Origin of the sequence: [Pseudopropionibacterium] massiliense (assembly GCF_900607225.1) — a bacterium.
Classification (GTDB): Bacteria; Actinomycetota; Actinomycetes; order Propionibacteriales; family Propionibacteriaceae; genus Arachnia; species Arachnia massiliensis.
Genome location: NZ_LR027842.1, coordinates 1867617 through 1924355, shown reverse-complemented (window position 1 = coordinate 1924355; position 56739 = coordinate 1867617). Strand labels below are relative to the sequence as shown.

Here is a 56739-nt window from a genome sequence, read left to right as displayed (position 1 = left end):
CACGGTCATGGGTGACGAATCGGCCAGGGCCGGGACGGCAGCGGCCCTGGCGTCGGCCACGGGCATGCTTCGCACGGCGGTGGGTTCGCAACTCCAGCTGCGGCACACCCCCACGCTTGCCTTCGTGCTGGACGCCACCCCGGAGGCGGCCCGCAGCATCGAGGACCTGCTCGCCAAGGCGCAGGCCCGGGACGCCGAGGCCGCAGCCGAGGCGGTGGGGAAGTCCTTCGCGGGGGACGCCGATCCCTACAGGAAATCGCGCACGAACGACGAGGACGAGTGAGCGCCGAATCCGGTGTCGTCGTGGTCGACAAACCGGCGGGGGCGACCTCCCACCAGGTGGTGGGGCGCCTCCGCCGGTTGCTCGGTACCCGGAAAATCGGGCACGCCGGGACCCTCGACCCCATGGCAACCGGGGTGTTGATCCTCGGTGTGAACCGGGCCACCCGGTTGCTGGGGTACCTCGCCCTGCACGACAAGCGCTACCTGGCGACCGTTCGTCTCGGTCAGGGATCCACCACCGATGACGCCGACGGTGAGGTCACCGCGGTGGCGGACGCATCCGGAATCATTCCGGGTGCCCTGGAACCGGCGCTGGCCTCGCTGCGCGGCAGGATTCACCAGGTTCCCTCGGCGGTCTCCGCGATCAAGGTGAACGGCAGACGCGCCTACGACCTGGCGAGGCGCGGGGTGGAGGTGGAGCTGAAGGCGCGTGAGGTGGAGGTGACCCGCCTGGACGTGCTGGCCTCCCGTCCGGGGGAGGGAGTCCTCGACGTGGACATCGACGTGGAGTGTTCCTCCGGAACCTACGTGCGCGCCATCGCCCGCGACCTGGGGAAAGCCCTCGAAGTCGGCGGTCACCTCACAGCCCTCCGGCGCACGCGGATCGGCAACTACGACCTGTCCATGGCCGTCGAGCTGGGTGAGGATCCCCTCGAGATGATGTCCATGGCGGAGGCGGCCAGACGAAGCTTCGTCTGCGTCACGGTGGATCCCCGAGTGGCCGCGGATGTCGGTTTCGGACGCCGCCTGGACATGTCCGTGCCTGCCGATGTGACAGGGATTCTTTCCCCGACGGGTGAGTTGCTCGCCCTCTACCGTCCCGACAGTGCTGGAGCACGGCCCGTCGCCGTGCTGGTGTGAACGTCTCAGATTCCCAGTTTGAGGGCCCGGTAGGCGGTTCGGATGTGCTCCTCCATCAGGGCTGCGGCCCGGTCGCCGTCGCGTTGCTCGATGGCCTCGAAGATCTGTCGGTGTTGTCTGCACAGGGTGTTCCTGAGCGCCTGCCAGTCGTTCACTGCCATGGATGCGTCCCGGATCGGGGCACGCATGGCCTGCCGGATGGCGGAACTGAGATCCCCGATGAAGGGGTTGTGGGCCGTCAACGCGATCTCCACGTGGAAGTCGGTGTCGAGGGTGTTGAACTCATCCAGAGTGGTTTCCTCGTCCATGCGGTCCACCAGGTCACCCAGCCGGCTCAGCGCCTCGTCATTCCAGTGTCGGGATGCGAGCGTCGCCGTCGAACGCTCCAGGGCCACCCGGGTGTCGGTCAGGTCGATCGCGGACGTGGAGGACAGCGCCAGGTGCAGCCGGAACAGGCGGCCCAAGGCCTCCGTGTGGCCGGCGATGATGCGGGTGCCGCGCCCCGGTCCCGGGTGGGATTCCAGGATTCCCTGAGCCTGCAGCACACGGATGGCTTCCCTGACCGCGCCACGACTCACACCCAGTTCCCGGGCCAGATCGCGTTCCGGGGGTAGCTTCGCCCCCACCTTGTACTTCCCGTTGAGCAGCGACGCCTCGATGTGATCCAGCGCTATCCGATGCGCCTTGCGGTCGTCTCCCTGCAACATGGAGCCATTGTCTCACCGGACACGCTCCGGTGATCGGACCGGGCGATGGGTCGGATCAAGGCACCCCGGGATATCCGCCGTTCACGGTTTCTGTTACGATCAATCCGTTCCAGGCAGGGAACCCGGTGGGAATCCGGGACTGACGCGCAACGGTGAGGGAAGATCCCAAGTCCGAATGCTGGCTGGGACGAGCGACCCGGCCGCGCGCAACGGCCCTTGACGGAAAGCCATCCCAATGTCTCGCACCGCCCGCTTCCGGTCTCGTACCGGGGTTGGAGTGCGTCTTGCCCTGCTGGCCCTGGCGCTGCTGCTCACGCCGGCCTTCACGGTTGTCATCGGGGCGGCTGCCGTGCCCTTGGACGAGGTCGTCGGTGTCCTGGCGAGTCACATACCGGGACTCGACGTCCAGATCACCTGGGATCGTTCCATCGACGCCATCGTCTGGGACACGCGGCTGCCCCGGATCATCGCAGGGGTGGCGGTCGCCGCGATCCTCGGGGTATCGGGCGTGGTGCTGCAGGCCGTGGTTCGCAACGCCCTGGCCGAACCCTACGTGCTGGGGGTCAGCGCGGGAGCGTCCTCCGGCGCCGCCTTCGCCATCATCATCGTCGGCACTTCTGTTGCCACCGTCGTCGGGGTGATGGCCTTCGTCGGGGCGTTGCTGGCCACCCTGCTGGTCCTGGCGATCGCGGGACGCACCCAGTCGCCGCTGCAGCTGATCCTCGGAGGCCTGGGTGTGGGCTTCGGATTCCAGGCCCTGACCAATCTCATCATCTTCTCCTCCGACTCGCCGGAAACCGCCCGCTCGGTCATGTTCTGGACCCTCGGGTCACTGGCCCGGGTCGGCTGGGAGTCGGTACCCGTGATCACGATCGCGGCGCTGCTGCTCACGGTGCTGATGGTGTTGTGCGGCCCGATTCTCGATGCCCTGGCCAGCGGCGACCGTACCGCCCAGGCCGTGGGTGTCGAGCCGGCCCGGGCCCGCATCCTGCTGCTGATCCCGGTGTCCGCGGCCATCGCGCTGGCCGTGGCCACCGCGGGCGGCATCGGTTTCGTCGGCCTCGTGGTGCCCCACCTGGTCAGGTCCTTCATAGGCCCCGCCCACCGCTTCCTGGTGCTCGGTTCCGCGCTGGCGGCCGGCCTCTTCCTCGTCTGGGCCGATGCGTTCGCGCGCCTCGCGTTCGCCCCGGCCGAGGTCCCGATTGGTGTGGTCACGGGGCTCGTCGGCGCCCCGTGGCTCGTGCTGCTGGTCCGCCGTCAGGGCCACAGCCTGTGAATCCGGAAAGAACAGGAAATTCATGAGAAAACTCCTTGTCCCGATCGCCGCGATGGCCCTCGCCCTGACCGCCTGCGGCACATCCGCGGCCGAACGGGCATCCCAGAGCGCCAGTGCCTCCGCCACGGCATCCCCGGGTGCCGCCCAGCAGGGTGGTTTCCCCGCCGAGGTGGACAGCTGTGGGGAGAAACTCCACTTCGATGCCGCGCCGAATAAGGTCCTGATCCTCAACGGCACCGGCCTGCCGAACCTCGACGCCCTCGGGGTGGTGGACAAGCTGTCCCTGCGGGCCGGGGACAAGAACTTCGGCACCGGTCAGGAGGAGCTGCAGGCCAAGTACGACGCCATCCAGGCGGTCGCCTCCAGCGAGATCGAAACCGGTGGCGTCAAGGTCTCCACCGAAGTCGTCCTGCAGAACAAGGTCGACCTGGTGATCGGCTACGAGGAGGGCGTTGACCGGGAGGCCTTGAAGAAGGCCGGGGTGCAGTTGTATTCCCCGGCGGCCTTCTGCCCCAACTACTCGGTCAAGCACGCCACCTGGGATCTCATCGACACCGAGGTCAACAACCTCGCCTCGATCTTCGGCGTCCAGGACAAGGCGGTATCCGTGATCGAGAAGCGCAAGACGGATGTCGCCGCCCTCGACGCGAAGGGAAAGGCCGCAGGTGCCACCGGGATTGCTCTCTACATCACGCCCGGGCAGAGCAACTTCTACGCCTACGGAACCTCCTCGATGGTCCAGCCGATCTTCGAGGCCAACGGGCTGAAGAACTCGTACGAGGACAACACCACCCGCGTCTTCGACGGATCCATGGAGGACATCCTGAAACGGAACCCCGACTGGATCGTGCTGCTCTCCCTTGATGCGACGAAGGAGCAGACCCTGGAGGCGTTCAAGGCCTTCAACGGCGCCGACCGGCTCAAGGCGGTGACGAGCAACCAGGTGGTGGTGCTGCCGTTCTCACTGACCGACCCGCCGACGACCCTCTCCGTCAAGGGCGCCACCCAGCTGTCCCAGGAGATCGCGGGCAGCTGACCCGGGGCCGGGCGACAAAGCGTTGTGGCCGGATGAGCGGGGCTTCCGGCCACAACCCGGGGGCAAACAACCGAATGCACAGCCTTGAAAGGGAAGCCATGAGACGATTTCTCGCTCTCGCGGGCGCCGCAGCCCTCCTGTTGACCGCCTGCGGCACATCAGCCGCCGAACGCGCCGCCCAGAGCCCGAGCGCCGGCAACAGCGTTGCCGCATCCGAGGGTGGTGGCCATTCCGTCGACATCGTCAGCTGCGGGCAGACACTCCACTTCGACGCCCCGCCATCCAGGGTGCTCGTTCTCGGCGACACCAGCGTCTCGAACCTGGACGCTCTCGGACTGATGGACAGGATCAACCTGCGGGCGGGAAGCGCCCACTTCGACTCGGCCGCTCCGGAACTCCAGGCGAAGTTCGACGCCATCGAATCGGTGGAGGCGGGCAAAACCGACACCGGCGGGGTGAAACTCGCCACCGAGACGATTCTGAACTCGCACGTGGATCTGGTGATCGGCTACGACAAGGGAGTCGAACGGGAGCAGGTGGCCAAGGCCGGGGTCCAGCTCTACTCTCCCGAGGCCTACTGCCCCGAGTACTCCGTCGAGAAGGCATCCTGGGATCTGATCGACAACGAGATCAACAACCTGGCCAGGATCTTCGGGGTCGAGGACAAGGCGAAGTCCGTCATCGCGGACATCCACGCGAAAACCAGCAAACTGAAGGCCGACGCCCCCTCGGGCCGGGGAACGGGAGCGGCTCTCTACATCACCGCGGGATCCACCCGGTTCAGCGCCTACGGCAGCTCGTCGATGAGCCAGTCCATTCTCGACGCGAACGGCATCACCAATGTCTACGGGGACAACACCACCAGGGTGTTCGACGGTTCCATGGAGGACCTCCTGGCCCGCAACCCCGACTGGATCGTGCTGCTCTCGTCGGGGGCCAGCGACGAGGAGACGATCCAGACCTTCAAATCCTTCAGCGGGGCGGAACAACTCAAGGCGGTGGCCAATGACCACGTCGTCGTGATCCCGTTCGTGCTGACGGATCCACCGAACGTGCTCTCTGTCGAGGGCGCTGCCACGCTGGCGGAGAAGACGGCGAACAAGTGATTCAAGCCGATCAGCTCAGCGTGGCCCGTGGCGGTCGGGTGGTGCTCGCGGGGGCCCACCTGACCGCTGAGCCGGGTGAGGTCGTCGGGGTGGTGGGCCCGAACGGTTCAGGGAAGACTACTCTCCTTCTTGCCCTGAACCGGGCCCTCCGCGCCAGCGGGGGCACCGTCGTGATCGACGGGGACGACCTCTCCCGGCTCCCACGTCGGGAGATCGCGCGCCGAATAGCCGTGGTCGCCCAGGACACCGAGACGGCCCTGCCGTTGAAGGTCCGTGACGCCGTTGGTCTCGGCCGGCTCGCGAGCCGCACCCTCATGGCCTACGGAGACGCCTCCGACCGGGTGATCATCAACGACGCCCTCGAACAGGTGGAGGCCACCCACCTGGCGGACCGGCTCATCACCCAGCTCTCCGGCGGTGAACGCCAGCGGGTGCTGGTGGCCCGGGCCATCGCCCAGCGGGCCAGCCACCTGCTCCTGGACGAGCCGACCAACCATCTCGACCTGCACCACCAGTTCTCCCTGCTCGGCCTGGTCACGGAACTCGGCTGTGCGGTCGTGATGGTACTGCACGACCTGAACCTGGCAGCGCGATTCTGCACCCGGCTGCTCGTGATCAACCACGGGGAGGTCGTGGCCAGCGGCACCCCGGACGAGGTCCTCACCCCCGAAATCCTCGAGCCCATCTACCACCTGCGGGTGCACCGCCTCGTGCACGAGGGCCTGCCCCACCTGATCTTCAGCCCTGAGACCGACTCGAAGGAGAACGAATGACCCCGGAGGAACTGCTCGCCGCCTGGCACGTCCAGCAGACCGCTTTCATAGAGTTCCGTGACCAACGCGTCAGGGCAATGCTGGAGATGCTGGCCGCCGTCCGCCCCGGGGAACGGCCCCTGCGGGTTCTGGACCTGGGATGCGGTCCCGGTTCCCTCTGCGACGCCGTGGCCGATCGGTTTCCCGATGCCGAGGTGATTGGCGTCGACCGCGACCCGATCCTGCTGCGCCTGGGGCGGGAGACCAACCGGCACGGCGAACGGATGAGACTGATCGACCTCGACCTCACCGATCCGGGCTGGATCCACGAGGTGGGCCGGGAACGCTTCGACGCCGTGGTCAGCGCGACCGCCCTGCACTGGCTCAGCCCCGACAAGCTGGCGGGCCTCTATGTCGCCCTCCCACAGGTCCTGAACCCGGGAGCGGTGTTCCTGAACGCCGATCACCTCTACTTCGACGGAGCCACCGAACCGTTCCTGAAGGGGGTCGCGGAGGCGCAGCGGGAGGAGTTCCGCCTGGCCGCCCTCGACTCCGGCGCCATGACCTGGGATGCCTGGTGGGAGGCGGCGCGCTCCATGCCCGGGTGGGAGGCCGAGGCCAGGCAATGGGAGGAACGCTGGTCCGACAAATCCCCGACCGTGAAGGTCAGCCTGGAGTTCCACCTGAGCGCCCTCCGGGCCGCCGGTTTCGTCGAGACCACCCACATCTTCCGCTGGTTCGACGACGTGGTGGTGTTCGCGCGGCTGCCCTGAGGAGCGCCGGAATCGCTGCTTACCGGAGGAGATTTACCCCCTGAAAACGGGACGAAAATGACTGGACACCCCGTCGCGACAATGTGCTATGGTCGGACCAACCACGGGCCCGCCCGGGCCCAGAAAACTGGACGATGGAGTTCCCGACATGTCATCCCTCCTAGAGGTATTTCAGCCTTCTGCTGATCCACTCGGGTCGCAGTGGCTCTCGGCCCTGGTGGCCGTCATCCCCATCGTGTGCATGCTCGTCACCCTCGGAGCGCTGCGTTGGAAGGCACACATCGCCGGAGCCGTGTCCTGGGCCCTGGCCTTCGTCGTGGCCATCCTGGCGTTCAAGATGCCCGTCACGATGGCCATCTCATCGAGCCTCCAGGGATTCGTCTACGGTCTGTTCCCGATCGTGTGGATCCTGCTGATGGCCATCTGGATGTACCAGGTGACCGTGATCTCGGGCCGGTTCGAGGACCTGCGCAACACCTTCTTCCTGATCAGCGACGATCCTCGTGTGCTCGGTCTGCTGATCGCCTTCTGCTTCGGCGGTCTCCTCGAGGCCCTCGCCGGTTTCGGAGCCCCGGTCGCCATCGCGGCCGCGATGCTTGTGGCGGTCGGCTTCTCGCCGATTCGCGCGGCACTCATCGCGCTGCTCGCCAACACGGTTCCCGTGGCATTCGGTGCGGTCGGGCTGCCCGTCATCCAGGCGGCAGCGGTAGGTGGATTCGAGAACGTGCTCTCCATTTCCCCGATCACGGGGCGGCTGACCGCCATGCTGTGTCTCGTGGTGCCCTTCCTGCTCCTCGCGGTCATGGACGGCAAGAAGGGGATCATGGAGTGCTGGCCCTTCGGCCTGGTGGTGGGCGTGACCTTCGGCATCGTCAAGTGGATCGTCTCCGCCACCCCGCTGTACAACCTGACCGAACTCATCGCCGCGGTGGTCAGCGTCGCGGTGGCCATCGCCTTCACCCGGGTCTGGAAGCCGGGAGGTGACTCAGAGGTCGTGGCACGCATCGGTCGTCCGGTGGACCCCGAACTCGAGCCCGAGACAGCCACGACGGAGGCCGCCGACACCTCCAAGCTCACCGGTGGCCGCATCTTCATGGCCCTCGTGCCCTACCTCATGGTCATCGTGGTCTTCGGGATCGCAGCCATTCCCGCGGTGAAGGATTTCTTCGTCTCCCTCGACGGCAGCGGCAAGACCGGTTGGGCCAGGCTCCAGTGGCCGGGACTCTCCGAGATGCTGAGCGCTTCCGGTGCGCCCGCCTCCCACCAGACCTTCGCCTTCCCGTGGGCCTCCACCCCGGGCATCCTGCTGGCGCTGGTGGCCATTCTGACCGCCCTGGTCTACAAGGTCTCCATGAAGGACGCCTTCAAGGAGCTGTGGGTCAACGTCAAGAAGATGAAGTTCGCCATGCTCACCATCGGAGCGGTGGTGGCCCTGGCCTACGTCATGGGCGACTCCGGCCAGACCCTCGCACTTGGCATGTTCATTGCCGGAGCCGGCGCCATCTATCCATTCCTGGCCCCGGTGCTCGGCTGGATCGGCACCTACGTGACCGGGTCGGACACCTCCGCCAACATTCTCTTCTCCGGGCTCCAGTCGAACGTCGGCCAGCAGATCGGGGAGGCCTCCGCCCTCGGCGTGGATGGCATGCGGCAGCTGCTGGTGGGCTCCAATGCCGCCGGCGGTGTCGTGGGCAAGATGATCTCGCCCCAGTCCCTGGCCATCGCCTCGAGCGCCATCGGATTGGCGGGGAGCGAATCGGCCATTCTGCGGAGGATCATCGCGTGGAGCTTCATCCTGCTGTTCCTGCTCTGCCTGCTCGCCGGGCTGATGTCCACCCCGGTGCTGAGCTGGCTGGTCTCGCCGATGTTGGGCTGACAGCTCCACAAATGAATCACGGTTGGCCGATCCGGTGGCAGGGTCGGCCAACCACAGGACTGCCTCATCTTGTTTGAAGGAGAGAGATATGGCACCCGGAACGGGTAAGACGGTGGCGTTGTTCGCCACCTGTATCAATGACACCATGTTCCCCGGCACCCCCATCGCGGTGGTCAAGGTGCTGGAACGGCTGGGCTGCAAGGTGGTGTTCCCCAAGGAACAGACCTGTTGCGGCCAGATGCTGACCAACACCGGATATTTCAAGGAGGCCGTGCCGACCGTCAAGAGCTACGTGCGGGCCTTCGAGAAGTACGACTACATCGTCGGCCCCTCCGGGTCCTGCATCGGTGCGGTCCGCCACCAGCACCCGATGCTTGCCGAGCACGTCGGGGACAAGGGCCTCAAGGCGGCCTCCGAGGAGCTGGTGAAACGCACCTACGATTTCACCGAGTTCGTCGTGGACGTGCTGGGACTGACGGATGTCGGGGCCTACTTCCCGCACCGCGTCACCTACCATCCCACCTGCCACTCCGTGCGGATCGCACACGTGGGTGACCGGCCCTACAAGCTGCTGAAGGCCGTGCGGGGCATCGACCTGGTGCCGCTTCCCGACTCCGACCAGTGTTGCGGTTTCGGCGGCACCTTCTGCGTGAAGAACTCCGACGTTTCCGTGGCGATGGGTGCGGACAAGGCCCGCAACGTGATGTCGACCGGGGCCGAGTACCTCGTCACCGGCGACAACGCCTGCCTGATGCACATCGGCGGAATCATGCACCGCATGAACATGGGCGTGAAAACCATTCACCTGGCCGAGATCCTGGCCCACACCGAGGAGGCCGCAGCATGACCGCCACGCGCGAACGCCTGACCCCGGCTCCCCCCACCGGCACCTACCTCGGGATGCCCGCCTTCCCCAAGGCGGCCAAGGGAGCCCTGCAGAACCAGCAGCTGCGCCGCAACCTGCGTCACGCCACCACCGTGATCCGCGGCAAGCGGGCCATCCGGGCCTCCGAGGTGAGGAACTGGGAGGAACTGCGGGTCGCCGGTGAACAGATCAAGAACCGCCTCGGCAGGCACCTGGATCAGTACCTCATCCAGGCCGAGAAGGCCATGACCGCGGCCGGGATCACCGTCCACTGGGCCCGGAACGCCGAGGAGGCCAACAAGATCGTGATCGACCTCGCCCGTTCCAAGGGCACCAAGGAGGTCGTGAAGATCAAGTCGATGGCCACCCAGGAGATCGACCTCAACGAGGCCCTCGAGGACGCGGGGATCGCGGCGTGGGAGACCGACCTCGCAGAGCTCATCGTCCAGCTCGGCCACGACCGCCCCTCCCACATCCTCGTTCCCGCCATCCACCGGAACCGCTCGGAGGTCCGGGAGATCTTCAAGGAGGAGATGGGGCTGTGGGGTGCTCCCGCCCCCGATGGCATCAGCGACAACCCGCCGGAACTCGCAGGCGCGGCCCGTGTCCACCTTCGCGAGAAGTTCCTGCGCGCCAAGGTGGCGGTTTCCGGCGGCAACTTCATCGTCGCGGAAACCGGTTCCCTCGTGATCGTCGAGTCCGAGGGCAACGGACGCATGTGCCTGACCCTGCCCGAGACCCTCATCTCCGTGGTCGGCATCGAGAAACTGGTGCCCACATGGGAGGACCTCGAGGTCTTCCTGCGGCTGCTTCCCCGTAGCTCCACGGGGGAGCGGATGAACCCGTACACCTCCATCTGGACCGGTGTCACCCCCGGCGACGGCCCACAGGACCTGCACGTCGTCCTGCTGGACAACGGGCGCTCCAAGGTGCTGTCCGACCCGGTTGGCCGCGAGGCGCTGCGCTGCATCCGCTGCTCCGCCTGCATGAACGTGTGCCCCGTCTACGAACGGGTCGGCGGCCACACCTACGGGTCCGTCTATCCCGGGCCGATCGGCGCCATCCTGACCCCGCAGCTGCGGGGCGTCGCGTCGAAGGTCGACAAGTCGCTGCCCTACGCATCCAGTCTCTGCGGCGCCTGCAACGACGTGTGTCCCGTCAAGATCCCGATCTCGGACATCCTGGTGCACATGCGCAACAAGGTGGTGCAGAAGAAGACCGCGCACCGCCCCACCATCGAGTCCGTCATCTTCAAGGTGGTCGGTTGGGTCATGGCTCGCGGCCGCAACCTGGCGTTCGTGCAGTTCTTCTCCCGTCTCGCGGGGCGGATCTTCAAGAAACGCACCCATTTCGGCCCGATGCCGTTCCCGGCATCCGCCTGGAGCCGGTCCCGTGACCTTCCCGTGCCGCCGAAGGAGTCCTTCCGGAAGTGGTGGGCCAAGCGAGAGAAAGAGGAGGCCTCCAAGTGAGCAGCGCCCGCGACGACATCCTGGCCCGCGTTCGGGCCGCCACCGAGGACATCCAGGAGAAGGACCCGGCCAAGGACGTGCCCATCACGTGGGCGTACAACCAGCCCACTCCACTGGACGACGTGCTCGAAACCTTCGTGGAGAACATCCTCGACTACAAGGCCAAGATCGTGCGCACCCCGGCGACCGCGACCGGGGAGGCGATCGTCGCCGCCCTGAAGGAACTCGGCGCGCAGACCGTGGTCGTGCCCGACGGGGCACCCACGGCCTGGGTGACCGCGGTGACCGCGGGTGGTCTCGAGGTGATTCGTGACGAGAACCTCAGCCACCAGCAGTTGAATTCCATCGACGCGGTCCTCACGGGCTCGCGGGTGTCGATGGCCGAGACGGGCACCATCTGCCTGGACCACGCCGAGGACCAGGGACGACGCGCCCTGACCCTGGTTCCCGACCGCCACGTGTGCGTGGTCACCGCCGACAGCGTCGTCTCCGACGTGCCGGAGGCGGTGCACCGGCTCAAGGCCTCGGTGCAGGCCGGACGGCCCATCACCTGGATCAGCGGTGGCTCCGCGACCAGCGACATCGAGCTGTCCCGCGTGGAGGGTGTGCACGGCCCCCGGAAGCTGTTCGTGATCCTCGAAGAGGACTGACGACCAGGAGCACAACCACCCGGTGCCGGCCCCGCGACGGGTCCGGTCCCGGGTGGTTGTCTCTCCGACGGATGCGCGCCGCGTCGCCCGTCGCTACCCTTGTCCGTCGTGAACAGCGGAACCAGGGTAGTGGCCATCGGCAACTTCGACGGAGTGCATCTCGGGCATCAGCGCGTGCTGCAGGCCGAGCGGGGCGACGGTGAACTCGCGGTGATCACCTTCTGGCCCCACCCGTTGTCGGTGCTGGCCCCGGAACACGCCCCGCGCCTGTTGAGCGACCTGCCCACCCGGATCGACCTGCTCAAACGAGCGGGGGCCCGCGAGGTGCGGGTGGTACGGTTCGACAGGAAGGTGGCGGCCATGAGCCCCACCGAGTTCGTCGAGCGTTTCGTCGTGCCGCTCGCCCCGCGGGTGGTCGTGGTGGGGGAGAACTTCCGTTTCGGGCATCGCGCGTCGGGGGACGTCGGAACCCTCAGGGAACTGGCCGCTGGGCGTTTCGACGTGCGGACGCTCGAACTGTCGGCCGTCGACACCCGGACCACCTGCTCCACCCTCATCAGGGAGGCCCTGGACCGCGGTGACGTGCGACTGGCCTCACAGCACCTCGGCCGCGACTTCAGATTCAGCGGCGTCGTGGTGGTGGGGGACCAGCGGGGACGCGAACTGGGATTCCCGACCGCGAACCTGATCGTTCCCGCGGAACTGGCCGTTCCCGCGGACGGGGTTTACGCGGGGTGGCTCACACCGGCCGGGGGGAAGCCGATGCCCGCGGCCATCTCCGTGGGCTCCAACCCGACCTTCGACGGGGCGGACCGGCGGGTCGAGACCCATGTGCTGGACCGCAACGACCTGGAGCTGTACGGGGTTCAGATCGACGTCGACTTCGTGGAGAGGCTGCGCGGGCAGGTGCGTTTCGAGGGCGTCGAGGACCTGATAGCCCAGATGGACCAGGACATCGAGGACTGCCGCCGCATCCTCACGCGGCGGAGTTGATTCCGGCGGCGGTGGGTTTGGCTCCTCGGCGGAACCGGTGATAGGGTCCCACAGTTGCCGTCGATCGGCCACGGACCACCAAGAGCCCCAACCGCACCCGCCACCGGGGCGCCGTGCAGCGAACCGGAAGGAGTCCAGACATGGATGCTGCCGAGAAGACAAGGATCATCGAGGAGTACGCCACGAAGCCGGGCGACACCGGTTCGCCGGACGTGCAGATCGCTCTGCTGACCAAGCGGATCGCTCACCTGACCGAGCACCTCAAGGTTCACAAGGGGGATCACCACAGCCGTCGCGGCCTGATGCTGATGGTCGGCCAGCGCCGCCGTCTGCTCAACTACGTCGCCCGCCAGGACATCGAGCACTACCGCGAACTCATCGCGAGGCTCGGTCTGCGTCGCTGACCGGCGTCGTCATCCACACGATCTGATCGGAGGACAGCCCCGCACACGCGAGGCTGTCCTCCGCGCCTGTCCGGGCCCCAGCCGGTAGGATTGGCGCAAAACTCAATCACCACAACGTTTTCCTGCCTGCCAGGGGGTCTCACCTGGTCCTCGGTAGTGGCCTTCGGGTAGTTGCAACCCCCGCGGGTCTCGATCGAAGACCGGTGGTACTGGCGGCGTGCCGCGCCCTGCGGGCAGCCAACCCACCGAAAGGAGCCAGCCTTGTCCATGGAAGGACCTGGTCTCGAATTCTCCGAAGCCGTCATCGACAACGGCAAGTACGGCCGACACACCATCCGTTTCGAATCCGGCATCCTCGCTCAGCAGGCGGACGGCTCGGCCGCGGTCTACCTCGACGGCGACACCATGCTGCTGGCCGCCACCACCGCAGCGAAGACTCCGCGGGACGCCATCGACTTCTTCCCGCTCACCGTTGACATCGAGGAGCGGATGTATGCCGCGGGACGCATCCCCGGCTCCTTCTTCCGCCGCGAGGGACGCCCCGGGGAGGGCGCCATCCTGGCCGCCCGGCTGATCGACCGCCCGCTGCGCCCGGCCTTCGTTAAGGGGCTGCGCAACGAGGTGCAGGTGATCGTCGATGTCCTCTCCCTCAACCCGGCCCACTACTACGACGTGGTCGCGATCAACGCCGCATCCATGGCCACCACCCTGGCCGGGCTGCCCTTCTCCGGTCCCATCGGTGGTGTTCGCGTCGCCCTGATCGACGAGACCTGGGTGTGTTTCCCGACCGTCGAGCAGGTCGCCAGGTCCTCGTTCCAGATGGTCGTCGCCGGACGTGTCCTGCCCGACGGGGATGTCGCGATCATGATGGTCGAGGCCGGCGGCACCGAATCCACATGGGAAAACGTGCGTTCCGGCCGGACCGCCCCCACCGAGGAGGTCGTCGGGCAGGGCCTGGAGGCCGCGAAACCCTTCATCAAGACCCTGTGCGACGCCCAGTCCGAGCTGAAGGCCAAGCTGCCCAAGGAAACCTTCGACTTCCCCGTCTTCCGCGACTACGAGGACGACGTCTACGCCGCCGTCGAGGAACTGGCCACCGACCGGGTCTCCGAGGCGATGCGGATCCCAGGCAAACAGGACCGCGACGACGCCACCCACACCATCCGCCAGGACATCACCGAGGCCCTCGCGGAGCGCTTCGATGGCCGCGGAAACGAGATCGCGGCCGCCCTGAAATCGCTGACCAAGAAGATCGTCCGCCACCGCACCCTGACCGAGGGCGTGCGCATCGACGGCCGGGGCACACGCGATATCCGTACCCTGTCCGCCGAGGTCGCGGTGATCCCACGCGTCCACGGGTCGGCTCTGTTCCAGCGGGGCGAGACCCAGATCCTGGGGGTCTCCACCCTGAACATGCTGGACATGGAACAGAAGATCGACACCCTCTCCCCGGAGTCGACCAAGCGATACATGCACAACTACAACTTCCCGCCGTTCTCCACCGGCGAGACCGGGCGCGTCGGCTCCCCGAAGCGCCGCGAGATCGGCCACGGGGCGCTCGCGGAACGCGCCATCGTCCCAGTGCTGCCCACCCGGGAGGAATTCCCCTACGCGATCCGCCAGGTTTCCGAGGCCATCGGTTCGAACGGTTCCACCTCGATGGGTTCGGTGTGTGCCTCCACCCTGGCGCTGCTGAACGCCGGCGTGCCGCTGAAGGCCCCCGTCGCGGGCATCGCCATGGGGTTGATGAGCGAGGAGATCGACGGTGAGACCCGCTACGTGGCGCTCACCGACATCCTGGGGGCCGAGGACGCCCTCGGCGACATGGACTTCAAGGTGGCCGGCACCCGCGATTTCGTCACGGCCCTCCAGCTCGACACCAAACTGAACGGCATCCCCGCCGTGGAGCTGCAGAAGGCGCTGCTGCAGGCCCGCGAGGCCCGCCACACCCTGCTCGAGGTGATGGGCGAGGCCATCGACGTTCCCGACGAGATGAGCCCGTACGCTCCCCGGATCGTCACACTGCGCATCCCCGTCGACAAGATCGGTGAGGTCATCGGCCCCAAGGGCAAGGTCATCAACCAGATCCAGGACGACACCGGCGCCAACATCACCATCGAGGACGACGGCACCATCTACGTGGGAGCCGAGACCGGGGAGGCCTCGGATGCCGCGGTTTCCGCCATCAACGCCATCGCCAACCCGCACATGCCGGAGAAGGGTGAGCGGTTCCTCGGCACCGTCGTGAAAATCACCACCTTCGGGGCCTTCGTCTCCCTGCTGCCCGGCAAGGACGGCCTGCTGCACATCAGCAAGCTGCGCGCGCTGGCCGGTGGCAAACGCGTCGAGGACGTCGAGGACGTGGTCTCCGTGGGGCAGAAACTCCAGGTGGAGATCTCCGAGATCGACGACCGTGGCAAGCTGAGCCTGATCCCCGTGTTGGAGGAGAACAACGAGGCAGACGAGGCCTGAACTGAGCCATGAAGCCGGGGAGGGGTCGATCCGTTGCGCGGGTCGGCCCCTTCGGTTTTCACCGGTCCGGTAGAACTGATGGGGAAGGACGAAAGGGAGTTGAGGATGAGCACTCTTGGGGTCGGTATCTTCGGTATCGGCGGGAAGATGGGCAGCGAGGTGCGCCGTGCGGTGACGGCCGCTGACGACATGGAGGTCACCGGGGGAGTCGACCTCGGTGAACCGCGGGAACGGATCGGGGAGGCCGCCGTGGCGGTGGACTTCACCCACCCCGACGCGGTCATGGACAACATCGAATGGTGTGTTCCGCGGGGAATCAACATGGTGATCGGCACCACCGGGTTCAACGAGGAGAGACTCGCGCGGGCCCGGGAGCTGTGCGCGGCCAACCCGGGGGTGGGGGTACTGATCGCCTCGAACTTCTCCATCGGAGCGGTTCTCATGATGCAGTTCGCCGCCAAGGCGGCCCCGTTCTACCCGAGCGCCGAGATCGTCGAACTGCACCACCCGAACAAGGCGGACGCCCCGTCGGGAACCTCCGCGACCACGGCCGGAAGGATCGCTGCCGCCCGGGCCGCCGCCGGCATGGGGCCGGTCCCGGACGCAACGGTGCACGACGCAGGGGCCCGTGGTGCCGTCGTCGACGGCATCCACATCCACGGGGTGCGGCTGCAGGGGCTCGTCGCCCACCAGGAGGTGCTGCTCGGCGCCCACGGTGAGACGCTCACCATCCGGCACGACAGCTTCGACCGCGCCAGTTTCATGCCGGGAGTGCTGGCGGGAGTGCGGTGGGTGATCGATCACCCGGGCCTGACCGAGGGCATCGAAACGGTCATCGGGCTTTGAGAGAAGAGGACATGCGGATCAGCGGGCGTTCGTGACGGAGCCCTGATCCGAGATCCGGGTCATCAACCTGATCTGCTTGACGGCGGCCGCCCCGTCCTCGGTCCCGAGGCTGCGGTGGGCGCCGTCAGCGGCCCAGCCGCACTCGACCAGGAAACCACGCAGGGCGTCGTCGTCGCTGCCGATCCACCAGGTGGCGGTCTCGTAACCATCGGCGCGCAACGTGTCCACCGCGGCGTTCACCAGGCGCGAGGCGTGGTCGCCGAGTTCGTCCGCGTCGGTGACGAACTCGGCGATCATGCCGTCGGCCACATCGGCGTCCGGGTCGTTGCTCGGTCCGGTCACCACGAAGCCCGCGACCTGCCCCCGGGACAGTGCCACCAGCACCCGGCAGTGGGCGAGCGGGGGTTTGACGATGGCCTCGTGCCAGGTGCGCACCGCCTGATCCGTAGGAATGGCCGCGAGAGCCGCAGCCGTGCCGGGGCGCCGGGACCAGGCCTTCCGCTGGAGCCTGGCGATGTCCACGGCCTCGGCGGGCATGGCGAGACGCACGGAGTCGGGAATGGGCATGCCCGTCAGTGTAGTGATGGTGGCTGTTTGCACTAGCCTGTGGCGAGTGAGTGAACTGCGTACGCCTCCGCCCCTGCAACCCGGAACCCTTCGTGTCACACCCTTGGGAGGACTCGGTGATGTGGGACGGAACAGCGCATCCTTCGAGATCGACGGCGAAATGGTCCTGGTCGACTGCGGCGTGCTCTTCCCCGAGGACCGCCACCCGGGTGTCGACCTCATCCTTCCCGCTCTGGACCTGCTGTCGGCTCGTCTCGACGACATCCGCGCCCTGGTGCTCACCCACGGTCACGAGGACCACATAGGGGCTGTGCCCTATCTACTGAAACAGAGAGCGGATATTCCTGTTTATGGTTCCAAACTGACTCTCGCCCTGGTGGCGAACAAGCTGAAGGAGCACCGCATCCGCGGCTATCGTTTGATAGAGGTGAAGGAGGGTGAACGGCACCGGGCGGGAAACTTCGAGCTCGAGTTCTTCGCGGTCAACCATTCCATCCCCGACGGTTTGGCGGTTGCCCTGCGTACCTCGGCGGGCACGGTCCTGCACACCGGGGATTTCAAGATGGACCAGCTTCCCCTCGACGGGCGCATCACCGACCTGCGCGGCTTCGCGCGTCTCGCGGACGAAGGGGTGGACCTGTTCATGCCCGACTCCACCAACGCGGAGACCCCGGGATTCACGCCCTTGGAGAAGGACATCGAGCCCTCCATCGCCCGTGTCTTCGACCAGGCGGACAAGAAACTGATCGTCGCGTGTTTCGCCTCACACGTGCACCGCGTACAGCAGGTGCTCAACCTGGCCGTCAAGCACGGTCGCAAGGTGGCCTACGTGGGACGTTCCATGGTGCGCAACATGGCCACCGCACGGGACCTCGGATACCTGCACGTCCCGGCGAACGTCCTGATCGAGATGAAGGACATCGACAAGTACCGCGACGACGAGGTGGTCATCATCTCCACCGGCTCCCAGGGCGAACCGCTCGCCGCGCTGAGCCGGATCGCGAACCGGGAACACCCCGTCATCGAACTGGGCCCCGGCGATATCGTGCTGCTGGCGAGCTCCCTGATCCCCGGGAACGAGAACTCCGTCTACCGGGTAATCAACGGATTGACGAAACTGGGGGCGCAGGTGGTGCACAAGGGCAACGCCTTCGTTCATGTCTCCGGGCACGCATCGGCCGGTGAACTGTTGTACTGCTACAACATCCTGAAACCGCGCAACGTCATGCCGGTCCACGGTGAGATCCGGCACCTGATCGCCAACGCGAAGCTCGCGATATCCACCGGGGTTCCGGCGGAGAACACCGTGGTGTGCGAGGACGGTGACGTGGTTGACCTGGTGGACGGCAGAGCCCGCAAGGTTGGGCGCGTCGACGCCTCCTACATCTTCGTGGACGGTTCGACCGTGGGCGACATCACCGAATCGATCAGCGACCGGCTCATCCTCGGCGAGGAGGGATTCATCTCGGTGGTGGCCGTGGTCAATCTCCACACCAGGTCCGTCATCGGTACCCTGGACATCAACGCGAGGGGCTTCGCCGAGGACCCGTCGGTCTTCGACGCGGTCCGGGAACAGATCCTCACCGATCTTCATCATGCCTTGGTGGAGGGCGTGGACGACGTCTACCGTCTGCAGCAGGTGATCCGCCGCACCATTGGCGCATGGGTGTCGCGGAGGCTGCGGCGCCGCCCCATGATCGTTCCCGTGGTGGTCGCCACCTGAAGAGATGCGTTCCGGGAATCGCGGCTTGAGGATTGTTGGTGTATCGGGTTATCATCTACAGGTTGCCCGCTTCGGCGGGCGATCCCGATGATCGAACCAGGCGTTGCTTTGGCGCGTCTGGCCCAAGCAACAAGGAGATTCCAGTGGCTGCCGTTTGTGATGTCTGCGCCAAGGGACCCGGCTTCGGTCACAACGTGCCCTGGTCGAAGAAGAAGACCAACCGTCGCTGGAGCCCGAACATCCAGCGTGTCCGTGCGACCGTCAACGGTGCCCCCAAGCGTCTCAACGTGTGCACCTCCTGCCTCAAGGCCGGCAAGGTCACCCGCTGAACGAGGGGTCCGGGCAACGGCTCGCGGCTGGGGCCGTGAGCCGTTTTCGTCGTTTCCCCTCGGTAGGCTCGCCCCATGAGCCGATTCCGGACCCCGATCCATCGCGAGTTGAACCGCGGACTGCGTGACGTCGTCGGGGCGGATTCCGCCTCGGAACTTGCCAGGCTCGGACTGTTCACCCTGGGTGATCTCCTGAGACACGTGCCGCGCCGGTACCTCTCGGGCACCGAGATGAGCGACTTCCGGACCCTGCAGCCCGGTGAGGACGTCGCCGTTGTCGCCAGGGTGGTGTCCACCAGGATCGTGGACGGCCGCACCACCCGGGTGGCGACCGTGCTGACCGACGGCCACGGGGAGCTGCAAGCGGCCTTCTTCGTTCCCGACAAACGCCCGAACTACGCGAAGTACTGGGCCGGTCAGCTCACCCCGGGCGCACGCGGCATCTTCGTCGGCAAGGTGCGGGAGTTCCGGGGGCAGCTCCAGCTCACCCATCCCGATTACGTCATCATCGACGAGTTCGGCGCCATCACGGGCCGCAAGGCCAACGCGAAGGCCACGATGGTCAAGGTGATCCAGCGGGCCCGGCTGGTAGGTCTCTACCCGGCCACCGCGAAGATGGTCACCTGGAAGATCGCGGATGCGATAGCGCTCGCCCTGCCCCATGTGCTGCCGCTGGGAGACACGCTGCCCGGTTGGGTGGTGGAACGCGCCCGGGTGATCGGTCTCCCGGATGCCCTGCGTGAGGTTCACGAACCCGTCAACGTGTTCGACGCGGAACGCGGGATCGCCCGGTTGAAGTTCGACGAGGCCTTCGGGATGCAACTGGCCATGGCCGCGCGCAGGGCCGCCCTGGCCGGGCGCGCCACCACGCCCAGGCCCCGCCGCGACGACGGGATCCTCGCCGCCTTCGACGCATCCTTGCCGTACCGGCTGACCGCCGGTCAGGAAGAAGTGGGGGAGACCCTTTTCGAGGAACTGGCCGGTGAACGCCCGATGCACCGCCTGCTGCAGGGGGAGGTCGGTTCGGGAAAGACCCTCGTCGCCCTGCGCGCCATGCTCGCGGTCGTCGACGCGGGAGGTCAGGCGGCGTTGCTGGCTCCCACCGAGGTGCTGGCCAAGCAGCATCACGCGTCCATCACCTCGCTGCTCGGTGATCTCGGGGCGGCCGGAACCCTGGAGGCCCATCCGCACGCCACGCAGGTGGCGCTGCTGACGGGAGCTCTTACCGCAGCCAACCGCCGCCGGGCACGGGAGGCCGTCGCATCCGGGGAAGCGGGAATCGTCATCGGCACCCATGCGCTGCTGTCGGAGGACGTCGGGTTCGCGGATCTCGGTTTCGTGGTGGTGGACGAGCAACACCGCTTCGGCGTGGAGCAACGGGCCGCGCTGGCAGCGAAATCCGAGCGTCAACCCCACACGCTGGTGATGACCGCCACCCCCATCCCCCGCTCGGTGGCCATGACGGTTTTCGGCGACCTGGAAACCATCGAACTGCGGGACCGTCCCGCGGGACGCGCGGATGTGAAGACCGTCTTCGTGGACACAGCCCGCAACCCGCACTGGGTGGACCGGGCCTGGGAACGCATCCGCGAGGAGGTGGCGCAGGGACGCCAGGCCTTCGTGGTCTGCCCCGCCATTTCCGGCAACAAGACGGAGGGGGACCTGGAGGCCGGGGCCGGGTTGAGCGCGGTGACGGAGATCACCCCCATGCTCGCCGAGGGGCCGCTGAAGGGGCTGCGCGTCGGGATGGTCCACGGCAGGCAGGCCACCGCCGAGCGGGACCGGACCATGCGGGCGTTCACCGCCGGGAAACTGGACGTGCTGGTGTCCACCACGGTCATCGAGGTGGGGGTGGACATCCCGAACGCATCCGTGATGGTTGTTCTCGACGCCGACCGGTTCGGAATCGCCCAGCTCCACCAGCTCCGCGGAAGGATCGGCCGGGGCAGGCATCCCGGCCTGTGCCTGCTGCTCGCGGCCCCCGCCCCGGACGCCCTCACCGCCGTCGACAGGCTCCACGCGCTGGTGGCCTCCACCGACGGTTTCGAACTGGCGGAACGGGACCTGGAACTGCGGCGCGAGGGAGACGTCCTGGGCGCGGCGCAGTCCGGGGCCTCGTCGCTGAAACTGCTGCGGGTGCTGGGGGACCGCGACGTCATCGAACAGGCCAAGGACCTGGCCTGCGAGGTGCTCTCCGATCCCCGCGCCGCCGAGGACCCACTGCTCGCCGACCTGATCGACCAGGCCGAACAGCTCGCCGCCGGCGAATGGCTGGAGAAGGGATGACCCGCATCATCGCGGGACGCGCGAAGGGAACACAACTGACGGCGCCCCGCTGCGGAACCCGCCCCACCAGCGACAGGGTCCGGGAGGCGCTGTTCTCCACCCTCGTCACATGGTTCGGCACCGTCGGGGAACCTGCGGAGAAACACCTGACCGGGGTCGCGGTGCTGGACCTCTACGCCGGCACCGGGGCGGTCGCGCTGGAGGCCGCCAGCCGGGGGGCCACCCGGGTGGTGGCCCTCGACTCCCACACATCGAACCTGATCGCGGGGAACGCCCGCAGGGCCGGGCTGCGCATCGAGGCGCGGGGCGGAAGAGCCGAGGGCCGGATTCCCGCCGGCCCCTGGGACCTCGTCTTCGTGGATCCGCCCTACGAGATGGACTCGGCGCTCCTCGACAGGACCTTGGCCCCGCTGTTCGCCCCCGGAATGCTGAACCCGCAGGCCCTCGTGGTGGTCGAGCGCTCGAAACGCTGCCTCCCCCCGGTGTGGCCGGGCGGGCTCGACGACGACTGGCGCCGGGACTACGGTGAGACGAGCCTCTACTTCGCAGCCACGAAACCGGCAGGAGAATCATGACCAAGGTGCTGTGCCCCGGCTCCTTCGACCCCATCACCAACGGCCACCTGGACATCATCACCCGGGCCCGAAACCTCTTCGGGGAGGTGCTGGTCGCCGTGGGACGCAACAGCCTGAAGGCCGGTTACCTGTTCGGGGAGCAGCGCGCCGGCCTGGTGAGGGAGGCCACCGCCCACCTCGACGGGGTCACGGTGGAGGAGATGGACGGGCTGCTGGTCGATTTCGCGAGGGAACACGGCATAACCACCGTGGTCAAGGGCCTGAGATTCGGCGCCGACTTCGACTTCGAGCTCCAGCTGGCCAACATGAACCACTCGCTCACGGGCCTGGAGACGGTCCTGTTTCCCGCGGCGGCCCAGCACGTCACCCTCTCCAGCACCATCACCCGGGAGGTGATCAAACTCGGCGGCGACGTCTCACCCCACGTGCCGCCGTGCGTGGCCGAGGCCGCCGCCCGGCTGCGGGAGGCGCGGTAGTACCGTCCGGCCCCTCGGGCTCAAGGATCCAGACGGTCCAGGTGGATCGCGTCATCGCACAACCGGGACACCAGCGCCGGATTGTGGGTGATCATGAGCAACCCGATGCCCCGTTTCCGGGTCAGTCCCGTCAACTCGGTCCAGATCTGCGCCTGGGTCAGGGGATCCAGCATCGTCGTCATCTCGTCGGCGATCAGGTAACGGAGCTCGGGGTGCAGCACCCGCGCTATGCAGAAACGCTGCAGCTCACCCCCGCTGAGTTCGCTCGGGAAACGACCCAGCCAGGCCTCCTCGATACCCAGCTGATGCCTGGTGTCCTCGTCCACGGGCCAGCACTCGGTCAGGATGCGGCCCATCCGCCAGCGGGGATTGACGCTGACCTCGGGGTTCTGGTTGATGTACTGCACCCGGCAGGGCCGGTGGGTCCGCAGTGGCTCCCCGTCCAGGGCGACGGTTCCCCGGAACCGGTTGATCCACCCGGCCATGATCTTGCCCAAGGTGCTCTTCCCGAACCCCGACGGCGCCACCAACCCCAGCACCTGCCCGGCTTCGAGCCGGGCCGAGACGTCGTTCAGGATCGGCTGGCCGTGACGGTAACCGAAGGTGATGTGTTCAGCTGTCAGCACGTGTCGGCTCCTCCCGGGAATCGGGGATTTCCGTGCAGAACTCGTTCTGCGGCAACGCCTTCCACAGCGCTTTGACGTAGGGAGGCCGGTCGAAGTCGTCGGGATGGGTGAACTCGTGGGTCGGCATGCAGGCCACCAGCCTTCCCCGGTTCAGGACGGCCACCCGGTCGGCCACCGCGCTGATCAGGTCCACGTCGTGGGAGATGATGAGCACGCAGCGTCCCTGATCCGCGAGCGACCTGAAGTCCGCGAGCAGCTGTTCCGCGAGTTTCACGCTCAGCCCCGGCGTCGGCTCGTCGGCGATTATCAGCTCCGCAGGGCTGAGGATCGCGGTCGCCAAGAGGATCCGACGGGCCATGCCCCCCGACAACTGGAAGGGATACTTCTCCAGATCGCGCGGCGACAGGTCGAGGCGTTCGGCGATGTGCGCCAGCTCCTCCTCGTCGGGGGTGGGTCCCGTACGCAACTGGTGTTTGACCTTGAGCAGCGGGTCGAGGAAACTGATCGACTGCGGAACGAGCGCGAAGCTCTTCCGCCTGAGTTCGAGAACGCGCTTCCCGGCGACGGGTTCACCCTTGAAGAGGATCTCGCCGTGCCGCACGGCGTTCCTCGGCAACAGGTCCATGATCGCGTGGGCCAGCAGGCTCTTGCCCGATCCGGAGGCCCCCACTAACCCGAGGATCTCGCCCGGCTCGGCCGTCAGGGTCAGGTCCTCCACCCCGTAGCCGATCCGGCGCCGGTAGAAGGTGTGGTACATCGCGAAACCGACGTACAGATTGCGTACTTCGAGCAGCGACATCTGTGCCTACTTCTGGGAGGTCCGGGGATTGATCAGGGCCGACAGGGACTGGCCGCAACGGTCTATCAGCAGCACCAGGGCCAGCAGGGTGAGCCCCGGAAACAGCGCCAGCCACCACTGGCCCGTGCTCAGGTAGCGCATGGACTCGGAGAGGATCACGCCGATGGCGGGCAGCTGCTGGGGGATCCCGAAACCGAGGAAGGTCAGTCCGGATTCGTGCAGGATGGCGTGCGGGAACATCAGCACGGTGGCGACGATCGTCTGGGGGAGGATGTAGGGCATGTAGTGGTTCACCGCTATGAACCACCTGCTCCTGCCCATCTGCCGGGACGCGATCACGTAGGCGCTGGTGTGCAGGTGGATGGTCTCGGCGCGGACGATCCGGCACAGGCTCACCCAGTGGGTCACGGCCACGCCGATCATCACGCCCGCGATCCCGCGCCCCGACAGGATGGCTATGAAGATCAGCAGGATCAGGTGAGGCATGCCCTGCATCAGGTCCACCAGCCACAGCACGAAACGGTCGAACCGGCCTCCCAGGACCGCTGCCCCGATGCCCAGCAGCAGCGCGATCACGGAGCTCACCACGGAGGCGAACAACCCGATCCAGATGCTGATGGACAGGCCCTTCAGCGTCCGGGCCAGCATGTCGCGCCCGAGCCAGTCCGTGCCGAACAGCCCACCGGCGCCCGGCGGCAGGTTGGTTCGCCCGAAGGACGGCTGGTATGCCGTCTCCGGGATCAGGGTTCCACCCAGGGCGGCGGCGACGAGGACGACGAGGCTCGCGGCGAACACCACCGTCGCCGACTTGCGGCCGTTCCAGCGTTCGGTCAGTTCCTCGGAACCGATCAGCAGGGCCGTCATGACCAGGTCTCCTTGATTCTGGGATCGATCAGCGGATACAGGAGGTTGGCGCACAGGTTCCCGAGGAACACGATCGCGGAACTGATGACGGTGATGCCGATCAGCAGGGGGAGATCCCCCTTGGTGCCGGCCGTGACCGTGACCGCCCCCAGCCCGGCGTAGCTGAAAACGCTCTCGGCCAGCACGGAGCCGCCGATGATTTCGCTTATGGAACCGAACTGCAACGTCACGAAGGGCATCAGGGAGTTCCGCAGGCCGTGCCGCCAGACGAACTGCCACGAGGTCTCCCCGCGGCTGCGGGCGAACAGGGCATAGTCGGAGTTCTGTTCCTCGATGAGCCTGGTCCGGGTCTGCATCGTGATGGTGGAGATCCCGACCAGGCTCAGGGTGGCGGCTGGCAGCACCAGATGGTTGAGACGCTCGGCGAGGGTTGCCTCGGCGAGGGTTTTGCCGATGGGGGCCGACAAACCGATCGGGGACCACTTCAACCACACGGCGAAGATCAGCAGCAGCACTATCCCGAACCAGAAGGTGGGGATGGCTGCGAACACGTAGCAGACGGTGCTGATGACCCGGTCGAGGAAACGCCCTCGGTTCTTTCCCGCGACTATCCCGAGGCCGGCCCCCAGCAACCCGGAGGCCAGCCATGCGATGAACAGAAGCAGGGACGAGTTGGCCAGGGCGTCCCCGATCACCGCGGCCACGGGCCTCTCGAAAACCAGCGAGGTCCCCAGGTCCCCGTGCAGGAGGTTCCACCACCACAGGCCGAACTGCACGATGACGGGCTGGTCCAGACCCCACTTGGCGGCCAGGGCGGCCCTCTGCTCGGGGCTGGCGGTCAGTTCGCTGCCGAAGTAGGCGTCGACCGGGTTGAACCCGGAGACCTTCGCCAGGAAGAACGTGATGACGCTGACCGCGAAGATCAGGGAGGCCGCCTTGGCCAGCTGGGCCACCGCATAGCCCATCAAGGAGCTTTCCCTGAGGTCGCGCCGCGACTGCTCGAAACGGGTTGCGGCGGTCATTCAGGAGGCCTTGACATCCCAGGTGTTCAGGTTGTTGATCACCTGGAGGAAGTGGTCGTGGGGATGCACCCGCTGGGTTCCGATGTCCAGTCCGTTGCGCACGAAGTAGTTGTGGTGGATGTAGCCGACCACCAGGTAGGGGCTGTCCCCGAGGATGCTGCCGCCGTTGGTGCCGTCCCACAGGGCGGCGTGCCAGAGCTTGTTCGCGCTCTCCTGGTCGATGGCGGCCAGGGCCGCGTCGAGATTGGCCTGCACATGCTCGTTCGAATAGCAGGCGATGTTCGACCAGCCCTTCCTGCGGGCCAGCGTCCCGGAAAGCATGTTGTACTCGTGGTAGGGGTTGAGGCGCCCACCACCCAGCACCACGGCGTCCTTGCGGTTGCGGTCCTGCATCGAGGTGAAGTCCGTGCCGTGGAGTTCCACGTCGATTCCGATCTGCGTCATCTGGGCCTTGAAGGCCTCCGCGATGGCCTGACGGCCGGAGTCGTTGGGCGGGTACATCAGGGTGAAGCTCGCCTTGGTGCCGTTCTTCTCGCGGGTTCCGCCCTCTCCCTTCGACCAGCCCGCCTGGTCCAGCATCGCCTCGGCCCCGGCGACATCGCCGTCCTTCAGGCCTGCCGTCTCCTGTTTGATGCCCCAGGGGAAGGCGTCGAAGAGATCGAAGGCCACCTCACCGTAACCCAGCAGGCAGTCCTTCACGATCTGGTCCCGGTTCAGGGCGGTTGCCATCGCCCTGCGGATCACCGGGTCGCTGGTGACCGCGTTGCCGACGCTCTGCCCCTCCACCTCATAGGCCCCGGGGGTCTCGCACGGCAGGGAAATCACCCGGTAACCGAAGGTGGGCAGGCTGGTCAGGGAGAAACCGGGGACCTGCTGGGAGGAGAGCGCCGGGTAGACGCAGGCGAGGTCGACCTGCCCCGACTGGGCCGCTGCGAGCGCCGCGTCGGATTCCATCAACAGCAGGGTGGCCTTGGCGAACTTCGCCTTGGTTCCGTGGTAGGTGTCGTTGCGTTCCAGGATCAGCTGCTGACCCTGGGTGTAGTGGCCGAACTTCCACGGACCCGAGCCGATCGGGCTGTCCCCGAAACCGTCGGAGTAGGTGCTCTTCGGGACGATGCCCAGAGTCGCCGCCGTGTACAGCAGGGTGGAGGAGGGGGCTGTGAGCCGGAGCTCCACGGTGTCCGTTTCGGTCGCGACGGCGGTGTCGAAGCCGGGCATGCTGACCTTGGCGGCCGCCTTCGCCTGGTTGTAGGTGAAGGCGACATCCTCGGCGGTCAGGGCGGTGCCGTCGGTGAACTTGATGTCCGTGCGGATCTTGAAGGTCCACACCAGGCCGTCGGGGTTCACCTCGTAGCCGGTCGCCACGTCGTTGACGATTTGGTTCTTCTCATCCGCGGTCAGAAGGGCGCTGTTGAAGAGCAGCACCCCCGTCTCGCCGAAACCCATGACCGGGTCGAACGGAGCCCTGACCGTGGACGGATCCATGGCGATCACGACTTCCTGGCGGTTCGTGAGCCGCTCGGGGAGCGGAACGGTTTCGGTTCCCGAGGGACCGTTCTGCGACGAGCAGCCCGGCAGTGTGAGGGCTGCGGTCAGCGCGGCAGCGCCTGACAATCCGGCCAGAACGGTTCGGCGAGTCGGTTTCGGGGTGGTTGGTCTGGACATTCCTGTCGCTCCTCCGGTTCCTGGGCATGGCACAGCTGGGTCAGGACCCTGGCCCCGGAGCGGGGGGACCGTGCACCCCGGCCCCGGGGCGGGGCGGGAGGCAAGGTCTCCTGGGCAGATTCCTCGAAAGGATCATAAACTTTTCGCCAAGGACCGCCAAGCCGGAAACGAGAACTGGGTTCACCCAACTTCGACCCGGCGGCCGTGGCCGGGATGGGGTCAGGTCATCGTGAGGACCAGCTCGTCGTGGAGGAACCTGGCGCCGCTGACCTGGCGGCCGTGCAGCGAGTCCGGCATCGCGATCCGGCGATGTTCGTTCCGGTGCGTGAGCAGCAGGTCGTCGCCGTCCTGGTGGAGGTCGAGGTCGGTCCGGTCCGCGTGGGGCAGGCTGATGTGGAGCCGCAGGGATCCCTCATCGCGGGTGATGCGCAGGTAGTCGCCCCGGTAGTTGACCGCGGCCGGGTTGTCGTCGCCGTACATCGTCCGGGCCAGGTCCCTGAGGGCTTCCAGCCCGGCGATCTCCCGGTCCTGGAGCGGCAGACGGTGGACCGGCAGGTGTGCGAAGCTCTCCTCGATCCGCTGGATGCCCGCTGCCTGCGCCTCGGCCCACGGCTCGAAGTAGCCGCCGAGGGCCGAGGCGGGGTAGACACGGTTGAGCACCACGGCGTCGACGACGAAGCCGTACATCGTCAGCCAGGTGTGGGCGCGCCGGGTCTCGGCGATGACCACGTGCTCCGGGGTGGTGACCAGCCTGAGTGTGGTGACCTCCCCGTCGTGGAGCAGCTCGCCCAGCCGCTTGAGCCGGTCCAGCAGCCCGAGCACGTCGTCGAAGAGACGATCCTCGGGCATCGGGATCCGGGTCAGCTTCTCGAACGGCCCGCCGAGGATCCGCACCAGCGCCCGTTTCGTCGGCAGCGCGGTGCGGAACAGCTGGTCGAGGCGTTCCGGGTACTTCAGCAGCGACAGGGTTTCGCCGGTCGGCGCGCAGTCCACCACCAGGACGTCGTAACGCCCGGAGGATGCGTGGTCGAGGACCCGCAGCAGGCTGAACAATTCACCCAGCCCGGGCAGCAGCAGCGCCTCCTGGGTGGCGAGCGTCACCTCACCTTCCCGGACCATGAGGCGGGCCAGGTAGTCACGCAGACCCGCCCACGCCCGGTCGTTCTCCACCAGGGCGTCGATCTCCAGGGCATCCAGGCCGGGGACGACTCGGGTCGGTTCGCCGGTCAGTGACATGCCCAGTGCGTCCCCCAGGGAATGCGCCGGGTCGGTGCTCATCACCAGGATCCGGTTTCCCTGATCCGCCAGGTGCAGGGCCGTTGCGGCGGCGACGGTGGTCTTGCCGACCCCGCCCTTGCCGGTGTGCAGGATGATCCGCATGCTCACTCCTCGATGTCGATTCGCCTGGGTCCCGACGGGCCGGTCGGTTCCTCGGCGGCCGCGGCCGGATCCTCGGACAGGCACTCGGCGATCAGCGCCCGCCACTCGCGGTCGATGGTGCGAAGCCGTTTCCTGGGGGCGGGAGGAAGCAGGCTCAGGGTGGCCTCACGGAGATGACGGCGGGCGTGCAGCAGATGACGAACGAATTCGCGGTTCATGACGGGACCTTCTGTGGGGTGGGGCGGAATCGGATGGTCAGGACATCGTCGCGGAGTTTCGCGCCGGCGACGTCATGGCCCAGCAGGGTGCTGGGCAGGGGGATGTTGCGCTGGAAGTTGCCGATGCGAACCGCGAGGTCGGTGGCGGCCAGCTTGAGGTCGACCTTCTCGGCGGTGGTTCCCGGCAGCGGGATCTGGAGGTCGTAACCGTCGTCGGCGTTGACGTAGCATTCGTGGGCCAGGTCCGGCACGACGTCGAAGGCGTGGGCGTCGATGGCTACCTCGGCCAGGCGGGCGAAGTCACCCCAACCGGTGAGATCCTTGCGGAACCGTGGCACCTCGGTGATCGGAAGATGAGCGAATGACGAGCGGATCTCGGACAGGTGCTGCCGCTGGTGCTCCACCCAGGTGCTGAAGAACGCACCCACCTCCCCGGTGGGGTACAGCCCGCCGACGAAGACGTGGTCGACGCTGTAGCCGAACAGGTTGAGATAGAGGTAGCTGCGGCGGGTCTCCTCGATCACCATCCGCTCCGGCAGGGTGACCAGGCGCACCGACGTGATGGCGGGATCCTTCAACAGCGCCTGGATCTCCTGGAGGCGCTGGAAGAGCCGTTCGATGTCGTTCATGGCGGCGGCGTTGGGCAGCTCGATCCGCCACACCCCCTTGGCGACGGGGCGCAGCGCCCTGACCGCGAGCTTCTGCACCGGGAAGATCCGCTCCATCCACCAGGTGAGCAGTTCCGGGAATTGGAGCAGCGACAAGGTCTCGCCGGTGGGGGCCATGTCCAGGATGATGCGGTCGTAGTTGCCGGTATGGGCCAGCTGGTGGACCCGTAGCAGGAAGAACAGCGGGTCGAAGCCGGGGAGGTCCAGCACCTGGTCATCGTCGCTCTGGGTGATGAGGGCGGACAGGGCGGCGGTGATATCGGCGAACTCCTCCTCGGCGACGCGTCTCGCATCCACCTCGGTGATCTCCAGGTTCGTGGCCACCTCGGTGGGTTCGGGCGCCGGGGGACAGCCGAACAGGTCCGAGAGGTTGTGGGCGGCATCCATGCTCGCCAGGAGCGTGCGTTTTCCGCTCCCGGCCGAGACGACGGCGTGGGCGGCCGCCAGCGATGTCTTGCCGACACCCCCTTTCCCGGTCAGCAGGATCATTCGCTCCATGGTTGCTCCTTCTATCTGAGAATTATTCGAAAGTCGAACTATTGGGCGTGGGTCTGCCCGTTCGGCGGTTGGCCGGGGTCACTCGATGGGGATTCGTCGGATGGTTCGGGGTCCGTTCTCCGCCGGGCGTTCGGCCAACAGACCCGGGATCCGGTTGATGACCCGCAGCACCACCTCGGTCTCCTCGGGGGTCAGTTCCTCGAAGAGACGCCCGATCAGCGAGACGCCGTCCCTGATGCCCTGGGCGATGAGCCTGCGGCCCCTCTCTGTCAGGGAGATCAACACGATGCGCTTGTCGTCAGGGCTGTGCCTGCGCTCCACCAAGCCGCGCCGCTGCAGCCGGGCGACCACCCCCGTCGCCGTGTTGAGGGGGGCGTCCAGGTAGGCGGCCAGGTCGCTCATCCGCGAGGATCGTTCGCGGTGGAGGTGGAGCAGGGTCAACGCGTCGTTCTTGGTCAAGTCCCGGGCGATGCCCTGCCAGGCGCTCGGTGGCAGGAGGGAGCGGAAGCGGTCCACGTAGTCGAACAGCATGCCCTGTGGATCCATGATCCCCTCCCGCCCGGATGCTTCGAGTATCGAACTATTTGTCAAGGGTAACAGGTGACCGGGTGCCTGTTTTCACTGCCCTCCTGTGGGTACCTTGTATGTTGCGTCGGGGCGACACCCGGGTGTCGTTGGGATGTTTTGGTGAATCTTCGCCGGCTCGGTAGGATAGATCCTCGGTCATGACGTGGTCATGGTCGATCGGACGAAGGGAATGCCTGCCATGAACTCCGTGCATCACCATGTGGACCGTCGCTCACCTTACGTCTTCGACGTGTTGGAGTTGGGGCGGCGGCCGGGAGCGATGAAGGAAATTCAGGTTGATGTTCCGGCTCCGGTCGATCTGGGCTACGACGTGATCTCGGTGCCACAGGGCTCCGGAGTCGATCTCGACCTCAGGCTCGAGGCGGTCGTCGAAGGGGTGCTGGTCACGGGAACGGCTCGCGCGCAGGTTCGTGGCGAGTGCGCCCGATGCCTGAGTCCGATAGAGGGCGAGAAGTCCTTTGAGCTGCAGGAACTCTATTTCTACCCCGGGAACGAGGTGGATGAGGACGAGAGTGTCGTCGTTGACGACGCCGTCGACCTCGAGGAGGCCCTGCGTGATTCTGTGGTGCTGGAGCTGCCGTTCACGCCCTTGTGTGATCCCGACTGTCTCGGCTTGTGCCAGGAATGTGGGTTCAACCTGAACGACGACCCGAACCACGGGCACGAGGAGAAGGTTGACCCGCGATGGGAGAAACTGGCGGGGCTTGACCTCGGCGGCGAGAACTGAGACCAGAAAAGGAGTCGCTGGTCAGTGTGGTCCCGTGCGGGACTGGACCAATCAGCGGCTAACAAGTCCGAGGAGAAGATCGTGGCCGTTCCGAAGCGCAAGATGTCGCGCAGCAACACCCGTTCGCGTCGTGCGCAGTGGAAGACTTCCGTCGTCCCCACCGTCATCTGCGTGAACCCGGCTTGCCGTGAACCGCACCTGTCCCACACCGCATGCCCTTCCTGTGGCCAGTACGGTGCCAAGGGTGCCCGTCGTCAGGTCGTCGAGGCCTGAACAAGCTAACCGCTCTCCTTGACGAGCTGGGTGTCCAAGTGGACGCCCAGCTGTTCGAGCTCGCCTTCACGCATCGCAGTTTCGCCTTCGAGCACGGGCGCATCCCCAGCAACGAGAGGCTGGAGTTCCTGGGCGACGCAGTGCTGCAGATCGTGGTGACCGAGCACATCTTCACGTCCTTCCCGAACTTGGCCGAAGGCCAGTTGGCGAAGCTGCGCGCGTCGGTGGTCAGTTCCCATGCCCTGGCCGAGGTGGCACGTGACCTGCAACTGGGAGAGCTGATTCGGTTGGGGCAGGGGGAGATCAACACCGGAGGGGCGGACAAGACCTCCATCCTCGCCGACACCATGGAAGCGGTGATCGGAGCCATTCACATGTCCTGTGGAGCGGGAGCTTCGGCACGCTTCGTGCACGCACTCCTCGACGAACGAATCGCCTCCAGCGAGCTGCAGGGACATTACACCGATTACAAGACGGCTCTGCAGGAATACTGCGCCCACAACGGGTTGGAACCGCCCCGGTACGAGATCGTCGGGGAGGGACCCGACCATCAGCGTGTTTTCACCGCCACTGCCATGGTCGACGGGAAGGCCGTCGGAGCGGGGGTCGCATCCAGCAAGAAACGTGCCGAGCAGCTGGCCGCCCACGAGGCCTACCGGAATCTGTCCCCGGATGCCTGAGCTTCCCGAGGTTGAAGTGGTGCGTCGGGGGCTGGAGAAACACGTGCTCGGACGCACCATCGAAGCGGTCACGGTCCTGCATCGCCGTCCCGTGCGTTCTCACCCCGGTGGCCCGGAAGGCTTCGCCTCCGATCTCACGGGGCGCGGAATCAAGGCGGTCGCCCGTCGCGGCAAGTACCTCTGGCTGGTCCTGGGCGACGACGCCATGATCGCTCACCTGGGGATGAGCGGGCAGTTTCGGATAAACCGGCCCCACGATCCGCAGCTGCGCAACACGCGGGTCCTGTTCGATCTCGATGACGGCACCCAGCTGCGTTTCGTCGACCAGCGCATGTTCGGCGGACTCGAGTTCGTCTCACGAAGCGGCGAGTGCCCGGTCCCACACATTGCTCTCGATCCTTTCGATCCGAGGTTCGATCCCGTCGCGGTTGCCAAACGGATGCGGGGAAGACGAACCACGGTCAAGCGCGCCATCCTCGATCAGAAACTCGTTTCCGGAATCGGCAACATTTACGCTGACGAATGTCTGTGGCGTGCGAGGCTGCACTTCGAGCATCCCACACAACACCTCACCCAGAAACGTGCTGTCGCTCTGCTGGGGCATGCCCGTGACGTCATGTCGGAGGCGCTGACCGCTGGTGGCACGTCTTTTGACTCGCTCTATGTCAATATCAATGGTGAATCAGGGTATTTTGAACGTGGACTTGACGCCTATGGGCGTGAGGCCCAACCATGTCGGCGCTGCGCGACACTCGTGGTGCGTCGACGATTCGCCAACCGAAGCAGCTTTCTGTGCCCACGATGCCAGCGGCTGCCCAAGCCGTGAGGATGGTACATGAGCGCGATCGGTCAATTGCTCCGAAACAACAAGGATTCCCTGTGGCAGTTCATCCGGTTCGGGGTCGTCGGTGGCCTCGGCGTCCTGGTGAACATGGGGGCGCTCATCGCCTGCCGGAAGCTGTTCCCGCTGTTCTGGGCCAGCGCAGGTGTCCCGGAGGGTGAAGGCGTGTGGCTCGCTATCCCGGGTACCGAGTTCAACATCCGCTGGTACCACGTCATGTCCACCATCGCGTTCCTGGTGGCGAACCTGTTCAATTTCCAACTCAACCGCTGGTGGACCTTCAAGTCCCACAAACTGGCCGGATGGTTTCGGGAGTACTGGCCATTCCTGTTTGTCGGACTGGTCGCGCTGGCTTTTGGGCAGGTGATCATCACGGCTCTGATGCATCCTCACTCCCCGGTTGCGCTGCCCGACAGCATCTTTGATGGTTCCTCTGGTCTGCGGAGCCGCCAGTACTGGGCGAATCTGATCTCCATCGTCTGTACCATCCCGGTGAATTTCCTGGTGAACAAGTTCTGGACCTTCCGGGCCGCCCGCGAACCCTCCAAGGGACAGGGGGAAAAGCCTGCATGTACCTCAAACAGCTGATCCTCAGGGGATTCAAGTCCTTCGCCTCGGCTACCACTCTCACTTTCGAGCCGGGTATCACATGCATCGTCGGGCCCAACGGATCCGGGAAATCCAATGTCGTGGATGCCTTGAGCTGGGTCATGGGGGAGCAGGGCGCCAAGAGCCTGCGTGGAGGGAAGATGGAGGACGTCATCTTCGCGGGCACATCGAAGCGCGCACCGCTGGGACGCGCCGAGGTGCAGTTGACCATCGACAACTCCGACGGCGCTCTGCCCATCGAATACGCGGAGGTGACCATCACCCGAACTATGTTCCGCAGTGGCGGGTCCGAATATGCCATCAACGGTGTTCCTTCCCGTCTGCTGGACGTCACGGAGCTGCTCAGCGACTCCGGGATCGGACGGGAGATGCACGTGATCGTCGGCCAGGGTCAGCTCGACGCCATCCTCCAGGCCACCCCCGAGTCCCGCAGGGGATTCATCGAGGAGGCGGCCGGGGTGCTCAAGCACCGCAAACGCAAGGAAAAAGCAGCCCGGAAGCTGGAGGGCACCAGGGCAAACCTGGAGCGGCTCCAAGATCTCATAGGGGAGCTGCAGCGTCAGCTCAAACCACTCGGACGCCAAGCAGAGACAGCTCGTCGTGCCGCCGTCATCCAGGCTGAGCAACGTGACGCGAAAGCCCGACTGCTGGCCGACGACCTCCGTGCTGCCCGGGATGAACTGGCGGCTGACCTGGCCGACGAGGCCGCGGCCACCGAGGCGAAGGAACGCGCGGAGGCCGAGGTCCGGTCCGCGATGGTCGCTGAAGAGGTGGCGGAGGTGGAGCTGAAGGAGGCATCGCGGGACTTCGATCGCTGTCAGGAACGCTGGTATGCACTGGCTGCTCTGAAGGAACGGGTCTCCTCGACGAGCTCGGTGGCGGCCGAACGCATGAGACACGGTGACGCCCAGCCAGTCATCGATGCCTCCGGCCGGGATCCCGATTCCCTGGAGGCCGAGGCGCGCGGGATCAGGCAACGCGAGGCCGAACTGGCCGACGACATCGAACAGGCCCGGTCAGATCTCAACGACGCATCCGCTCGGCGAAACGAGGCCGAGACCCGGCACGCCGAGGCCGAACAGCTCTACGCGGCCGCCCTGCGCGCAGTGGCCGACCGCAGGGAAGGGTTGGCCCGCCTCAAAGGAGAGGTGGCCTCCGTCCTTTCCCGGCTGGAAGCCGCACAGGGGGAGGAGGAACGCCTGTCCGCACGGCGGGAGGAGGCCCTCACCCGGGCCCGGGAAGCCGCCGACCAGTACCGGCAGGCCGAGAACACCCTCGCCGGGTTGGGAACCGACGAGTCGAGTCTGGACGCCGCGTGGGAGGCCGCGAACAGCGCCGTGACGGAATACGAGACCGAGGTGGCGTGGATCGCGGCGGAGGAGACCCGCCTCGCGAAGGAGAAAGCCGCTCTCACCGCGCGGGTGGAGGCACTGCGGTTGGCCACCCGGCAGCGCGACGGCTCCAGCGACCTGCTGGGACGTCCCGGTGTGCTGGGGCGACTGGGGGACCTCATCCAGGTGGCTCCCGGCTGGGAACAAGCCGTGGCCGCGGGTCTCGGAGCGGCGGCCGAGGCGGTCGTCGCCACCGGACTCGATGATGCCCTCTCGGCCGTTGCACACCTGGCCGGGGAGGACCTCGGACGCTCCCACGTGATGGTCGCCGGCGCGGCGGCGGAGGAGCAGACCCCGCTGCTCGATCTCATCACCGCGTCCCGGGAGCTGACGGGGGCGCTGGCCCGGCTGTCGGCCGGGATCGTGGCAGTGGAGGATCTGTCCGCGGCCAGGGGGGCGATCGAGGCCGACCCGTCGCTGATCGCCGTGACCCGGGCGGGCGACCGGGTCTCCAGTTGGCTGGTCGAGGGTGGATCGACCGCCAAACCCTCGCTGCTCGCCCTGAACGCGGACCTGGCCGAGACCGAGGAGCAGCTGGCGCGGATCGCCGCCGAGGTGGACCGGCAGCGCTTCGCCCTGGAAACTGCACGGGCCACGCTGCAGCAGGCACGCGACGAGGAGGCCGCGGCCCTGGCGGCCCTGCACGAATCCGACGCGCAGTTCACAGCCATCTCGGATGCCCTCGGCGCCCATCGGCAGGCGCAGGTGGCCGCCACCCGTGAGGCCGATCGGTTGGCCTCGGCCATCGAGACCGCCCGCCAGGGCCGGGCCGGGCACGAAACCCGGCTGGGCGAACTGGAGGCCCGGCTCGCCGCGGCCAGTGGGGAGGAGATCCTCGAACCCGACCCCACCAGCCGCGATGAACTGGCCGTGGTCGCAAGACTGTCCCGGCAGGCGGAGATGGAGGCCAGGCTGCTGCTGCGAACGGCCGAGGAACAGGCCCGTTCGCTGGCGGGCAGGGCCGATGGCCTGTTGCGGGCCGCGGCCGCGGAACGCCAGTCGCGCGCCAAGGCCCGTGCCCGGGCGGAACAACTTCGCCGCGAGGCCGCGGTGGGCCGGGCGGTGTACGACGCATCCCTTCAACTGGCGAGGATGACCGACGCCACCATGGGACGGGCCGCCGCCAGCCGGGACACCGCGGAGGCCCGCAGGCGGGCCGCTGAAGCTGCCACGGTCACGGCCAGGCAGGCCTCTCGGGCGGCCGCTCAACGCCTTGAAGAACTCATGCGGGGCGCCCACCGGGACGAGCTGGCCCGGATCGAACGCCGGATGCGGATCGAACAGCTGGAGGAGAAAAGCCTGACCGAATTGGGCCTGGAAGGCGACCAACTCGTCGCCGAATACGGTCCGGAGCAGCTCGTCCCGGTCATCACCTGGCCCGACGGCACCGCCCTCGGCCCCGACGACGAGGCTCCCGAGCCAGTTCCCTACGTGCGCGTGGAGCAGGAGAAACGCCTGCGACGCGCCGAGCGGGGGCTGGCGGCCCTGGGCCGGGTCAATCCGCTGGCGCTGGAGGAGTTCGAGGCGCTCAAGATCCGGCACGCCTTCCTGGCTGAGCAACTCGCCGACCTGAAGCAAACCCGTGCCGACCTGCTCGCGCTGATCGACGACGTCGACCGGAGGGTGCAAGAGGTCTTCGAAGCGGCCTATCGCGATGTCGAACGCACCTTCGGGGAGGTTTTTCAGCGGCTCTTCCCCGGGGGCGAGGGCAAGCTACTACTCACCGAGCCCGGGAACTGGCTGGAAACCGGGGTGGACGTCGAGGCCAGGCCCGCGGGCAAGCAGGTCAAACGGCTCTCGCTGCTCTCGGGAGGGGAACGTTCGCTGGTGGCCGTGACTTTCCTCGTCAGCCTGTTCATCGCCCGCCCGAGCCCCTTCTACATCCTTGACGAGGTGGAGGCGGCCCTGGACGACGCCAACCTGGGTCGCCTGCTCGGAATCTACGAGGAACTGAGGCAGAGCTCCCAGCTGCTCGTGATCACCCATCAGAAACGCACCATGGAGATTGCGGACAGCCTCTACGGTGTGACCATGCGCGGCGACGGCATCTCCACCGTGGTCAGCCAGCGACTCCAGCAACCATGACCCGGTGGCGTGTCACGTCCGGTTCCGTTCGCCCCGGAGCGATGAAACCGGGCATGACTTCCGCAACAGGTCCTAGGATTGCCCCGTGGGAGATTTGATTTTCTGGTTGGTCGTCGCGATCGTCGGGGCCGGGCTGGTGGCCGCAGCGCTCGTCATCAGGTACGGCAAGAAGGAACTGCCCCCCGGTGAGAAGCCCGAGGCGATCGAGGCCCCTGAGGAGGGAGCCGTTGTCGAGGAGAAGCCGGTACCCGAGGATGCATCGGATGACGAGCCGGCGGGTGAGATCGCTGAGCCTGAACCGGCGAGGCCCGAACTGGATCAGCCCGAGGAGCCGCGTTCCCGGTTTGCCCGGCTGCGTCGCCGCCTGGCCTCGAGCAACAATGCGCTGGCCCGGGCGCTCGGTGAACTGCTGAGCGTCGATCGGATCGATTCCGAGACCTGGGACGATTTCGAGGCCACCCTGATCGCCTCCGACCTGGGTGTTGGACCCACCACGGAACTCACCGAGGCGTTGCGCCGGGAACTGAGCATCGACGGGATCTCCGATCCCGAACGCGCCCGTCAGGTGCTGCGCGCCGAACTCCTGAAGCTGGTCGAGCCAGATCTCGACCGGAGCCTGAACCTGACAGCGGCCGATGGCGACCCCGCCGTCGTGATGGTGGTCGGGGTCAACGGGACGGGCAAGACCACCACCGTTGGCAAGCTGGCCCGGGTGCTGGTGGCCGAGGGGCGCTCCGTGATGCTTGGCGCGGCCGACACCTTCCGGGCCGCCGCCGCCGAACAACTCGCCACATGGGGGGAGCGGGTCGGTGTCGAGACGGTGAGCTCCGCCGAGGGCAGTGACCCCGCGTCCGTCGCCTTCGACGCGGTCGCCAAGGGCAAGGAAGAGGAAACCGACGTGGTGCTCGTCGACACCGCCGGACGGCTGCACACCAAGGTTGGGCTGATGGACGAACTCGGCAAGGTCAAGCGCGTCATCGAGAAGAAGGCACCCGTCACCGAGGTCCTGCTGGTCCTCGATGCCACCACGGGCCAGAACGGAATGACGCAGGCCCGGATCTTCTCCGACGTGGTGGATGTCACCGGAATCGTGCTCACCAAGCTGGACGGTTCCGCGAAGGGCGGCATCGTCATTCAGGTGCAACGCGAACTCGGGGTTCCGGTCAAGCTCGTCGGCCTCGGGGAAGGCGTGGACGACCTTGCGCCCTTCGACCCCGAGGGATTCGTTGCCGGAATCCTCGGGGAATGAACGCGGAAATATACTTCAGGACAGTCCGGGAGTCATGAGCGTCGGATCGACGAGACCCAGCTGAATGGCCCGCACCAGGATCTGGGTGCGGGACTTCAGCCCCATCTTGTCACCGATGTGGGACAGATACTGTTTCACGGAACCCTCGGAGATGAACATCTTGGCTGCGATCTGCGCATTCGTCATTCCTTGGCCGAGCCAGATCAGCAATTCCTTCTCACGGGGGGCGAGCCCGGCGGCTGCCGCCTCGTCGGTCAGGATCTTGGGGTGTCCCGTCAGAAGATCGGCGACCAGCTCGCGCCGAACCCCCGGCGCCAGCGGCATGTCGCCGTCACGGGCCTGCTGAATACCGTTCAGCAGGGCGGGGCCGCCGCAATCCTTCATCAGGTATCCGGAGGCGCCGGCGCGCAGAGCGGAAATGATGTACTCCTGAGTGCCGAAGGTGGTCAGGGCAACTATGCAGGCCCCGCGATGTTTCCGATTGATCTCGCGAATGGCATCAACCCCTGACATGTCGGGCATCTGAAGATCCATGAGCACCACGTCCGGCTTCAGTTCTTCGTAGGCCTCCACGGCCTCCCGCCCGTTGCGGGCCTCACCAACCACCTCGTGATCGTCGTGTCGCGCCAGGAACATGCGGTAGGCCTCGCGGACCATGGGATCATCATCAGCGACTAGTACACGGCAGAGCTCGGTCATGATGAAAACCATAATCCACGGAACCGGGTTTTGCCCCATCAACCGCCGCGCCACGCGGAAGGACGTGTCTTCCCGGAGACGCGAGGCGGACGGAATGCCTCGATGGTGGCGCGAAGCCGGCCGGTTTGTCTGTGGGTGACCCGCCCCGAGGAGTGCGGCCGCGGCGACGCGGTGTGTAAGATCTGAGCGTTGCTGGGAGTAGGAGGTGGTGGATCGCGTGAAAAAACGGAGGAAGCAATGAAAAAGATGCGCCTTGCGGCAGCTGCTCTCGTGTTGGGATCCTGCTTGGCCCTTGGTGCGGTTCCCGCGACCGCCAACACCACCGAGCCGGTCGCCAATCAGAACTCCATCTCCGTGGTGAAAGGCAACGAGGCCAACCGTGGCGGCGTTGGCTGTATCATTTGGTGGCTCTTCAAGACGACTACTTGGTGCAAAAGGTAATGATGGCTTGAAAGAGAAGAATGCATGGTTTCCGAATCGGGAAGTGAGCTGATCTGAGCGGGGGGACATGAGCCAGGAAGCTGAGGAGAAGAGCCCGACGGTCGCTCTGGTCGACCTCGGGCGCTGGTTCGTCCTGTTCGCCGTAGGTTTTCAGTTCATTTCCAATATTCTGGAGCTTTTCATCGAAGGGGCCGAGATACGTCCCTTGGTTGTCCTGACCCACGTCTCGATCGCGGTGGCTTCCTTCGTGCTGCTCTGGTGGCCGTGGATCGGACTGTGCATCGGGCTGCTGCCCTTGGTATTCGTGATGGTCACCGGGGACGCCGGAGCCGACCCCGTGTTCTTCGTGCTGGCATCGGCCACTTTCGCCTTCCGCTACGGCGTGCGGCCGATCTCCATGGTCGTTCTCTTGGGAACAGGCTACGGGGGGATTCGCAGCCTCAGCGCCATGAGGGGTCTTGAGGGCTTGGTCGGGCAGATGTTCGACTACACTTTCCTGACCGTTTTCGGCGTCTTCCTGGGACTGGCCTTCAAAGGCGTTCTCGCCGTTCTTGAGCGCCGGGAGGTGCGCCTTGCCATCCTGGCCGGGGATATCGTCGAGATTCGCAGCGGCGAACGCCTGCGGCTGGCGGGGGAGCTCCGCCGGGTCGTGGGCGAACGCCTCGAGGAGGCGTGGAAGGGCCACAAGGCCCCGCGCCGCACATCCGACACCTGGGCCCTTCGGGACGCCATCGAAAGAGTGCAGACCGTCTGCCTCGATGCGGTCACCCGCGTCCGGGCCCTGGTCGGGATGCTGCGCGAGGATCCCGTGGCCGATGGCAGCGACGAGTCGAAATCCATCATCGGATCGGTCCAGATACTCTCCAGCGCGGCGGAGGCCCTGCGCCTGCAAGGTCTCCACGTGGACCTGAAGGTCGATGAAGAGCTCGACCGAAGAAGCGTGCTCACCCAGCTCACCGCCACCCGGGTGGCGCAGCTGGTGCTGAAATCCTCCGACGCCCTGCGCCCCGATCCCTTGCGCCTCAAGGTGGAATGCCCCTCCAGCCACACCACCCGCATGATGGTGGAACTCGTCACCCCCAACAAACTCCGCTCGGAGGACAAATCGGCATTCGAGCGAATCCGGGAGCGGGTTCAATCGCTGGGGGGACAGTTCTCCAAGGGATTCACCGGCAGAGGACACCTGTTCGAGATCCGCCTCCCGGAATCCCGATACGGGGAAGTGGATGACGCGGCCGCCGTCAAGGGGAAGAAGAAATCACTCGGGAGGAAAATCCTCGGCACCGCCGTGCCCTTGCTCTTCATGGGGATCATGGCTCTTCGGACTTACCTGACCCAACCGCTGGGATGGGCCTTGGCGTGGCCCCTCCTCGGGTACGTGAGCAGTGCCGTCATGCTCCGGTGGCCGCTCACCGGTGGGGCCGTGGCCGCCGCGGCAGCGGCGGGCATGCTGATCACCCCCGAACAGACCCCCGTCGCGCTGTCCATCGTGCTCCTGATGGCGTGCTGGAAATTTGGCCGAACCCAGAAGCCCTACTGGATTCTCGGTATGGGCTTGGCGGTCTTCATTGGCATGTGGGGGCTCGTCGTCAGCGGTGTGGAAAGCAGACCGGAATTCCTTGCGGGCGCGTCGATTTCATTCGTCGGATTGGTCTATTCCGCTCTGAACGGGCAGTACGAAAGGATCCGGGCGGAACAGAGCGAACGGGCAGCCGCTCTCATGGAGGCCATCGAGGCCGCCCGCACGGAGGAACGCAACCTTCTCGCCCGTGAACTCCACGACGTGCTCGCCCACCACTTCTCCGTGATCCTGCTGCAGTGCATGGCATACGGGGAGAGCGATGACCCAACGGAGGTTCGATTCGCTTTGGATCGGATCGCGGGATCGCTCGAAGCGGCGGATGGCGAGCTCTTCCTGCTCACCGACGTCATGTCCGAGGGGGAGGAGGGAAAGCTGCCCGCTCTGGTGCGGCCCCTCACCGTGGCCGGCCGCCTGCAGGGCACCCTCAAGAACTCCTACATCCACGCCGACTTCAGGATAGACCCGGCATCTGACGATCTGCCCCCGATCACACGACGCACCCTCACCCGCGCCATGCAGGAGGGGGTCACCAACATCATCCGCTACGCGGATCCCGGAGGTAAATGCCTGGTGGAGCTGGATGTGGGGGAGACCACCACCGTGCTTCGCATCTGCAACGAAATGCCGAAGAAAAAGCGAGAATCCAAGCTGTCGCTCGGCTACGGGCTTTCAGGAATCCAGGAACGCATTGATCTCTCCGGAGGGCGGTTCACCGCGGGACCCGAAGGGGGCCAGTGGGTGGTGACGGTGGAAATTCCCAACCGGGGGAGCGAAGCGGAGTCCGTCGGAGGGCCGAGCAGCCACATGCGCTGAGGAGCCCCTGTATTCTTGGCAGGCACCGCCTCGGAATCCAAGGAGCACGGACTTGTTCGACACACTTCAGGAACGCTTGGCAGAGACGTTCAAGGGCCTCAGGGCCAAGGGACGACTCACACAGACGGACATCGACGCCACGATGCGGGAGATCCGCATCGCCCTGCTGGAAGCGGATGTCAACCTCGGGGTGGTCAAGCAGTTCGTCGCCGCCGTCAAGGAGCGCTGCCTCGGCGTTGAGATCAGCCGCGCCCTCAACCCGTCACAGCAGATCATCAAGATCGTCAACGAGGAACTCATCGGAATCCTGGGCGGGCGGGATCGTCCCATCCGATTCGCCAAGAAACCGCCGACGGTGATCATGCTCGCCGGTCTGCAGGGCGCGGGCAAGACCACCCTTGCCGGGAAACTGGGTCGCTGGCTGAGATCCGAGAAACACAGCCCCCTGCTGGTGGCCTGCGACCTGCAGCGCCCCAACGCGGTGAACCAGCTCCAGATCGTGGGGGAACGGGCCGGGGTGCACGTCTTTGCGCCGGAACCCGGAAACGGCGTCGGCGACCCGGTTCACGTGGCCCGTGCAGCGCTCGAACACGCTGAACGCAATCTCTACGACGTGGTGGTCATCGATACCGCAGGCCGGTTGGGCATCGACGAGGTGCTGATGCAACAGGCCTCCGACATCAAGGCCGCCACACGCCCCGACGAGGTGCTGTTCGTCGTCGACGCCATGATCGGCCAGGACGCCGTCAACACCGCCAAGGCATTCAACGAGGGCATCGGCTTCGACGGGGTGGTCCTCACCAAACTCGACGGCGACGCCCGCGGCGGCGCGGCCCTGTCCATCGCCCGGGTCATCGGCAAACCCATCATGTTCGCCTCGAACGGCGAGGGCCTGGCAGACTTCGACGTTTTCCACCCCGACCGGATGGCCTCCCGCATCCTCGGCATGGGTGACGTGCTGACCCTGATCGAGCAGGCCGAGAAGAACTTCGACGCGGAATCCTCCCGTAAGGCGGCCGAGAAGCTCAGCGCAGGCAAGGGAAGCTTCGGGCTGCAGGACTTCCTGGCCCAGATGCAGCAGCTGCGGAAGCTGGGACCACTGAGCAAGATCTTCGGAATGCTGCCGGGCGCAGGCCAGTTCAAGGACGCCATCAACTCCATCGACGAGAAGGAGGTCGACCGGATCGAGGCGATCATCTTCTCGATGACCCCGACGGAACGCGATGACGTCGGTATCCTCAACGGCTCCCGCAGGGCGCGGATCGCCAAGGGTGCCGGGGTGCAGGTCTCGGATGTCAACAACCTCGTCAAGCGATTCGTCGAGGCCCGCAAGATGATGGAACAACTGGCCGGTGGGAAAATGCCCGGAATGCCGGGCGTGGGTGGAGGACGCGCGGCACGCAAACAGCAGGGCAAGTCCAAGAAGCGCGGACGGAAGATCTCCGGAAACCCCGCCAAACGCAAGCAGCAGGAGGCCGAGCGCGCCCTCGGCGTCAAACCCGGGGCCGCGCAGGCCTTCCCCCAGACGATCGACGACTTCCAGCTGCCCCCCGAACTGCAGAAGATGTTCGACCAGCAGCAGAAGAAATAGTCCATTCCTGGCCCCGGAGTCCCTATGCTTTCGCTCATGACTGCGGAGCCCATGCACATACACGGCACCTTCCTGCCCGACGAGGAACCCCGGGACCTCTGGGTGGTCGACGGCAGACTCACCGCTGAACCCGTCTCCGGGGCGAGGACCCTGGCCCGGGACGCCTACATCATCCCCGGGCTGGTGGATGCCCACTGCCACATCGGACTGGGGGTGGAGGGGGCCGTCAGCGTCGAGGAGACACGCCGTCAGGCGCGCGCCGATCTGGCCGCCGGGACCATGTTGGTTCGCGATGCGGGATCCCCCTGCGACACCCGATGGGTGCAGGGGGACGAAACCTTGCCGAGGCTGATCCGCGCGGGCAGGCACGTTGCCCGCACCCGCCGCTACATCCGTCACCTGGCGGTCGAGGTGGAGCCCGAGGCCCTCATCGAGCAGATACGCCATGAGGCCCGCGACGGCGACGGCTGGGTGAAGCTCGTCGGCGACTGGATCGACCGTTCAACGGGTGATCTCGAACCCTCCTTCCCGGCCGCTCTGGCGGCCGAGGCGATCGCGGTGGCCCACGAGGAGGGCGCCCGAGTCACCGCCCACTGCTTCGGGGAACAGTCCGTCGCCGAGCTGGTGGCGGCCGGGATCGACTGCATCGAACACGGCACCGGCATGAGCGATGAGGTGATCCAGCAGATGGCCGACGGCGGTGTCGCCCTGGTGCCGACCATGATCAACCTGAACAGGTTCCCCCAGTACGCGGAGCCGGGACGCGACAAGTACCCGGTGTTCGCCGACCACATGATGGCCCTGTACGCACGCCGCCGGGAAACCATCGGCAAGGCCATCGAAGCCGGGATCGAGGTGCACTCGGGCACCGACGCGGGCACCGTCGTGCCCCACGGAGAAATCCTCTCCGAGGTCGCGGAGCTGGCCTCGCTCGGTGGTGGCGCGTTCGCCATCGAGGCCTCGAGTTGGGGAGCCAGATCATGGCTCGGTGCGGACTCCCTCACGGAAGGGGCCAGCGCGGACCTGATCGTCACCAATACCGATCCGCGCGCCGACACCGGGGTTCTCCGGGATCCCGTGGCCCGGGTCCTGCGGGGGCGAGTGGTGTCCTGATTCGGAAGTTCCCGGCCCCTCAAACGGGGATCCGGGCCCATGGTCAGCATCAGCGAAGGGGCGGAGACCACGCGCACGCGTAAAAGCCGCGCCGGGTCGGGGCAGGGCTCAACCCCAACCCAGCTCGTGGAGCCGCTCCTCACCGATGCCGTGGTAGTGCCCGATCTCGTGGACCAAGGTGATGGCGATCTCCTCGAACAGTTCGTCCTCGTCCTCACACATGCGTGACAGGGGGCCACGGAACAGCACCACCCGGTCGGGCAAGGTTCCGAACCACGAGGAGTCACGCTCGGTCAGGGCGGTTCCCTCGTACACCCCCAGGGTGTCGGAACCGTCCTCCGGTTCGTCCTCCACCACGATGGCCACGTTGTCCAGAGCGCTGAGCAACTCCTCCGGGAGGGCGTCAAAGGCCTCCTCGACCAACGCGTAGAAGTCTTCCTCGCCGATGTCCACGATACCGATCCTACGGGGATTTGTTGGGACTGTACGGAGAAATCTGGCAGAATACATCCGCACCTGTCGCTGGCGCCCTCTAACTCCGGCGAGCACGGTTCAACCGGTCAATGCCGGGCGTGCCCCACACGCACCGTTCATTGGTCATCCAACTCGTCTGGTCACAGACCCACAAGCAACAGGAGATTCCGAACTTGGCTACCAAGATTCGTCTGAAGCGTCTCGGCAAGATTCGCTCCCCCCACTACCGCATCGTCGTCATGGATTCCCGTTCCAAGCGGGACGGGCAGGCCATTGAGGAGATCGGTCTCTACCACCCCAAGAACGATCCTTCGTTGATCCGCGTCAACTCCGAGCGCGCCCAGTACTGGCTGTCCGTGGGCGCCCAGCCGACTGAGGCAGTGGTCGCCATCTTCAAGCGTTCCGGCGACTGGCAGAAGTTCACGGGAGAGGACACCCCCTCCGGAATCCTTCCGCAACCCGAGCCGCGAGACCGCGAGGCCGAGTTCGCGAAGGCCCTGGCCGAGGATGGCAGTGCCGTCGCCCCCGCCATCTCGAGGGCGAAGAAGAAGGCCGAGGAAGAAGCTGCCACCGAGACCCCCGCCGGGGACGAGGCCACCGAGCAGGAGGCCTGAGCCGTGCTCGCCGACGCTCTCGAGCACTTGGTCGCTGGGATCGTTTCCAACCCCGATGACGTGACCGTGCGGGACAAGGACCTGCGCCGCGGTCGGCTTCTGGAGGTGCGTGTCCACCCGGAGGACATCGGAAAGGTGATCGGTCGGCAGGGCCGTACGGCGAGTGCACTGCGCACCGTGGTCGGGGCGCTGGCGGGAAGCGAACAGGTCCGCGTCGACTTCGTCGATGTCGACCGGCCCCGTCGCCGCTGAATGGGTTCCCCTTGACCGATCTGGTTGAGGTGCTCGTCGGAGTCGTGGGTCGCGCCCACGGCATCCGCGGCGACGTGTTCATCGATGTGCGTACCGACGAACCCGGACGCCGGTTCCAGCCGGGGTCCGGGTTTCGTCTCGCGTCCGGGAAGAAGGTGGTTCTGGAAAGGATCCGCTGGCACCGCGGGAGACTGGTGGCGTCTTTCCGGGGGTATCCGGACAGAACCGTCGTCGAGACGCTTCGTGGCGAGCGCCTGTTCGTCGACGTTCCCGCCGACGAGACCCCGAGCGAACCGGAGGAGTACTTCGACCGGCAGCTCGTGGGGCTTCGTGCGTTGGGCGCCGACGGTCGGCAGGTCGGTGAGGTCGTGGAGGTTCTGCATCTGCCGGCGCAGGACTGCCTTGCGGTCGAGACCTCTTCCGGGAGGCGCCTGGTTCCCTTCGTGTCGGCCCTGGTGCCCCGGGTCGACCTCGTGGCGGGGGAGGTGCAGTTCGCCGATGTGGGCGGGCTGCTGGAGGAAACCGAATGAGAATCGACGTCATCACGATCTTTCCCGACTATTTGGCGCCGTTGTCGTTGTCGCTGGTGGGGAAGGCCATCGAGGCGGGCATTGTCGATCTGGCCGTCCACGATCTTCGCTGGTGGACACACGACCGGCACCACACCACCGACGACACCCCTTACGGCGGGGGCGCAGGGATGGTGATGAAACCCGAACCCTGGGGTGAGGCCCTGGACGCCATGGAACACCTCAGCCCTGCGCCCATGACGGTGGTGGTACCGACACCGACGGGCCGGGTGCTGGACCAGGACCTGGCCCACGACTTGAGCACGCGGGAAAGGCTGGTGTTCGCGTGCGGACGCTACGAGGGCATCGACCAGCGGGTGCTGGACCACTGCGCGGAGAGTTACGAATTCATTGAGGTAAGCCTTGGCGACTATGTGCTGAACGGCGGTGAGGTGGCGGTGCTGACCATCACCGAGGCGGTGGTGCGGCTCATCCCCGGAGTGCTCGGGAACCCGGAGTCGCTGGTGGAGGAATCACACGCTCCCGGGCACCGGCTGCTGGAGTATCCCAACTACACGAAACCCCCTGTCTGGCGGGATCGGGAGGTACCCCCCGTCCTGCTGTCCGGCAACCATGCGGCCATCGCGACATGGCGTCGGGAACAGGCCCTGGAACGTACCCGGCAACGCCGCCCGGATCTGTTCCAGAGGGGGGTCTGAAGAGGCTATTTTCGTCCCTTCCGGGTAGCGTAAAACCCCTTCTGGACAAGGGTTTGGCGCGTTTTTGCGACGGGGCGACCCTTAACCGGACCCGGTGTGCGAAATTACGCCGGAAGGCAGCTAGAGTGACCCTCGTGGCAACATCACTAACTATCCATCAACGAGCGTTGCGGTCCACGGTCGCGCGGAAGGCCCTGATGGCGGTCACCGGCCTGATCCTGATCGTCTTTCTGCTCGTGCACATGTACGGCAACCTGAAGATGTTTGTCGGCTACGAGGCCTTCGACCACTACGCCCACTGGCTGAAGGGCGCCACCGACGATGGTGGCATCATGGCTCCGATCATGCCGGCCGGGCAGTTCATATGGGTGTTCAGGGCAGCGCTGCTTCTGGCCATCGCTCTCCACATCTGGTCCGCGGCGACGTTGTCGGCGAAGACCATCAAGAACCGCGGCGACAAGTACCAGGTCACCAAGCGTCAGGCCCAGACCTACTCGTCCCGCACGATGCGCTGGGGTGGTGTGATCATTCTTCTCTTCGTGATCTTCCACCTGGTCCAGTTCACCATCGTGCCCGGCATCCTGGGCGGTCATGCCGCCGAACCGCACACCATGGTGCTCGCAGGATTCCAGCAGTGGTGGATCACCGCCCTGTACGCCGTGTCCATCCTGTTCGTGTGCATGCACATCCGTCATGGTCTGTGGAGCGCTTTCGCGACGCTGGGTGGAAACCTGTCCGCCAATTCCCGCAAGTGGCTGAACATCATCGCGCTGGTCGTTTCCGTGGCGCTCTACGCCGGATTCATGATCATGCCCCTGTGTGTCCAGTTCGGAATCCTGAAGTGAGCAGCACCATGACGACCACGAATTTCAACCCCGCAGATTACTGGGTCGACGGTGAGGACATCGTCGACACCAAAGCGCCCGCGGTGGAGATCGACAAGGTCTGGCAGACCCGTCAGTTCCAGGCGCGTCTCGTCAACCCTGCGAACCGGCGCAAGCTGAGCGTCATCATCGTCGGTACCGGTCTGGCCGGTGGTGCGGCCGCCGCTACCCTGGGCGAGGCCGGCTACAACGTCCTGAACTTCTGCTACCAGGACAGCCCTCGCCGGGCCCACTCCATCGCGGCCCAGGGCGGCATCAACGCGGCGAAGAACTACCGCAACGACAACGACTCCACTTACCGGCTGTTCTACGACACGGTCAAGGGCGGCGACTACCGCGCCCGCGAGACCAACGTCTACCGGCTAGCCGAGGTCAGCGCCAACATCATCGACCAGTGCGTCGCCCAGGGCGTTCCCTTCGCCCGCGAGTACGGCGGTCTCCTGGACACCCGTTCCTTCGGTGGTGTGCAGGTGCAGCGCACCTTCTACGCCCGCGGCCAGACGGGACAGCAGCTGCTGATCGGTTGCTACCAGCAGCTGGAACGCCAGATCGAGGCGGGCACCGTCAAGATGTACTCGCGCCACGAGATGGTCGAGCTGATCGTCGTCGACGGCCGCGCCCGCGGCATCGTGACCCGCAACATGGTCAACGGCAAGATCGAGGCCTGGACCGCCGATGCCGTCGTCCTCGGGACCGGTGGTTACGGCAACGTGTTCTTCCTCTCGACCAACGCCATGGGGTGCAATGCCACCGCCGCCTGGCGCGCGCACCGCAAGGGCGCCTACTTCGGGAACCCCTGCTACACGCAGATCCACCCCACCTGCATCCCCGTGCACGGCGACACCCAGTCCAAGCTGACCCTGATGTCGGAGTCACTGCGGAACGACGGCCGCATCTGGGTGCCCAAGAAGGCCGAGGACTGCGCCAAGGATCCCCGCGACATCCCCGAGGAGGACCGCGACTACTACCTGGAGCGGATCTACCCGGCGTTCGGCAACCTGGTTCCCCGCGACATCGCGTCGCGCCAGGCCAAGAACATGTGCGACGAAGGTCGGGGTGTCGGCCCCGCCGTGGCAGAGAAGCAGGCGGACGGGACCACCAAACAGGTACGGCGAGGTGTCTACCTCGACTTCTCCGACGCCATCAACCGGTTGGGCAAGGACGGGGTCTCCAACAGGTACGGCAACCTCTTCGACATGTACCAGCAGATCACCGGCGAGAACCCCTACGAGGTGCCCATGCGCATCTACCCGGCGGTTCACTACACCATGGGTGGCGTCTGGGTGGACTACGACCTGCAGAGCACGATCTCGGGTCTCTACGTCACGGGTGAGGCCAACTTCTCCGACCACGGCGCGAACCGCCTCGGCGCATCGGCGCTGATGCAGGGGCTCGCCGACGGGTATTTCGTGCTTCCCAACACGATCAACGACTACCTGGCCGACGGCCCCTTCGAGAAGATCTCGGACAAGCACCCGGCGGTGGTGGAGGCGGTGCAGACCGCCACGGCACGCGTCTACAAGCTGCTGAGCATCCAGGGCACTCGTTCCGTGGATTCCTTCCACAAGGAACTGGGCCAGATCATGTGGGAGTACTGCGGCATGAACCGCACGGAGGAGGGGCTGATCAAGGCCATCGGTCTCATCCGCGAGCTCCGTGAGGAGTACTGGCGCAACGTGCGCGTCACCGGCATCAACGAGGACTTCAACCAGGCCCTCGAAAGGGCCGGACGGGTTGCTGACTTCTTCGAGCTGGGTGAGTTGATGTGCATCGACGCCCTGCACCGTCGCGAGTCCTGCGGTGGCCATTTCCGGGCCGAGTCCCAGACCGAGGAGGGCGAGGCGCTTCGCCATGACGACGAGTTCCTCTACGTCGCGGCCTGGGAGTGGACCGGTGAGGGCAACAAACCGATCCTCCACCGTGAACCTCTCGTCTACAAGGCAATCGAACTGAAGCAACGGAGTTACAAGTGAAGCTCAAGCTGCGCATCTGGCGCCAGGCCGGCCCCAACGCCCGGGGCGCGATGGCCGAGTACGACATCGATGGCGTGTCCCCGGACATGTCCTTCCTGGAGATGCTCGACATGCTCAACGAGCAGCTCACGGATGCGAACCAGGAACCTGTCGCATTCGATCATGATTGCCGTGAGGGTATCTGCGGCATGTGTGGTCTCGTGATCAACGGCGTCGCTCATGGCGGTTCCGCCACCACCACCTGCCAGTTGCACATGCGTTCCTTCGCCGATGGTGCGACGATCGAGATCGAGCCTTGGCGGGCCGGTGCCTTCCCGGTGCTCAAGGACCTCGCGGTCGATCGCACGGCGTTGGACCGGATCGTCCAATCCGGTGGTTACATCTCCTCCAACACGGGCTCCGCTCCGGATGCCCACGCAACCCCCGCCCCGAAGCGGGAGTCCGACAAGGCGTTCGACAACGCAACATGCATCGGTTGTGGCGCATGCGTCGCTGCCTGTCCGAACAGCTCCGCGATGCTGTTCACATCGGCGAAGATCACACACTTGGCGATGCTCCCGCAGGGACAGCCGGAGCGCTACCGTCGTGTGAAGTCGATGGTTGCCCAGCACGATCAGGAGGGGTTCGGCAACTGCACCAACATCGGGGAGTGCGCCGCGGTCTGCCCGAAGGGTATCCCGCTGGAATCCATCTCCCAGCTGAACCGCGACCTCATCAAATCGCTGTTCAAGGGCGACGGCAAATAGGAGACCCTGCGTCTCCGCGCCATCGCGCCAAGGCCACCCGTGTGGGGCGTCCGGAAACGGGCGCCCCACGTCGGCTCCCGAGGACGCGCGTCATGCCGTGCTTTTGTGGCATAATTGTCAGCCGTTGCCCAACCGGGCAGCCAGCCCGAACCCGGTTCCTGCCACAGGGGGACAACCGGGGTGTGGCGAGAGAACCACGACCGCGGTGACCTGTGGCACTGACGAGGACATCATGACCAATCCCTTGATCAAGGCCGTCGACCAGGCCGCTCTGCGAACCGACATTCCCGATTTTCGCCCCGGCGACTCCGTACGCGTGCATGTGCGAGTCATCGAAGGTAGTCGGTCTCGTGTCCAGGTGTTCGCCGGTGTCGTGATCGCCCGCAACGCCAGCGGGGTGCAGGAAGCATTCACGGTTCGGAAGGTGAGTTTTGGGGTGGGCGTCGAGCGCACCTTCCCGCTCCACAGCCCCATCATCGAGAAGATCGAGGTGGAGCGTCGGGGTGACGTGCGTCGCGCCAAGCTGTACTACCTGCGTGGTCTGCGCGGCAAGGCCGCCAAGATCAAGGAAAAGCGAGCCTGAGGGCATCTGCTTGGCCCGTGCCTGTAGGGTGAACCCGGCGGTGCGGGCCGCTTGTTTTTCTCAGGAAGGCGAATGCGTTGGAAAGCACCGATGATTCCGGCACCGGAGCCACACAGGAGAAGGAGCGGTCCTTCCCGCGAAGATTCTTCAGCGGAGTGGGAGAGATCGCTCTCATTCTCGTTGGTGCGCTCCTGATCTCCACCCTGCTGCGGGGGTTCGTCGCCCAGATGTTCAGCATTCCGAGCGGCAGTATGGAGAACACCCTGAAAGTTGGGGACAGGGTTCTGGTGGCCAAGTTCGGAGGGTTCCAGCGCGGTGACGTGGTGGTCTTCGAGGATCCTGCGCACTGGCTTTCGGGCCCCCAACCGGCGCACACGCCGATGGAACAGGTCTTGGAGTTCATAGGAGTCCTTCCGAATCCCGGCGGGGGATATCTCATAAAACGCGCGATCGGTATGCCGGGGGATCGGGTGACCTGCTGTACGGCTGAGGGAGCCGTGACCGTGAACGGAACAGCCTTGGACGAGTCGCAGTACTTGTACTCCGAGGATGGCGTTCAGGTCGCCCCGTCGAACCTACCCTTCGATGTCATCGTTCCCGCTGATCACATTTTCGTGATGGGCGATCACCGGAATGCCTCAGCGGATTCACGATGCCATTTGAGGGACACGCGGGTCGGAGGAAAACCCGGAGCGGCGGCCTTCGTCCCCACGAACAAAGTGGTGGGTGCGGCTGTGGCCATCGTGGCTCCGCTGGACAGATTGTCGACCTTCCGGGTGCCGGAGACCTTCGCGAGAATTCCCAAACCCGAGCGGGAAGCTCCCGCGGAACCCACCATCATCGAGGCCCCGGCCGGGTGCTGAAAGACGTCCATGTCTATGAGAACGTCCTGACGTCCGCTGGGTTCGGTCCGGTTGCCGGGGCGGATGAAGCGGGGCGTGGGGCCTGTGCCGGCCCCTTGGTGGCTGCCGCGGTGATCCTGGATCCTGCCCGCCCGGTTGAAGGGCTCGACGACTCCAAGGCCTTGACCCCGAAACGCAGGGTTGAGCTCTGCTCAGTGATATTGGAAAACGCCGTCGCGGTCGCTTGGGCACGAGTTGAACCCGCTGACTGCGACACCTTGGGGATGCATGAGGCCGATCTTCAAGGACTGCGCAGAGCCGTGGCGCGGCTGCACGTCAGGCCGGGGTTCGTCCTGACCGACGGATTTCCGGTGAGCGGTCTGGGAGCACCGGGGTTGAGCATCTGGAAGGGAGACAAGGTTGCCGCGTGCATCAGCGCCGCTTCCATCGTCGCCAAGGTCCAGCGCGATGCGATCATGGTTGCCTACGAACGGGAGTACCCCGGCTACGGCCTTGCCGTGCACAAGGGATACTGCACCGTCGCCCACAAGAGGGCCCTGAAGCTGCTCGGGCCGAGCCCGATCCACCGCCTCAGCTACTCCTGTGTACCCGATGCGGCTAGAGTGTGATGCACCATGAGCACGGAAGATCTGGAACAGTACGAGAGCAAGCTGGAGCTTGACCTCTACCACGAATACAAGGACGTAGTCGGCATCTTCACGTACGCAGTGGAGACCGAGAGGCGGTTCTATCTGTGCAACGCCGTCGATCTGAAGGTGCGGACCGAGGGAAGCGATGTCTACTACGAGGTCTCCATGGGCGATGCGTGGGTGTGGGACATGTACCGGCCTGCGCGATTCGTGAAGAGTGCGAAGGTCCTGACTTTCCGGGATGTCTCGATCGAGGAGATCACTCACTCCGACTTCCCGGTTCCCAACCAGGGCTAGGCGTTCTCGTGGCGGTCCTGCTGGGATATTGCAGGCCTGCCGACGCGACCTTCTGAAAGGTCCGTGGGAAAAGTTTTCCTGTGGAAAACTGCTCGCGGATGCCATCTTCTGCCCAGAGTGGTGGCAGGAGGTGATCTTGTGGTTGTTCGTGGAAAACCTCGGGCGATCGGGCGAATCGGGGAGGAGCACGCCGTCGAGCATCTGACCGGTCTCGGGTGGCAGGTGCTCGACCGCAACTGGAGGTGCAACGAGGGTGAGCTCGACATCATCGCTCACGATCCACATGCCGGGGCGCTGGTTTTCATCGAGGTGAAGTGCCGTTCGGGGCTCGGGTTTGGTGACCCACTCGAAGCGGTCACGTGGCGCAAACGCAAAAAACTACGACAGCTCTGTTGGCTGTGGCTTGCCGAGCACAGAATCCGAGCGGACCTCGTGCGCATCGACGCCATAGGAGTGCTGCTGCGTCCCGGGGAGAAACCCGTGATCAATCACGTCCGGGGGATCGAGGAATGAGCACCGCGTCAGCTTGGTCCGTGGCACTCAACGGGATTGAAGGAGCGATGGTCGAGGTTGAGGTGGCCGAGGGAGGCGGTCTTCCCCGCACCGTGCTCGTCGGTCTGCCGGATGCGGCGCTCTCGCAGGCGAAGGAACGGGTTCGGGCAGCGGTGACGGGAGCTGAGTTGCCGTGGCCCAGTGGGCTGGTCACCATCAATCTTTCTCCGGCCAACCTGCCGAAGACCGGAACCCACTACGACCTGGCCATAGCAACGGCTGCCCTGGCGGCCATCGACAAGGTGCCGAAGGACGCGGCTCGGAATCATGTGTGCCTGGGTGAGTTGGGGCTGGACGGAAGATTGCGGCGAGTCCCGGGAATCCTACCGGCTCTACTCGCTGCGGTCAGGAGCGGCTTTGACAAGGTGATCGTCCCGGCCAGTCAGGAAGCCGAGGCATCCCTGGTGCCCGGGATCACGGTGTGGGCCGTCGGACATCTGAAGGATCTCGTCGCCGTACTCAACGGGGAACCGCCACTGGGTGGATGGGAACCTCCGGCCGATGAAGATGTGACTTCCAGACACAGGCCTACCCTGGATTTCCGGGAAGTAAAGGGGCATATCGAAGGCCGCTGGGTGATGGAGGTGGCAGCAGCGGGACGACATCACGTGTTCCTGCACGGCGCACCCGGTGTGGGGAAAACCATGCTCGCCTCTCGGTTGACCAGCATCCTGCCTTCCCTCGATGGTGAGGAAGCGGTTGAGGTCTCCGCTTTGCACTCGCTTGCCGGATTGGACCTCAGCGGAGGGTTGTTGATCGATCCGCCCTATGCGGATCCTCACCACTCATCCTCACCGGCCTCGATAATTGGTGGGGGAGCGCGACTGGTGCGTCCCGGGTCGATTTCCTTGGCGCACCGTGGCGTGTTGTTCCTCGATGAGGCACCCGAGTTCGGGACGCGCGTCCTTGACGCACTGCGCACCCCACTGGAATCTGGATGGGTCAGCATAGGCAGAGCGGCGATCCAGGTGCGGTATCCGGCACGATTCCAGCTGGTGTTGGCGGCGAATCCGTGTCCCTGTGGTTTCCACGGAGTCACGGGCCGCGAATGCCGCTGCTCTCCCATGGTGGTGCGGAGATATCAGGAACGATTGTCGGGGCCGATCATGGACCGCATTGACATTCGGCATCACATGTTGCCCCAGTCTCGTTCATTCCTGGGGGATTCACTGGAGCAACCCGAGTCCAGCGCCGAGATCGCAACACGTGTTCTCGTGGCTCGGGAAAGGCAGGCTCGACGGCTTCGAAGCACGCCTTGGCGCACCAACGGCGAGGTGGCCGGACCGTGGCTTCGCTCGCACCTGCCCCTGCCGGAGGATCTGTCCCCCCTGGAGAAGGCTTTGAACCGCGGCCTGCTGAGCGCTCGTGGGGTGGACAAGGTGCTACGACTGGCATGGACCGTTGCAGATCTAGCCGGTGAGGACCGGATCTCGGCGGCTTCCCTGCGGGTTGCCATGCAGCTGAGGCAGGGTATGTTCCACGAGGCGGCATGATGGATGTTCGGGAACGTAGGGCCCGCATGGCTCTGTGCGCACTGCAGGTGGCGGCGGATCCGCGGCTCACCCAGCTCGTCGAGAGTTACGGGGCCTTGGATGTGTGGGAAACCATTCAGCGACAGGGGGATTCCACATCCTTGGGGCGTCGCGCACGAGGCGTCGATCCCGGGCAGTTGGAAGCGGTGACGGTCCGGAGCGGCGCCAGTTTTCTGGTTCCCGGGGACGAGCTCTGGCCGGACAGCCTCACAGATCTCGGGAGGTGCCAGCTGGGGGACCAGGGAGGTCAGCCGCTGGGGCTGTGGGTCGCCGGGGACCCCACGGTGCTGGCGATGCCGCGAGCAGTCGCGATTGTCGGGGCTCGATCGGCCACCAGCTACGGCCTGCACGTGGCGGGAGAACTCGCAGCCGACCTCGGCATATCAGGTTGGCTGGTGATCTCCGGGCTTGCCTTCGGGATCGACAGCGCAGCTCATCGTGGTGCACTCGGAGCAGGTAGGCCGACCCTTGCGGTGATGGCGACGGGGATCGACAAGACCTATCCGGTCAGTCATCACGGGTTACGGAAGCAGATCGAGACCAACGGCGCGGTCATCACGGAAATGGCTCCGGGCACCCACCCGTTGCGAGCCAGTTTCCTGGCACGCAACCGCTTGATCGCGGCGCTCGGGGGTGGCGCCGTTGTGGTGGAGGCGGGAGTCCGCTCCGGAGCCCGGAATACCATCTCCTGGGCGGCGGAACTGGGTCGTGTGACCATGGCCGTACCCGGGCCGGTCACGTCCTCGCTGTCCGTCACCCCGCATCATCTGATCCGGGACGCGATGGCCACGCTCGTCGCGTCAGCCGCTGATGTGACGGCCCTGTTGTCCCCTCTGGGAGTTCAGGAGGAGCTTCCGTTGCGGGGTGAGGACCGGCCCATCGATTCTCTCCCGGCCCCACTCAGATCCGTCAGGGAGGCAATCCCGGTGGGTGGGACATCAGGGGTTGCCGAGCTGACGGCCGCCACCGGGATGACAATGCCCGAGGTGATTGCCGCGGCTGCCGAGCTCACCGAACTGGGATGGCTCGAGGGCACCGGCCAGGGATGGCGATTACCCAGCGGGGGATGACCAGCCGCATGGAAAAGGGCTGTGCTCCGTGGAACTGACCACGGAGCACAGCCCGGGAAAGCCTTGCCTCAGCCCGGCCCCGGAAACCCGTGGCGCTGGGCTCGTCGACTGCAACCGTTCACCGTGCCTACGTCTACACGGAGTCCAGGGTCAGGTATCCAGGGAATTGGGTGTCCTGTTTTGTGTTTGCGAGCTTCAGGGGGGCGCCGCCCTCCATGGGGTTCGGGATGCGGAGGGCGACCAGGCCGCTGTTTCCTTCGAGGGTTGCTGTTACTTCCGTGGTTTGGCCGGGAAGA

At 65.9% G+C, this 56739-nt stretch carries 57 protein-coding genes and 1 riboswitch (1 of these 58 cut by a window edge); of the genes, 44 read left to right on the top strand and 13 right to left on the bottom strand.

Annotated elements, in window-relative coordinates:
- Both rbfA and truB read left to right on the top strand, forming a co-directional pair.
- Positions 1 to 283 carry the 3' portion of a 30S ribosome-binding factor RbfA gene (rbfA, locus tag E0E39_RS08555; protein ID WP_130874362.1) on the top strand. The gene continues 152 nt to the left of window position 1, outside the view, so 283 of the gene's 435 nt are visible here — the last part of the coding sequence; its start codon lies beyond the left edge, outside the window; its stop codon occupies positions 281 to 283.
- Positions 280 to 1143, top strand: a complete 864-nt coding sequence (gene truB, locus E0E39_RS08550; protein ID WP_130874361.1) for a tRNA pseudouridine(55) synthase TruB — start codon at positions 280 to 282, stop codon at positions 1141 to 1143. The genes rbfA and truB overlap by 4 nt, the downstream gene beginning before the upstream one ends.
- 5 nt (positions 1144 to 1148) lie before the next feature.
- Here truB and E0E39_RS08545 read toward each other — a convergent pair whose 3' ends face one another.
- Positions 1149 to 1850 (bottom strand): FadR/GntR family transcriptional regulator, encoded by a 702-nt coding sequence (locus E0E39_RS08545; RefSeq protein ID WP_130874360.1) that lies wholly within the window; start codon positions 1848 to 1850, stop codon positions 1149 to 1151.
- A gap of 67 nt (positions 1851 to 1917) precedes the next feature.
- Positions 1918 to 2051: riboswitch (cobalamin riboswitch) on the top strand.
- Between the two features lie 34 nt (positions 2052 to 2085).
- Between E0E39_RS08545 and E0E39_RS08540 the strand changes: the two genes are divergently transcribed.
- The 13 genes from E0E39_RS08540 (at position 2086) to dapB (ending at position 16368) form a co-directional block, all read left to right on the top strand.
- Entirely contained in the window at positions 2086 to 3126 is a 1041-nt protein-coding gene (locus tag E0E39_RS08540; RefSeq protein ID WP_130874359.1) for a FecCD family ABC transporter permease, read from the top strand.
- Positions 3127 to 3148: 22 nt separating this feature from the next.
- Positions 3149 to 4162, top strand: coding sequence for an ABC transporter substrate-binding protein (locus E0E39_RS08535; RefSeq protein ID WP_130874358.1), 1014 nt, complete (start codon positions 3149 to 3151; stop codon positions 4160 to 4162).
- 98 nt (positions 4163 to 4260) lie between these two features.
- Entirely contained in the window at positions 4261 to 5268 is a 1008-nt protein-coding gene (locus tag E0E39_RS08530; RefSeq protein WP_245988247.1) for an ABC transporter substrate-binding protein, read from the top strand.
- Entirely contained in the window at positions 5265 to 6041 is a 777-nt protein-coding gene (locus E0E39_RS08525) for an ABC transporter ATP-binding protein (RefSeq protein ID WP_130874356.1), read from the top strand. Before E0E39_RS08530 ends, E0E39_RS08525 begins: the two co-directional genes overlap by 4 nt.
- Positions 6038 to 6793: a class I SAM-dependent methyltransferase gene (locus E0E39_RS08520; RefSeq protein ID WP_130874355.1), complete on the top strand. Its 756-nt coding sequence runs from the start codon at positions 6038 to 6040 to the stop codon at positions 6791 to 6793. The genes E0E39_RS08525 and E0E39_RS08520 overlap by 4 nt, the downstream gene beginning before the upstream one ends.
- A 148-nt stretch (positions 6794 to 6941) precedes the next feature.
- The gene (locus E0E39_RS08515) at positions 6942 to 8669 is read left to right on the top strand and encodes an L-lactate permease (protein ID WP_130874354.1); all 1728 of its coding nucleotides are present in this window, start codon (positions 6942 to 6944) and stop codon (positions 8667 to 8669) included.
- Positions 8670 to 8757: 88 nt separating this feature from the next.
- Entirely contained in the window at positions 8758 to 9516 is a 759-nt protein-coding gene (locus tag E0E39_RS08510; RefSeq protein WP_130874353.1) for a (Fe-S)-binding protein, read from the top strand.
- Positions 9513 to 11003 carry a LutB/LldF family L-lactate oxidation iron-sulfur protein gene (locus E0E39_RS08505; protein ID WP_130874352.1) on the top strand — a complete coding sequence of 497 codons (1491 nt, stop codon included), beginning with the start codon at positions 9513 to 9515 and terminating at the stop codon, positions 11001 to 11003. The genes E0E39_RS08510 and E0E39_RS08505 overlap by 4 nt, the downstream gene beginning before the upstream one ends.
- Complete coding sequence (locus tag E0E39_RS08500; protein ID WP_130874351.1) at positions 11000 to 11653, top strand: LutC/YkgG family protein; 654 nt, start codon at positions 11000 to 11002, stop codon at positions 11651 to 11653. The genes E0E39_RS08505 and E0E39_RS08500 overlap by 4 nt, the downstream gene beginning before the upstream one ends.
- Before the next feature lie 108 nt (positions 11654 to 11761).
- A complete protein-coding gene (locus E0E39_RS08495) occupies positions 11762 to 12646 on the top strand; it encodes a bifunctional riboflavin kinase/FAD synthetase (protein ID WP_245988246.1) in 885 nt (294 codons plus the stop codon).
- A 140-nt stretch (positions 12647 to 12786) separates the two neighbouring features.
- Entirely contained in the window at positions 12787 to 13050 is a 264-nt protein-coding gene (rpsO, locus tag E0E39_RS08490; RefSeq protein ID WP_014846333.1) for a 30S ribosomal protein S15, read from the top strand.
- 267 nt (positions 13051 to 13317) lie between these two features.
- The gene (locus E0E39_RS08485; RefSeq protein WP_130874350.1) at positions 13318 to 15522 is read left to right on the top strand and encodes a polyribonucleotide nucleotidyltransferase; all 2205 of its coding nucleotides are present in this window, start codon (positions 13318 to 13320) and stop codon (positions 15520 to 15522) included.
- A 105-nt stretch (positions 15523 to 15627) separates the two neighbouring features.
- On the top strand, positions 15628 to 16368 hold the full coding sequence (gene dapB / locus E0E39_RS08480; protein ID WP_165444701.1) for a 4-hydroxy-tetrahydrodipicolinate reductase: 741 nt from the start codon (positions 15628 to 15630) through the stop codon (positions 16366 to 16368).
- Positions 16369 to 16386: 18 nt separating this feature from the next.
- Here the strand turns inward: dapB and E0E39_RS08475 are convergent, their stop codons facing one another.
- Positions 16387 to 16935, bottom strand: a complete 549-nt coding sequence (locus E0E39_RS08475; RefSeq protein WP_130874348.1) for a GNAT family N-acetyltransferase — start codon at positions 16933 to 16935, stop codon at positions 16387 to 16389.
- A gap of 16 nt (positions 16936 to 16951) precedes the next feature.
- On the opposite strand from E0E39_RS08475, the gene E0E39_RS08470 reads away from it, so the two are divergent.
- The 5 genes from E0E39_RS08470 to coaD all read left to right on the top strand — a co-directional run bounded on the left by E0E39_RS08470 (position 16952) and on the right by coaD (position 22324).
- A complete protein-coding gene (locus E0E39_RS08470) occupies positions 16952 to 18658 on the top strand; it encodes a ribonuclease J (protein ID WP_130875666.1) in 1707 nt (568 codons plus the stop codon).
- Positions 18659 to 18801: 143 nt separating this feature from the next.
- On the top strand, positions 18802 to 18987 hold the full coding sequence (rpmB, locus tag E0E39_RS08465) for a 50S ribosomal protein L28 (RefSeq protein WP_130874347.1): 186 nt from the start codon (positions 18802 to 18804) through the stop codon (positions 18985 to 18987).
- 75 nt (positions 18988 to 19062) lie between these two features.
- The gene (locus tag E0E39_RS08460) at positions 19063 to 21273 is read left to right on the top strand and encodes an ATP-dependent DNA helicase RecG (RefSeq protein WP_130874346.1); all 2211 of its coding nucleotides are present in this window, start codon (positions 19063 to 19065) and stop codon (positions 21271 to 21273) included.
- Entirely contained in the window at positions 21270 to 21848 is a 579-nt protein-coding gene (locus tag E0E39_RS08455; protein WP_130874345.1) for an RsmD family RNA methyltransferase, read from the top strand. Before E0E39_RS08460 ends, E0E39_RS08455 begins: the two co-directional genes overlap by 4 nt.
- Positions 21845 to 22324, top strand: a complete 480-nt coding sequence (gene coaD, locus E0E39_RS08450) for a pantetheine-phosphate adenylyltransferase (protein ID WP_130874344.1) — start codon at positions 21845 to 21847, stop codon at positions 22322 to 22324. The genes E0E39_RS08455 and coaD overlap by 4 nt, the downstream gene beginning before the upstream one ends.
- A gap of 20 nt (positions 22325 to 22344) precedes the next feature.
- Here the strand turns inward: coaD and E0E39_RS08445 are convergent, their stop codons facing one another.
- The 9 genes from E0E39_RS08445 to E0E39_RS08405 form a co-directional block, all read right to left on the bottom strand.
- On the bottom strand, positions 22345 to 22950 hold the full coding sequence (locus E0E39_RS08445) for an ABC transporter ATP-binding protein (protein ID WP_130874343.1): 606 nt from the start codon (positions 22948 to 22950) through the stop codon (positions 22345 to 22347).
- Positions 22937 to 23749: an ATP-binding cassette domain-containing protein gene (locus E0E39_RS08440; RefSeq protein WP_130874342.1), complete on the bottom strand. Its 813-nt coding sequence runs from the start codon at positions 23747 to 23749 to the stop codon at positions 22937 to 22939. Before E0E39_RS08440 ends, E0E39_RS08445 begins: the two co-directional genes overlap by 14 nt.
- Before the next feature lie 6 nt (positions 23750 to 23755).
- A complete protein-coding gene (locus E0E39_RS08435; RefSeq protein ID WP_130874341.1) occupies positions 23756 to 24613 on the bottom strand; it encodes an ABC transporter permease in 858 nt (285 codons plus the stop codon).
- Positions 24610 to 25635, bottom strand: coding sequence for an ABC transporter permease (locus tag E0E39_RS08430; RefSeq protein WP_130874340.1), 1026 nt, complete (start codon positions 25633 to 25635; stop codon positions 24610 to 24612). The genes E0E39_RS08435 and E0E39_RS08430 overlap by 4 nt, the downstream gene beginning before the upstream one ends.
- A complete protein-coding gene (locus E0E39_RS08425) occupies positions 25636 to 27300 on the bottom strand; it encodes an ABC transporter substrate-binding protein (RefSeq protein ID WP_130874339.1) in 1665 nt (554 codons plus the stop codon).
- Positions 27301 to 27519: 219 nt separating this feature from the next.
- Entirely contained in the window at positions 27520 to 28680 is a 1161-nt protein-coding gene (locus tag E0E39_RS08420) for an ArsA family ATPase (protein ID WP_130874338.1), read from the bottom strand.
- A gap of 2 nt (positions 28681 to 28682) precedes the next feature.
- Complete coding sequence (locus E0E39_RS08415) at positions 28683 to 28898, bottom strand: hypothetical protein (RefSeq protein WP_130874337.1); 216 nt, start codon at positions 28896 to 28898, stop codon at positions 28683 to 28685.
- Complete coding sequence (locus E0E39_RS08410) at positions 28895 to 30064, bottom strand: ArsA family ATPase (RefSeq protein WP_130874336.1); 1170 nt, start codon at positions 30062 to 30064, stop codon at positions 28895 to 28897. Before E0E39_RS08410 ends, E0E39_RS08415 begins: the two co-directional genes overlap by 4 nt.
- 78 nt (positions 30065 to 30142) lie before the next feature.
- Complete coding sequence (locus E0E39_RS08405) at positions 30143 to 30610, bottom strand: MarR family winged helix-turn-helix transcriptional regulator (protein WP_130874335.1); 468 nt, start codon at positions 30608 to 30610, stop codon at positions 30143 to 30145.
- A 220-nt stretch (positions 30611 to 30830) separates the two neighbouring features.
- On the opposite strand from E0E39_RS08405, the gene E0E39_RS08400 reads away from it, so the two are divergent.
- The 7 genes from E0E39_RS08400 to ftsY all read left to right on the top strand — a co-directional run bounded on the left by E0E39_RS08400 (position 30831) and on the right by ftsY (position 38507).
- Positions 30831 to 31379, top strand: coding sequence for a YceD family protein (locus E0E39_RS08400; RefSeq protein ID WP_130874334.1), 549 nt, complete (start codon positions 30831 to 30833; stop codon positions 31377 to 31379).
- Positions 31380 to 31460: 81 nt separating this feature from the next.
- The gene (gene rpmF / locus E0E39_RS08395) at positions 31461 to 31652 is read left to right on the top strand and encodes a 50S ribosomal protein L32 (protein WP_130874333.1); all 192 of its coding nucleotides are present in this window, start codon (positions 31461 to 31463) and stop codon (positions 31650 to 31652) included.
- 38 nt (positions 31653 to 31690) lie between these two features.
- Positions 31691 to 32332, top strand: coding sequence for a ribonuclease III (gene rnc / locus E0E39_RS08390; RefSeq protein WP_245988245.1), 642 nt, complete (start codon positions 31691 to 31693; stop codon positions 32330 to 32332).
- The gene (gene mutM, locus E0E39_RS08385; RefSeq protein ID WP_130874332.1) at positions 32325 to 33158 is read left to right on the top strand and encodes a bifunctional DNA-formamidopyrimidine glycosylase/DNA-(apurinic or apyrimidinic site) lyase; all 834 of its coding nucleotides are present in this window, start codon (positions 32325 to 32327) and stop codon (positions 33156 to 33158) included. The genes rnc and mutM overlap by 8 nt, the downstream gene beginning before the upstream one ends.
- A 9-nt stretch (positions 33159 to 33167) precedes the next feature.
- Positions 33168 to 33761 (top strand): GtrA family protein, encoded by a 594-nt coding sequence (locus E0E39_RS08380; protein ID WP_130874331.1) that lies wholly within the window; start codon positions 33168 to 33170, stop codon positions 33759 to 33761.
- Positions 33743 to 37258, top strand: a complete 3516-nt coding sequence (gene smc, locus E0E39_RS08375; RefSeq protein WP_130874330.1) for a chromosome segregation protein SMC — start codon at positions 33743 to 33745, stop codon at positions 37256 to 37258. The genes E0E39_RS08380 and smc overlap by 19 nt, the downstream gene beginning before the upstream one ends.
- 85 nt (positions 37259 to 37343) lie before the next feature.
- Positions 37344 to 38507: a signal recognition particle-docking protein FtsY gene (gene ftsY / locus E0E39_RS08370; protein WP_130874329.1), complete on the top strand. Its 1164-nt coding sequence runs from the start codon at positions 37344 to 37346 to the stop codon at positions 38505 to 38507.
- 15 nt (positions 38508 to 38522) lie between these two features.
- Here the strand turns inward: ftsY and E0E39_RS08365 are convergent, their stop codons facing one another.
- On the bottom strand, positions 38523 to 39206 hold the full coding sequence (locus E0E39_RS08365) for a response regulator (protein WP_130874328.1): 684 nt from the start codon (positions 39204 to 39206) through the stop codon (positions 38523 to 38525).
- Between the two features lie 508 nt (positions 39207 to 39714).
- On the opposite strand from E0E39_RS08365, the gene E0E39_RS08360 reads away from it, so the two are divergent.
- The 3 genes from E0E39_RS08360 to E0E39_RS08350 are packed head-to-tail and all read left to right on the top strand — an operon-like array spanning position 39715 to position 44746.
- Complete coding sequence (locus E0E39_RS08360; RefSeq protein WP_130874327.1) at positions 39715 to 42042, top strand: sensor histidine kinase; 2328 nt, start codon at positions 39715 to 39717, stop codon at positions 42040 to 42042.
- Positions 42043 to 42094: 52 nt separating this feature from the next.
- Positions 42095 to 43633 carry a signal recognition particle protein gene (gene ffh / locus E0E39_RS08355; RefSeq protein WP_130874326.1) on the top strand — a complete coding sequence of 513 codons (1539 nt, stop codon included), beginning with the start codon at positions 42095 to 42097 and terminating at the stop codon, positions 43631 to 43633.
- Positions 43634 to 43669: 36 nt separating this feature from the next.
- Positions 43670 to 44746 (top strand): amidohydrolase family protein, encoded by a 1077-nt coding sequence (locus E0E39_RS08350; RefSeq protein ID WP_245988244.1) that lies wholly within the window; start codon positions 43670 to 43672, stop codon positions 44744 to 44746.
- A gap of 108 nt (positions 44747 to 44854) precedes the next feature.
- On the opposite strand, the gene E0E39_RS08345 is transcribed toward E0E39_RS08350, so the two are convergent.
- Positions 44855 to 45199, bottom strand: coding sequence for a metallopeptidase family protein (locus E0E39_RS08345; protein ID WP_207302458.1), 345 nt, complete (start codon positions 45197 to 45199; stop codon positions 44855 to 44857).
- A gap of 194 nt (positions 45200 to 45393) precedes the next feature.
- On the opposite strand from E0E39_RS08345, the gene rpsP reads away from it, so the two are divergent.
- From rpsP to E0E39_RS08275, 14 genes are all read left to right on the top strand, one after another.
- A complete protein-coding gene (gene rpsP / locus E0E39_RS08340; RefSeq protein WP_130874324.1) occupies positions 45394 to 45834 on the top strand; it encodes a 30S ribosomal protein S16 in 441 nt (146 codons plus the stop codon).
- A 3-nt stretch (positions 45835 to 45837) separates the two neighbouring features.
- Entirely contained in the window at positions 45838 to 46086 is a 249-nt protein-coding gene (locus E0E39_RS08335; RefSeq protein WP_130874323.1) for an RNA-binding protein, read from the top strand.
- 11 nt (positions 46087 to 46097) lie between these two features.
- Positions 46098 to 46616, top strand: a complete 519-nt coding sequence (gene rimM / locus E0E39_RS08330) for a ribosome maturation factor RimM (RefSeq protein WP_130874322.1) — start codon at positions 46098 to 46100, stop codon at positions 46614 to 46616.
- Positions 46613 to 47314: a tRNA (guanosine(37)-N1)-methyltransferase TrmD gene (gene trmD / locus E0E39_RS08325; protein ID WP_130874321.1), complete on the top strand. Its 702-nt coding sequence runs from the start codon at positions 46613 to 46615 to the stop codon at positions 47312 to 47314. Before rimM ends, trmD begins: the two co-directional genes overlap by 4 nt.
- Before the next feature lie 134 nt (positions 47315 to 47448).
- Positions 47449 to 48159, top strand: coding sequence for a succinate dehydrogenase cytochrome b subunit (locus tag E0E39_RS08320; RefSeq protein ID WP_245988243.1), 711 nt, complete (start codon positions 47449 to 47451; stop codon positions 48157 to 48159).
- 8 nt (positions 48160 to 48167) lie between these two features.
- Positions 48168 to 50171, top strand: a complete 2004-nt coding sequence (locus tag E0E39_RS08315; protein WP_130874319.1) for a fumarate reductase/succinate dehydrogenase flavoprotein subunit — start codon at positions 48168 to 48170, stop codon at positions 50169 to 50171.
- A complete protein-coding gene (locus E0E39_RS08310; RefSeq protein ID WP_130874318.1) occupies positions 50168 to 50917 on the top strand; it encodes a succinate dehydrogenase/fumarate reductase iron-sulfur subunit in 750 nt (249 codons plus the stop codon). Before E0E39_RS08315 ends, E0E39_RS08310 begins: the two co-directional genes overlap by 4 nt.
- A 232-nt stretch (positions 50918 to 51149) precedes the next feature.
- The gene (gene rplS / locus E0E39_RS08305; RefSeq protein WP_130874317.1) at positions 51150 to 51500 is read left to right on the top strand and encodes a 50S ribosomal protein L19; all 351 of its coding nucleotides are present in this window, start codon (positions 51150 to 51152) and stop codon (positions 51498 to 51500) included.
- Positions 51501 to 51577: 77 nt separating this feature from the next.
- Complete coding sequence (gene lepB, locus E0E39_RS08300; RefSeq protein WP_130874316.1) at positions 51578 to 52363, top strand: signal peptidase I; 786 nt, start codon at positions 51578 to 51580, stop codon at positions 52361 to 52363.
- The gene (locus E0E39_RS08295) at positions 52357 to 52971 is read left to right on the top strand and encodes a ribonuclease HII (protein ID WP_245988242.1); all 615 of its coding nucleotides are present in this window, start codon (positions 52357 to 52359) and stop codon (positions 52969 to 52971) included. Before lepB ends, E0E39_RS08295 begins: the two co-directional genes overlap by 7 nt.
- Before the next feature lie 6 nt (positions 52972 to 52977).
- Positions 52978 to 53289, top strand: a complete 312-nt coding sequence (locus E0E39_RS08290) for a DUF2469 domain-containing protein (RefSeq protein WP_130874315.1) — start codon at positions 52978 to 52980, stop codon at positions 53287 to 53289.
- Positions 53290 to 53427: 138 nt separating this feature from the next.
- The gene (locus tag E0E39_RS08285) at positions 53428 to 53802 is read left to right on the top strand and encodes a YraN family protein (RefSeq protein WP_130874314.1); all 375 of its coding nucleotides are present in this window, start codon (positions 53428 to 53430) and stop codon (positions 53800 to 53802) included.
- Complete coding sequence (locus tag E0E39_RS08280) at positions 53799 to 55334, top strand: YifB family Mg chelatase-like AAA ATPase (RefSeq protein WP_130874313.1); 1536 nt, start codon at positions 53799 to 53801, stop codon at positions 55332 to 55334. The genes E0E39_RS08285 and E0E39_RS08280 overlap by 4 nt, the downstream gene beginning before the upstream one ends.
- Positions 55331 to 56443, top strand: a complete 1113-nt coding sequence (locus tag E0E39_RS08275) for a DNA-processing protein DprA (protein WP_130874312.1) — start codon at positions 55331 to 55333, stop codon at positions 56441 to 56443. Before E0E39_RS08280 ends, E0E39_RS08275 begins: the two co-directional genes overlap by 4 nt.
- Positions 56444 to 56739: the final 296 nt, after the last annotated feature.

Coding starts and splice junctions, on each gene's coding strand:
- E0E39_RS08545 (WP_130874360.1), bottom strand. CDS start 1,850: ATGTTGCAGGGAGACGACCGCAAGGCGCATCGGATAGCGCTGGATCAC.
- E0E39_RS08540 (WP_130874359.1), top strand. CDS start 2,086: ATGTCTCGCACCGCCCGCTTCCGGTCTCGTACCGGGGTTGGAGTGCGT.
- E0E39_RS08535 (WP_130874358.1), top strand. CDS start 3,149: ATGAGAAAACTCCTTGTCCCGATCGCCGCGATGGCCCTCGCCCTGACC.
- E0E39_RS08530 (WP_245988247.1), top strand. CDS start 4,261: ATGAGACGATTTCTCGCTCTCGCGGGCGCCGCAGCCCTCCTGTTGACC.
- E0E39_RS08520 (WP_130874355.1), top strand. CDS start 6,038: ATGACCCCGGAGGAACTGCTCGCCGCCTGGCACGTCCAGCAGACCGCT.
- E0E39_RS08515 (WP_130874354.1), top strand. CDS start 6,942: ATGTCATCCCTCCTAGAGGTATTTCAGCCTTCTGCTGATCCACTCGGG.
- E0E39_RS08510 (WP_130874353.1), top strand. CDS start 8,758: ATGGCACCCGGAACGGGTAAGACGGTGGCGTTGTTCGCCACCTGTATC.
- E0E39_RS08505 (WP_130874352.1), top strand. CDS start 9,513: ATGACCGCCACGCGCGAACGCCTGACCCCGGCTCCCCCCACCGGCACC.
- rpsO (WP_014846333.1), top strand. CDS start 12,787: ATGGATGCTGCCGAGAAGACAAGGATCATCGAGGAGTACGCCACGAAG.
- E0E39_RS08485 (WP_130874350.1), top strand. CDS start 13,318: ATGGAAGGACCTGGTCTCGAATTCTCCGAAGCCGTCATCGACAACGGC.
- dapB (WP_165444701.1), top strand. CDS start 15,628: ATGAGCACTCTTGGGGTCGGTATCTTCGGTATCGGCGGGAAGATGGGC.
- E0E39_RS08475 (WP_130874348.1), bottom strand. CDS start 16,935: ATGCCCATTCCCGACTCCGTGCGTCTCGCCATGCCCGCCGAGGCCGTG.
- E0E39_RS08470 (WP_130875666.1), top strand. CDS start 16,952: ATGGTGGCTGTTTGCACTAGCCTGTGGCGAGTGAGTGAACTGCGTACG.
- E0E39_RS08460 (WP_130874346.1), top strand. CDS start 19,063: ATGAGCCGATTCCGGACCCCGATCCATCGCGAGTTGAACCGCGGACTG.
- E0E39_RS08455 (WP_130874345.1), top strand. CDS start 21,270: ATGACCCGCATCATCGCGGGACGCGCGAAGGGAACACAACTGACGGCG.
- coaD (WP_130874344.1), top strand. CDS start 21,845: ATGACCAAGGTGCTGTGCCCCGGCTCCTTCGACCCCATCACCAACGGC.
- E0E39_RS08440 (WP_130874342.1), bottom strand. CDS start 23,749: ATGTCGCTGCTCGAAGTACGCAATCTGTACGTCGGTTTCGCGATGTAC.
- E0E39_RS08435 (WP_130874341.1), bottom strand. CDS start 24,613: ATGACGGCCCTGCTGATCGGTTCCGAGGAACTGACCGAACGCTGGAAC.
- E0E39_RS08430 (WP_130874340.1), bottom strand. CDS start 25,635: ATGACCGCCGCAACCCGTTTCGAGCAGTCGCGGCGCGACCTCAGGGAA.
- E0E39_RS08425 (WP_130874339.1), bottom strand. CDS start 27,300: ATGTCCAGACCAACCACCCCGAAACCGACTCGCCGAACCGTTCTGGCC.
- E0E39_RS08420 (WP_130874338.1), bottom strand. CDS start 28,680: ATGCGGATCATCCTGCACACCGGCAAGGGCGGGGTCGGCAAGACCACC.
- E0E39_RS08415 (WP_130874337.1), bottom strand. CDS start 28,898: ATGAACCGCGAATTCGTTCGTCATCTGCTGCACGCCCGCCGTCATCTC.
- E0E39_RS08410 (WP_130874336.1), bottom strand. CDS start 30,064: ATGGAGCGAATGATCCTGCTGACCGGGAAAGGGGGTGTCGGCAAGACA.
- E0E39_RS08405 (WP_130874335.1), bottom strand. CDS start 30,610: ATGGATCCACAGGGCATGCTGTTCGACTACGTGGACCGCTTCCGCTCC.
- E0E39_RS08400 (WP_130874334.1), top strand. CDS start 30,831: ATGAACTCCGTGCATCACCATGTGGACCGTCGCTCACCTTACGTCTTC.
- mutM (WP_130874332.1), top strand. CDS start 32,325: ATGCCTGAGCTTCCCGAGGTTGAAGTGGTGCGTCGGGGGCTGGAGAAA.
- E0E39_RS08380 (WP_130874331.1), top strand. CDS start 33,168: ATGAGCGCGATCGGTCAATTGCTCCGAAACAACAAGGATTCCCTGTGG.
- smc (WP_130874330.1), top strand. CDS start 33,743: ATGTACCTCAAACAGCTGATCCTCAGGGGATTCAAGTCCTTCGCCTCG.
- E0E39_RS08365 (WP_130874328.1), bottom strand. CDS start 39,206: ATGACCGAGCTCTGCCGTGTACTAGTCGCTGATGATGATCCCATGGTC.
- E0E39_RS08360 (WP_130874327.1), top strand. CDS start 39,715: ATGAGCCAGGAAGCTGAGGAGAAGAGCCCGACGGTCGCTCTGGTCGAC.
- E0E39_RS08350 (WP_245988244.1), top strand. CDS start 43,670: ATGACTGCGGAGCCCATGCACATACACGGCACCTTCCTGCCCGACGAG.
- trmD (WP_130874321.1), top strand. CDS start 46,613: ATGAGAATCGACGTCATCACGATCTTTCCCGACTATTTGGCGCCGTTG.
- E0E39_RS08315 (WP_130874319.1), top strand. CDS start 48,168: ATGACGACCACGAATTTCAACCCCGCAGATTACTGGGTCGACGGTGAG.
- rplS (WP_130874317.1), top strand. CDS start 51,150: ATGACCAATCCCTTGATCAAGGCCGTCGACCAGGCCGCTCTGCGAACC.
- E0E39_RS08290 (WP_130874315.1), top strand. CDS start 52,978: ATGAGCACGGAAGATCTGGAACAGTACGAGAGCAAGCTGGAGCTTGAC.
- E0E39_RS08280 (WP_130874313.1), top strand. CDS start 53,799: ATGAGCACCGCGTCAGCTTGGTCCGTGGCACTCAACGGGATTGAAGGA.
- E0E39_RS08275 (WP_130874312.1), top strand. CDS start 55,331: ATGATGGATGTTCGGGAACGTAGGGCCCGCATGGCTCTGTGCGCACTG.